This window comes from Pseudomonas sp. CGJS7, from assembly GCF_036961695.1.
Genome location: NZ_JBAMDI010000006.1, coordinates 114,748 through 172,418, shown reverse-complemented (window position 1 = coordinate 172,418; position 57,671 = coordinate 114,748). Strand labels below are relative to the sequence as shown.

At 68.2% G+C, this 57,671-nt stretch carries 13 protein-coding genes (2 of these 13 only partly in view); 11 read left to right on the top strand and 2 right to left on the bottom strand.

Going from position 1 to position 57,671, the window contains the following annotated elements; translation table 11 throughout:
* On the top strand, nt 1-700 hold the end of the coding sequence (locus V7787_RS06365) for a TonB-dependent hemoglobin/transferrin/lactoferrin family receptor (RefSeq protein WP_336086629.1). 1,649 nt of this gene lie to the left of the window's left edge; 700 of the gene's 2,349 nt are visible here — the last part of the coding sequence; the start codon falls outside the window, past its left edge; it ends in the stop codon at nt 698-700.
* Between the two features lie 87 nt (nt 701-787).
* Here the strand turns inward: V7787_RS06365 and V7787_RS06360 are convergent, their stop codons facing one another.
* Together V7787_RS06360 and V7787_RS06355 are read right to left on the bottom strand one after the other, a co-directional pair.
* Nucleotides 788-1,102, bottom strand: coding sequence for an EthD family reductase (locus V7787_RS06360; RefSeq protein WP_336086627.1), 315 nt, complete (start codon nt 1,100-1,102; stop codon nt 788-790).
* Nucleotides 1,103-1,147: 45 nt separating this feature from the next.
* Complete coding sequence (locus V7787_RS06355; protein WP_336086626.1) at nt 1,148-1,402, bottom strand: hypothetical protein; 255 nt, start codon at nt 1,400-1,402, stop codon at nt 1,148-1,150.
* Here V7787_RS06355 and V7787_RS06350 point away from each other — a divergent pair.
* The 10 genes from V7787_RS06350 to V7787_RS06305 all read left to right on the top strand — a co-directional run.
* Nucleotides 1,401-1,985, top strand: coding sequence for an N-acetylmuramidase family protein (locus V7787_RS06350; protein ID WP_336086625.1), 585 nt, complete (start codon nt 1,401-1,403; stop codon nt 1,983-1,985). The two genes, V7787_RS06355 and V7787_RS06350, sit on opposite strands and share 2 nt — an antisense overlap.
* A 38-nt stretch (nt 1,986-2,023) precedes the next feature.
* Entirely contained in the window at nt 2,024-3,298 is a 1,275-nt protein-coding gene (locus V7787_RS06345; RefSeq protein ID WP_336086624.1) for a hypothetical protein, read from the top strand.
* A 689-nt stretch (nt 3,299-3,987) separates the two neighbouring features.
* Nucleotides 3,988-5,763, top strand: a complete 1,776-nt coding sequence (locus tag V7787_RS06340) for an ABC transporter ATP-binding protein (RefSeq protein ID WP_336086621.1) — start codon at nt 3,988-3,990, stop codon at nt 5,761-5,763.
* A 120-nt stretch (nt 5,764-5,883) separates the two neighbouring features.
* Nucleotides 5,884-6,855 (top strand): TauD/TfdA family dioxygenase, encoded by a 972-nt coding sequence (locus V7787_RS06335; RefSeq protein WP_336086619.1) that lies wholly within the window; start codon nt 5,884-5,886, stop codon nt 6,853-6,855.
* A gap of 135 nt (nt 6,856-6,990) precedes the next feature.
* On the top strand, nt 6,991-32,262 hold the full coding sequence (locus tag V7787_RS06330; protein WP_336086617.1) for a non-ribosomal peptide synthase/polyketide synthase: 25,272 nt from the start codon (nt 6,991-6,993) through the stop codon (nt 32,260-32,262).
* Entirely contained in the window at nt 32,243-54,403 is a 22,161-nt protein-coding gene (locus tag V7787_RS06325; RefSeq protein WP_336086615.1) for a non-ribosomal peptide synthase/polyketide synthase, read from the top strand. The genes V7787_RS06330 and V7787_RS06325 overlap by 20 nt, the downstream gene beginning before the upstream one ends.
* 128 nt (nt 54,404-54,531) lie before the next feature.
* Entirely contained in the window at nt 54,532-54,744 is a 213-nt protein-coding gene (locus V7787_RS06320) for an MbtH family protein (RefSeq protein WP_336086614.1), read from the top strand.
* A 503-nt stretch (nt 54,745-55,247) separates the two neighbouring features.
* On the top strand, nt 55,248-55,976 hold the full coding sequence (locus tag V7787_RS06315) for an HpcH/HpaI aldolase family protein (RefSeq protein ID WP_336086612.1): 729 nt from the start codon (nt 55,248-55,250) through the stop codon (nt 55,974-55,976).
* 261 nt (nt 55,977-56,237) lie between these two features.
* Nucleotides 56,238-57,443, top strand: a complete 1,206-nt coding sequence (locus V7787_RS06310) for an ATP-grasp domain-containing protein (protein ID WP_336086610.1) — start codon at nt 56,238-56,240, stop codon at nt 57,441-57,443.
* Nucleotides 57,440-57,671: the 5' portion of an IucA/IucC family protein gene (locus tag V7787_RS06305; protein ID WP_336086608.1), read on the top strand. Its footprint extends 1,577 nt past the window's final position; 232 of the gene's 1,809 nt are visible here — the first part of the coding sequence; its start codon is at nt 57,440-57,442; the stop codon falls past the right edge of the window. The genes V7787_RS06310 and V7787_RS06305 overlap by 4 nt, the downstream gene beginning before the upstream one ends.

The window sequence follows — 57,671 nt, the reverse complement described above, 5'->3', positions numbered from 1 at the left end:
CCTCAACCTGGAACTGGGTTACCGCTGGGAAAGCGAGCGCGCGCGTTTCGGCGTCTCGGTGTTCCGCGATCGCTACGACGATTTCATCGAAAGCGTGCGTCTGACCGCCAATCCGCAGACCCGCTACCAGACCTGCACCCGCGGCACCTGCACCAGCCGTCTGGGCTACGACTACAACACCCTGGCCAACGTCGGCCAGGTCACGGTCAAGGGCATCGAAGCCGAGGGCCTGTGGCGCCTGAGCGATGCCTGGCTGCTGCGAGCGGCGTGGTCGCACAACCAGGGCAAGCAGAAGGACGGCAGCCCGCTCGACAGCATCAACCCCGACCGCGGCGTGATCGGCCTGAGCTGGCAGGGCCTGGGCGATCGCCTGCGCCTGACCGGCAATCTGACCCATGCCCTGGCCAAGAAGCGCAGCGACGTGAACATCGAAGCCGACGTGTTCGGCCAGGTGACCGAGCCGTTCCTGAGCGATGCCTACACCGTCGTCGATCTCTACGGCAGCTTCCGCTTCAACGAGCATCTGCGCATCAACGCCGGCGTCTACAACCTGTTCGACGAGCGTTATTACCAGTGGGCGCGGATCCGCAACGTATCGCGCGGCGATTTCTACCTGTACGGCTACGCGACCGAAGAAGGCATCGGCCGCTACAGCGAGCCGGGTCGCAATGTCCGGGTCAGTCTGTCCTGGTCGTTCTGAAAGCGCACCGGGGCGACCGGTCCGCGGTCGCCTCGGTTCGGATCCGCGGGAAGCTTCGCTGGGGGCGGAGTTCCCCAGGACATTCTCTTATCCTTCAACGACCTCGCTGATCTGCACGATCGGCGCGATGTCGGTGTAATTGGCCACGTCCGCGGCGATCTCCGCGCGGTGCGGACCGAGCGCCTGCTGGAACGCTTCCAGGCTCGGCGAGTAGACGTGACACGCGGCGACGAACTCCGGCGCGCTCCCGGGTTCGCGGCCGGCCAGGCTCTTGTCGATCTCGTAGCGCAGGCAGGCATCGCCGAGCCGTTGCTGGATCAAGGGCATGTGGCGGGTGCGGTAGTAGTCGTGATCGAACTTCGAGCCGCCATCGGCCCGGTAGTAGACGCTCATCTTGATCATGCTCGGGCTCCTGTGTGAACGCCTGTGCGTGCGTCCGAGGGGCCTTTATAGCTCACCGGCGGATAAAGCCGTATTCGGACTTTGGCTGAAGCCAGTCTGTGCTGCGTCGTGACGCACGCCCTGCTCTGTCGAGCGGGAGACGAACTTCGGTTCACGCGACGGCCGCGTCGGCGTTGAATCGAAAGGCACGCGACAGCAACGTGGGGCGTCGAACGACGGGTCGCCGAACTGCATCGCGTGAAAGGCATCGGCGTCGGTGCCGCGCCCTTCGTGCAACGGCATCCCGGTGGAAATCGCCATGAACCGAATCGTCTCACCGCAGGCGTGGAAGAACCTCGCAGACCGGCTGGGAGTCGATGAGCCCTGTTTGCGAGCGGTGGCGGAAGTCGAATCGTCGGGCAGCGGATTCATGCGGCTGCCTTCGCAGCTGCCCAAGGTCCTGTTCGAAGGCCACGTGTTCCATCGCCAGACCAAGGGACGCTTCGACGCGAGCCATCCCGAGCTGAGCTACCCGCATTGGGATCGAACCAAATACTCCGGTTCGACCGCGGGCGAATGGAGACGCCTGGATGCCGCCTGCGCCCTCGATCGCGGCGCCGCCCAGGCCTCCGCGAGTTGGGGCACATTCCAGATCATGGGCTTCAACTACGCGGCGTGCGGATTCGACGATATAGAAGCCTTCGTCGCCGCGCACAAGCAAGGCGCGGATACCCAACTGGCGGCGTTCTCCCACTTCATCAGCCGGCCGAAACTGCTGAGCGCATTGCGAAGCAAGGATTGGCAGACTTTTGCCGCGATATACAACGGGCTCGGTTACGCGAAGAACAGTTACGACACCAAACTCGCATCCGCTTACCTGCGGTTCGGCGGTCGCAATCCATGAGCGGATCGTCTGTCCGGCGGCCGGCGCGGAGAACGGTCATGCCGAAACCGGCGCGACATCGTCGGATTCTCGCGGCCGTGCTGGGGTTCTTGCTCTGCGGCGGCATGGCGCTGCCGGACTGCGCGCCGTCGTCCAGCGCCCAGGACGATACGGCTCCAGCGGACCTCGCGTCCGAAGCCGAAACGGGCGATCCCGTGCCCACGCCCGCACCGGCGGCAGCGCCGAAAGTCCTCAGAGTCGATGGCGCCGTGCAGCTGGACGACATCGCCGAGGTCTCGGTCACCAACTTGAAGGAATGGTCGGTCAGCAACGATCCGACCAAACTGGTTCCTTTCATCGACGGCAGGGCGATTCGCGGAAACTATCCGGAGGAAATCCATCCTCATGAAGGCCGCATCTATTTCCATTTGAAGATCACCCCGGAAAGCAAAGAGCACTGGACCGACCTGCTGGGCGCGCCCGACAGCATGCGGCGGCCGGTGAGATTCAGCATCGGCCTGGAGGATCACTCGCCCTTCGAAACCGTCCACGACAAAAGCAACCCGATCCTGATGACGGTGATTTCGCCTGTGTACGGCGCGACCGCTGTCTTGGTCGCGTCCCTCACCTTGTTCCTGTTCATACGCCTGGCGCGAAGCACCAGCATCATTCGCGAACCGGGCGCCATGCCGGCCGATGGAAGTCCCAAGGCGTACAACCTCGGGCGTACCCAGATGGCCTTCTGGTTCTTTCTGATCTACGTCTCGTATCTGGTGATCTGGCTGATCACCGACATGCTGGACACGATTACCCCATCGCTGCTGGGGCTGATGGGTATCAGCGCCGGCACCGCGTTGAGCGAGGCGTTGATCGACTCCAGCAAGAACTCGGCGCACGCGGAGCGGCGATGGAACGCCTCGGCCGAGCGCAGTGCATTGGAGCAGGCCCTCGCCGACCTGCAGCTTCAACGCGCGCAATTCGAAACAGGCGCCGCCGCGTCCGCCGGAGAAATCGCCGAGCGGAACCGTCTGGACGAAGAGATACACGCGACCCAAGCGCAGCTCGCCAAGCAAGCGCGCCGGTTCTCATCGCTGGATTCGAGAAAGCCGGCACGCGCGACCCGAGGATTTCTTCGCGACGTCATGGCCGACCGTCACGGCTACTCGTTCCATCGCTTCCAGATCTTCGCCTGGACGATCGTGCTTGGAATCATGTTCGTATCTTCGGTCTATAACAGCCTGACCATGCCGGAGTTCAGCGCGACCCTGCTTGGGCTGATGGGGCTCAGTTCCGGCACCTACATCGGGTTCAAATTTCCCGAACGACAGGAATAGCCATCGTTGGCCGACTCTTTGCGCCCAACCCTTCACGTAGACTTCACTTCGTTGGGAGTCGCCGCACGACCATCCGGGTGGGATGCTCGCAACGCTTGGCGGTGTCGCCGCGGAGCGATACCCGAACACCGGTTGCGGATAGCCAAGGTCCACGCGAAAAGTGGAGTCGGATCGATGGCGTGCTGGGCGCGGCTGTCGTTGCGCCACATGCGTCTGGCGGGCATCGCGATAGCAGTCGATACAGGCGAGAAGTTCGGGCGACATGCGAAGAAAGCATGAGCACTTCTCGATCGCGCGCGAGACGCGGCCAGAGGAATTTCTCTGTGAAAGCGTGCGCGCTTTCGTCAATTATTTTTGCGGGAAGCCGTCTCGGCTTTCAATGTCGACAACATCCGCGAACGCGATGCGCATGCATTCGCAAAGCGCCGCGCGACCGTGACGAGAGTGATGCTTGCGCTGGAATGCGCTGCTCACCTGTCGAACGCTTGGCGAAAAAAATCGTGATCCGTTGTGGGATCGTCATCGCTATCGCGATGTCGCATACGTTTCACCAACGTTACGCATTGATTTCGATTGTACGTTCGGGAATTCGATTTTTTAATGCATGAACCGAAATTCGTGCATCGCAACACACTCGATGGCACAAGGCCTTGCTAACTTGCGCCGCGTTCCGGGCCCAAGAGCAGCCAGTGACCGAACTTCAGAAAAATCGTAATCACCTGTGGCAACTGATTCGCCGCGGCCGCCCTTCGGCGACATCGTTCGCGATAGCGGTGGTCGCTGCGCTGGCTTCGGTCGCGGGCTCGTTGTGGTTTCCGATCCAGACCAAGCAACTGATCGATCAGTTCGACGGCAACGGCATCGACTTGCGTCAGGTCGGGTTGGTGGCGGCGGTGTTGACCGGCGGAACCGCGGCCGGCGCGCTGTCGGCGTACATGCTCGCGCGGGTCGGCTATCAGGTGGTCGCGGCGTTGCGCACGGCGTTGGTCGAGAAGCTGTTGCGGCTGCCGGTCGCGTCCTTCGACAGCGAAAGCAGCGGCGAGCGCGTCAGTCGCGTGGTGCGCGATTGCGAAGCGATTTCCGATCTGATCACCAAGCAAACCGTGAACCTGGTCACCGGCGTGTTGCTGCTGGCCGGCTCGATCGTGGTCTTGCTGTTGCTGGACGTGCCGTTGACGCTGACCTTGCTCGGTTCGGTGGTGGTCGCGTTCGCGGTGATGATTCCGATCGCGATGTTGCTCGACGGTCTTTCGCGCCGTACGCAAGACCGCGTGGCCCGGATCAGCGGCATCCTCACCCACATCTTTCAGGAAATCCGCCTGGTCAAGGCGTTCACCGCCGAGGGGCACGAGCGCCGGCGCAGCAGCGCGGAGATCGACGACCTAAAGCGTCTGGGCCTGAAGACCGCACGCATCAGCGTGGTGCTGGAGCCGTTGATGGGGCTGGCGATGACCCTGGCGATCATCATCATCCTGGTCTACGGCGCCTCGCGCGTGGCCGCCGGCCAGATCAGCGTCGGCACCCTCACCGCCTTCATCCTGTACATCTTCAACGTCGTCAATCCGTTGGCGCACTTGACCAGCTTCACCGCCGAACTGCAGAAGGCCAAGGGCGCATCGGCGCGGATCGCGGCGATCTTCGAGGAAACCGAGGAGCAATCCACGCCGCAGTCGACCGCGCAAGCCGCGCAGCACAGCCCGGGCGGCATTCTCGAGTTCCGCAACGTGTCCTTCTCCTATGCCGGCCGCGACCGGGTCGTGCTCGACGGCGTCGACCTGCGTTTCGAGCCGGGCACGACCACCGCCCTGGTCGGCGCCAGCGGCAGCGGCAAGACCACGATCCTGTCGCTGATCGAGCGCTTCTACGAACCCAGCGACGGCGAGATCCTCTACGACGGCCGCCCGATCCGCGACTATCCGCTGCACGAGTGGCGTGGCGGCATCGGCTACGTCGCCCAGAGCGCGCCGGTGATGCCGGGCACCGTGCGCGAGAACATCGTCTACGGTCTGTCCGGCACCTTCACCGACGATCAGGTGCGTTCGGCCGCCGAGCGCGCCGGCGCGCTGGACTTCATCGAACACATGCCGCAGGGCCTGGACACCGTGCTGATCGAACAGGGCAACAACCTGTCCGGCGGCCAGCGCCAGCGCATCGCCATCGCGCGCATGTTCCTGCGCGATCCGGACCTGCTGATCCTCGATGAGGCCACCTCCAACCTCGACAGCGAAACCGAGCATCAGGTGCGGGTCGCGCTGGAAGCGCTGATGCGCGGGCGCACCAACATCATCGTCGCCCATCGCCTGTCCACGGTGATTCACGCGCAGAGCATCTGCTTCCTGGAAGGCGGCCGCATTTCCGGGATCGGCAACCACGCCGAGCTGATCGCCAGCCATCCGTACTACGCACGCCTGGTCCAGCGCCAGTTCCAGCAACCGCAAGAGATCGAATCGGTGGAGGCCGGCTGAACTTCACCCCTGGCCGCTCCCGGGCGCGCCGCAGCAGAGAAACGCAAATCAGAGCCGGACGACGCGCATCGCTGCACAGCGCTCCAAGCGGCCCCTTCATTCCCAACACCTTGTAGGCATATGGACATCAAGAAGAAGCGACTGGACGGCGACGTGCCCGCCCCGCTGTTGGTCACGCCGGCCCAGGCGAATCCCGATCTGGCCGCACTGCTGGCCGAGCGCGCGGATGAGATCCGCGATGAACTGCTGGAACACGGCGCGCTGCTGTTCCGCGGGTTCGCGGTCGACAACGTGGACAAGTTCAGCGCGGTGGCGGACCAGGTCGGCAACGCCCGGCTCAACTACACCTATCGCTCGACCCCGCGCACTTCGCTGGGCGGCGGCGTGTTCACCGCGACCGAATTCCCGCAGGCCCAGGAGATTCCGCTGCACTGCGAAAACGCCTATCAGCGCGATTGGCCGATGCTGGTGGCGTTCTGTTGCCTGCAGCCGGCCACCGTCGGCGGCGCCACCCCGATCGCATCGATGCGCAGCGCCACCCAGGCGATCGGCGACGGCTTGATGGAAGAGTTCGAACATCGCCGGGTCAAATACGTGCGCCACTATCGACCGTACGTGGACCTGCCGTGGGAAACCGTGTTCCAGACCGAAGACAAGAACGAAGTGGCGCGGTTCTGCGACAACGCCGGCATCGAACACGAATGGCTGGATGAGGAAACCCTGCGCACCGGGCAGATCTGCCAGGGCGTGGCCACCCATCCGGTCACCGGCAACAAACTGTTCTTCAATCAGGCTCACCTGTTCCATGTCTCATCGTTGGGCGCGGACACCGCGCAATCGATGATCGACATGTTCGGCGCCGACCGCCTGCCCCGCCAATCGTTCTTCGGCGACGGCAGCGAAATCCCGCCGAACGTACTGCAGGCCGTGCGCGACGGCCTCAACCAACAGGCTTACGACGTCGCTTGGGAACAGGGCGACGTGCTGCTGCTGGACAACATGCAGTTCGCGCATGGGCGCCGCACCTTCAGCGGCCCGCGAAAGATCGCGGTCACCCTCAGCAATCCGTATTCCAGCCATTTGCCGGGCTAGTTAGCCGCTGCCCCGCCAATGCGAAACAGGCTGCCGGCCCGCTGTGGGCCGCGCGGCCCACGGACGGCTGTGTTCGAAGCTTGCCAGGCACCGCCGGCGCCGCGCCGCCGTGCCTCGCTTCCACCGGATGCCATCATGAACAAAGAAACGAAACACCTTTTCCGCCCGCTTTCGACTCCGCAGCTGGAAATGTGGTTCGCTCAGGAGTTGGATCCGGCCAACTGGCTTTATCACAGCTGCGGTTACCTGGACATCGACGGCGCGCTGGACGTGGCCGCGTTCGAGCAGGCCTTGCGCCGTTTCGTCGAGGAAACCGACGCGCTGCATCTGCGTTTCTGCGACGGACCCGATGGCCCCTTGCAGTACCTCGCCGAGGCCCCGGTTCTGCCGTTCGAGTTCGTCGACGTGTCCGCGCAGGACAACCCGTTCGAGTCGGCGCTGTCGGCGATGCGCGAGGACATGCGGCGCGCCATCGACCTGCGTTCCTCGCGGCTGTTCGACTACCGCCTGTTCAAGCTCGGCGAACAGCGCTACCTCTGGTACAAGCGCTATCACCATATCGTGCTGGACGGCGCCGGCTCATCGCTGGACGTGATGCGGGTGGCGCAGATCTACACCGCGCTGCGCACGGGCACCGACATCCCCGCCAGCGGCCTGGGCAAGATCGTCGCGCTGCTCGACGACGACCGCGACTACCGCGAATCCGTGCGCTACCAGCGCGATCAGGAATTCTGGCGCGACTACGCCCACAGCTTGTCGGAAACCACCGCGCTCAACGGCCGGCCGTTGAGCCGCGACAGCGATTTCCACCGCTGCGCCCTGCCGATATCGCCGGCCCTCGCCGCCGTGCTGGCCGCGGCGGAAACCGGCGAAAGCAAGTGGCCGCAGTTGATGACCGCGGCGGTCGCGGCGTATCTGTACCGGATCAGCGGCGGCACCGTCGATACCTTCGATTTCCCGGTGGCCGCGCGTTCCAAGCCGCTGCGCCATGTGCCCGGCACGACCGCCAACGTGTTGCCGCTACGTCTGGGCGTGCTGCCGGGCGAGTCCCTGGCCGGACTGGCCAAGCGCAGCAGCCGCGAAATCCTGCGCGTGCTCAAGCACCAGTACTTCCGCGGCAAGGACATCCAGCACATGCGCGCGGCCGCGGCCAGCGCGTTCGGTCCGCGCATCAACATCATGCCGTTCGATTACGAGTATCTGCTCGACGGCTGTCAGGCGACGCTGTATTCGCTGTCCAACGGATTGGTCCATGACTTCTCGGTGACCTTGCAGGGGCAACCCGGCCAGGCCACCTGCGTGCTGAACATCGACGCCAATCGCGAGCTTTACGACGAGCGCGAACTCGCCCGGCACGCCCAACGCCTGCTGTTGTTCGTCGAACGGGCGCTGGCCGAGCCGAGCCGGCCGCTGGCCGAGATCGATCTGCTCGACGCCGACGACCGCCGGCAACTGCTGCACGAATGGAACGGCACCGCGCACGCCTTCCCCGATGCGACCGTGCCGGAGCTGTTCGAACAGCAAGCCGCGCGCACTCCGCAAGCCGTCGCCGTGGTCTGCGAAGACGGGCAGCTGAGCTACGCCGAGCTTAACGCGCGCGCCAATCGCCTGGCCCGGCGCTTGATCGCGCACGGCGCCGGGCCGGAAAGCGTCGTCGCCATCGCATTGCCGCGCTCGCTGGACCTGGTCGTCGCCTTGCTCGCCGTGCTCAAGGCCGGCGCCGCGTACTTGCCGCTGGACACCGATTACCCGGCCGAGCGTCTGGCCTTCATGCTCGACGACGCGCAGCCGGTGCGGCTGATCACCCGCAGCGACATCGAACTGCCGCAGACGGCGGTGCCGCGCTGGGAGCTCGACGATGCGGCCTTGCAGGCCTGCCTGCTCGACGACCGATCCGACGACGCTGGCGACGGACAGTGGCGCGGCAAGCTGGCGGCGTTGCATCCGGCTTACGTGATCTACACCTCCGGCTCCACCGGCAAACCCAAGGGCGCGCCGAATACTCACCAGGCCCTGGTCAATCGCCTGGCCTGGATGCAGCACGCCTACGCGCTGCGGGACGACGATGTCGTACTGCAGAAGACGCCCTTCAGCTTCGACGTCTCGGTGTGGGAATTCTTCTGGCCGTTGCTGTATGGCGCGCGTCTGCTGCTCGCGCGCCCCGGCGGCCACCGCGATCCGGCCTATCTGGCGGCGCTGATCCAGCAACACGCTGTCACCACCCTGCACTTCGTGCCGTCGATGCTGGAAGCCTTCCTGCACGAGCCGGCCAGCGCCGGTTGCGCCAGCCTGCGCCGCATCGTCTGCAGCGGCGAAGCCTTGTCCGGCGCGCTGCGCGAACGCTTGCGCCTGACCCTGGACCGGCCGCTGCACAATCTGTACGGCCCGACCGAAGCGGCCATCGACGTCACCGCCTGGACCTGCCAGGACGAGACCGCCGGCAGCGCGGTGCCGATCGGCGCGCCGATCTGGAACACCCAGACCTACGTGCTCGACGCGGCGCTGCGGCCGGTGCCGCAAGGCGTGCCGGGCGAGTTGTACCTGGCCGGCATCGGACTGGCGCGCGGTTATCTGCGTCGCGCGGGGCTGACTTCGGAGCGTTTCATCGCCAACCCGTTCGCTTCGGGCCAGCGCATGTACCGCACCGGCGATCTGGCGCGCTGGCGCGCCGACGGGCAGCTGGAATATCTCGGCCGCACCGATCACCAGGTGAAGATCCGCGGTCTGCGCATCGAGCTGGGCGAGATCGAAGCCGCGCTGGTGCTGCTCGGACATGCGCAGAACGTGGTGGTGGCGCGCGAGGACGGCGGCGGCCAGCCGCAGTTGGTCGCCTATCTGGTCGCCTCCGCGCTCGATTCCGCGCAACTGCGCGCGCAACTGGGCCAGCGCCTGCCCGACTACATGGTGCCGGCCGCGTTCGTGGCCCTGGACGCGCTGCCGCTGAACGCCAACGGCAAGCTCGACCGCAAGGCGCTGCCCGCGCCGAGCTTCGCCTCGACTTCGCGTCGCGCGCCGAGCACGCCGGAAGAGGCCGCGCTGGCGGCCTTGTTCGCCGAAACCCTGGGCCTGGCGGAAGTCGGCGTCGACGACAACTTCTTCGAACTCGGCGGGCATTCGCTGCTGGCGCTGCGTTTGATCGCGGCGATCCGCACGCGCCTGCACGCCGAAGTGTCGATCCGCGAAGTGTTCCAGGCGCGCACGCCGGCCGCGCTGGCCCCGCGACTGCGCGCGATCCACGGCGAACGCCCGCCGCTGCAGGCCTTGCCGCGGCCCGAGCGGCCGCCGCTGTCGCATGCCCAACGCACGCTGTGGTTCATGCATCAGCTGCAAGGGCCGAGCGCGACTTACCACATTCCCTTGACCGCGCGGCTCGACGGCCCCTTGCAGGTGTCCGCCTTGCAGGCGGCGTTGAACGACGTGGTCCAGCGCCACGAAAGCCTGCGTACCGTGTTCCCCGCGGCCGAGCATGCGTATCAGCACGTGCTCGCCCAGGCCGAACTGGAGCTTACGGTCGTCGATACCGACGAAGCCGGTTTGCAAGCCGCGCTCGACGCCGCGGTGATGCGCCCGTTCGATCTGTCCAACGAGTTGCCGCTGCGCGCCAGCGTGTTCCGCATCGACGCCGAACGCCATGTACTGCTGCTGTTGCTGCATCACATCGCCGGCGACGGCGCGTCGCTGCGGCCGCTGACCGCTGAGCTGGCCAGCGCCTACGCCGCGCGGCTGGAACAGCGGGCGCCCGACTGGCAGCCGCTGCCGCTGCAATACGCCGACTACAGCCAATGGCAACACGCGGCGCTCGGCGACCCGAACGACCCGCTCAGCGTGCACGGCCGCGAACTGAGCTACTGGCGACAAGCGCTGGCCGATCTGCCCGAGCAACTGAGCCTGCCCTACGATCGCCCGCGCCCGTCGGAGATCAGTTACCGCGGTCAGCATCTGCTGTGGAACCTCGACGCCGAGCTGCACGGCCGTCTGCTGGCGCTGGCGCAGCAGCACGACTGCACCTTGTTCATGGTCCTGCACGCCGCGCTCGCCGCGTTGCTGACCCGCCTGGGCGCCGGTACCGACATCCCGATCGGCAGTTCGGTCGCTGGCCGCGCCGATCCGGCGCTGGACGGTCTGATCGGCCTGTTCCTCAACGCGCTGGTGTTGCGCGCCGATACCTCGGGCGATCCGCGCTTCGATGCCTTGCTGGCGCGCGTGCGCGAGACCGATCTGGCCGCCTACGAACACCAGACGCTGCCGTTCGAACAACTGGTCGACGCGCTCAGCCCGGAGCGTTCGCTGTCGCACCATCCGCTGTACCAGGTGATGCTGGTGCTGCAAAAAGCCGCGGGCCACGGCCTGCAACTGCCGGGGTTGCGCAGCAGCGAGCAGTTGTTCGACCTGCCGACGGCCAAGTTCGATCTCAGCTTCGAACTGGCCGAACACGAACACGCCGACGGCAGCCCGGCCGGGCTGCGCGGTTTCGTCGAATACGCCACCGACCTGTTCGACCCGGCGACGGCGCAGTCGTTCGCCCTGCGTCTGGAGCGGATGTTGCGGGCGGTGGTCGCCGACCCGAGCCAGCGCATCGGCGCGATCGAGCTGATGGATTCCGCGGAACGGCATCGGCTGCTGCAAGAGTGGAACGCCACCGAACAACCGATCCAGGCCGCGACCGTGCCGGCGCTGTTCGAGGCGCAGGTCGCGCGCACGCCGTCGGCGGTGGCGGCGATCTGCGACGGACAACAGCTCGACTTCGCGCAACTCAACCAGCGCGCCAACCGGCTGGCGCATGCGCTGATCGCCGACGGCGCGGGCCCGGAGACCGTGGTCGCGGTCGCCCTGCCGCCTTCGTTCGATCTGATCGTCGCCCTGCTCGCCGTGGTCAAGACCGGCGCCGCGTATCTGCCGCTGGATCTGGGCAATCCGCCGGAACGTTTGGCGGTGGTGCTCGACGATGCGCGTCCGGTGCGGGTGCTCACCCACGGCGAGTTCGCCCCGCTATTCCCCGCCGACGCGCCGTTGTGCGCGCTCGATTCGGACGATCTGCAAGCGCGGCTCGCGCGCAGCCGCGACGACAATCCCGGCGATGGCGATCGCTTGCGTCCGCTGAATCTGCTGCATCCGGCCTATGTGATCTACACCTCGGGCTCGACCGGCAAGCCCAAGGGCGTGATGGTCTCGCACCGCTCGGCGGCGCATTACTTCGCCTGGAGCGATCACGCTTACTTCAACGGCGCCGGCAACGGTTCGGCGACCACGCTGTCGGCGGCGTTCGACGGCAGCGTCACGGTGTTGTTCGGCCCGCTGCTGGCGGGGCAGCCGTTGACCCTGGCCTCGCTCGACGGCGATTTCTCCAAGCTCACCTCGGCATTGCCGCCGGGCGGCTACGAGTTGCTCAAGCTGACCCCGGCGCATCTGAAGCTGCTCAACGCCACCCAGGAAAGCGCGGGCGCGCAGGCGCCGGCACCGGCGCGGGCCCTGTTGCTCGGCGGCGAAGCGCTGATGCACGCCGATCTGGCGTACTGGCAACAGCACCACCCGCAAGTCAGGCTGATCAACGAATACGGCCCTACCGAAGCGACCGTCGGTTGCTGTGTGTATCAGGCCGGAACGCAAGCGGATTCGGCCGGCGGCGTCGCCATCGGCCGTCCGATCTGGAACACCCAGCTCTATGTACTCGACGCCAACCTGCGCCCTCAGGTCACCGGCGCCGCCGGCGAGTTGTATATCGCCGGCGACGGTCTGGCGCGCGGCTATCTGCATCGCCCGGGTTTGAGCGCCGAACGCTTCGTCGCCAATCCGTTCGCGCCGGGCCAGCGCATGTACCGCTCCGGCGATCTGGCGCGTTGGCGCGCCGATGGCGAGCTTGAGTACCTGGGCCGCATCGATCAGCAAGTGAAGATCCGCGGCTACCGTATCGAACTCGGCGAGATCGAGACGGCGCTGGCCCAGCTCGGCTACTCCGGCAACGCGGTGATCGTGCGCGAGGACCACGCGGGGCAGAAGCAACTGGTCGCCTACTTGGTCGCCGAAGCGATCGACGGCGCCGACCTGCACAAACGCTTGGCCGCCTGCCTGCCCAGCTACATGCTGCCGGCCGCATTCGTGGCGGTGCCGGTATTGCCGCTGACCGGCAACGGCAAGCTCGACCGCAAGGCCTTGCCGGCGCCGGACCTCCACGGCGGCAGCAAGCGCGCGGCGCGCAATGCGACCGAAACGCTGCTGTGCCGACTGTTCGCCGAAGTGCTGGATCTGGCCGAGGTCGGCATCGACGACAGCTTCTTCGAACTCGGCGGCGACAGCATCAGCGCGATCCGGCTGGTCAGCGGTGCGCGCAAGCGCGGTGTGGCGCTTGCGCCGCGCGACATCTTCAAACACCCCAGAATCGAAGCGCTGGCGGCGGAGGTTATCGCCCGAGAACTGGCGACGCCGGCAACGGCGCCGGCGCAAGTCGCCGATCAGGCGGTCGGCGACCTGCCGTTGCTGCCGATCATGCGCGGCTTCGTTGAACAAGGCGGTCCGCTGACGGGTCTGCATCAGTCGCAGACGCTCAACGTACCGGCCGGGATGACCGAGCCGGCGATGCTCGCGGCTTTGCAAGCGTTGCTCGACCGCCACGACGCGCTGCGTCTGCGTCTTGGCTCGCGCGACGGCCAGCACTACGCATCGATCCGTCCGGTCGGCGCGGTCGCCGCCGCCGCGTGCCTGACCCGCGTACCGCTCGGCGGCATCGATGCGGACGACGACCGGCGCCGCTTCGAACAAGCCGCGAGCGACGCGCTGGCGCGGCTGAACCCCGATCGTGGCGATCTGGTCCAGGCGATCTGGGGCGAACCCAACGCGGATCGGCCGGGCCGCTTGTGCCTGATCGTCCACCACCTCGCCGTCGACGGCGTGTCCTGGCGGATTCTGCTGCCCGATCTCGAACAGGGCTGGCGCTCGGCGATGCAGGGCCAGCCGGTGACGCTGGATCCCACCGGCACCTCGCTGCGCCGTTGGGCCGAACTATTGCAGCAAGACGCTGGCGCGGCGCGGCGGCACAGCGAACTGGCATTGTGGCGCGGCATGGCGGCGACGCCCGATCCCGTGCTCGGGACGCGCGCGCTCGATCCGACCCGCGACACCGTCGCCACTCAGCGCGAACTGCGCCTGCGGCTCGGCGGCGACAGCGTGACTCGCCTGCTCGGCGAAGTGCCGGCCGCGTTCCGCGCCAACGTCAACGACGTGCTGCTGACCGCATTCGCGCTCGCGGTGGCGGCGTGGCGCCGGCAGCGCGATGCGCAGGCCGGGCTGGCGGTACGTTTCGAAGTCGAAGGCCACGGCCGCGAAGACGTGTTCGACGATGTCGATCTGTCGCGCACGGTCGGTTGGTTCACCAGTCTGTATCCGGTCGCGCTGGATCCGGGTTCTATCGATCTCGATCAGGCGCTCAACGGCGACGCCGACCTGGGCCGGGCGCTGCGGCGGGTCAAGCAACAACTGCGCGCGATTCCCGACCATGGCCTGGGTTACGGCCTGCTGCGTCACCTCGCCGGCGACGCCGAACTCGGCGCCGCGCCCGCGGCGCAGTTAGCGTTCAACTATCTGGGCCGATTCAATGCCGGCGCCGACGGCGATCAGGGCCAGTACGGCGGCGGCGGCGATCCGCGCCGCCCGCTCAGCCACGCTATCACCCTCAACAGCATCGTCTACGACGGCGGGCACGACGGCGCGGAGCTGATCGCGGCGTGGTCGTATGCCGGCGAACTGTTCGACGCCGAGGACATCCGCGCGTTGGCGCAGGGCTGGTTCGACTGCCTGCAGGCGCTGATCGCGCACTCCACGCGCGACGACGCGGCCGGTCTGATTCCCTCGGACCTGGCGTTGCTGACGCTGGATCAGGACACCATCGCGCAACTGGAACAGGCGCGGCCGCTGGCCGATATCCTGCCGCTGGCGCCGTTGCAACAAGGCTTGTTGTTCCACGCGCTGTACGACAAGGAAGCCGCCGACGCCTATCTGGTGCAGATGGTGTTCGCGCTCGACGGTCCGCTGGATGCGCAGGCCCTGGAGCGGGCCGCACGCGAAGTGCTATCGCGGCATCCGCACCTCGATGCCGCCTTCGTCCAGCCCGATGCGCAAGCGCCGGTGCAACTGCTGCCGCGCCAGCCCGCATTGTGCTGGCAGCACTGCGATCTGAGCGCCCTGCCCGACGACGAACGCGAGCAGGCGCTGCAAGACTTCCTCCACGCCGACCTGGAACGGCCGGTCGATCCGGCGCAAGCGCAACTGCTGCGCTTCAGCCTGGTGCGCTTGAGCGAGCGCGAGCACCGTCTGGCCTTCACCCATCACCACATCCTGCTCGACGGTTGGTCGGTGCCGGTGTTGCTGCAGGAATTGTTCAATCTGTATCACTCGCGCGGCGACGCGGCCTCGTTGCCGCCGGTCGCGCCGTATGGCGACTATCTACGCTGGATCGCCGCGCAAGACCGGCCGGCCGCGCTGAGCGCCTGGCGCCGGGCGCTGGACGGCCTGGATCAACCCTGCCTGCTGGCGCCGCAGGCGACCAAGCAGCCGGTGATGCCGCGCACCCGCCGCAAGGATTTCTCGCGCGAACTCACCGCGGCGCTGGAGGCGCAGGCGCGCCGCCGCGGCCTGACCATGAACACCCTGCTGCAAGGCGCGTGGGCGTTGCTGTTGGCGCAAGCCACCGGCCGCCAGGACGTCTGCTTCGGCATCACCGTCTCCGGCCGGCCGCCGGAACTGGCCGGCATGGAACGCATGGTCGGCTTGTTCATCAACACCCTGCCGCTGCGGCTGCGCGTGGACAACGCCCAGTCGCTGGGCGAACTGCTCGACGGTCTGCAGCAGGAGCAGTCGCAGCTGCTCGGCGCGCATCACCTGGGCTTGACCGAGTTGCTGCGCGAACTGGGCCATCAGGAATTGTTCGACACCCTGCTGGTGTTCGAGAACTACCAGTTCGACGCCCAGGACCGTCGCTTCCTCGACAACCGCGACGAAGACTCGCTGCGCGTGCGTCTGGCCGAAGGCGGCCGCGGCGGCGACATGTCGCACTATCCGCTGGGGCTGCTGCTGGTGCCGGCCGATTGCCTGCACTTGCGCATCAGCTATCGCCCCGATCTGTTCGACGATGCGCAGATCGAGCGGATCGAGCGCTGCTTCGAGCGCATCCTGCAAGCCGTCGCCGGCGATCTGGGCGAGCGCGTGGGGCGGTTGGACCTGCTCGACGCCGATGCGCGCGAGCAGCTCAGCGCCTGGAACGCCACCGAACGCGAGCTGCCGTGTTCGACCCTGCCGGCGCTGTTCGAGCGTCAGGTCGAACGCACGCCCGATGCCGTCGCCGCGATCTTCCAGGAACAACGGCTCAGCTTCGCCGAACTCAACCAGCGCGCCAATCGGCTCGCGCATGTGCTGATCGCCGAGGGCGCCGGCCCGGAAAGCATCGTCGGTGTCGCGCTGCCGCGTTCGCTGGATCTGATCGTGGCCTTGCTGGCCGTGCTCAAGGCCGGCGCCGCGTATCTGCCGCTGGACGTCGACTACCCCGCCGACCGCCTGGCCTTCATGCTCGACGACGCCAAGCCGGTGCGGGTGATCACCCGCGGTGCGCTGGCTACCCTGCCTGCGCAAGCGCCGCGTCTGGATCTGGCCGAGCTGGATCAGCGTCTGGCCCAGGCGCCCGCGCACGATCCCGGCGATGCCGAACGTCGTTGCCCACTGCAACTGGCGCATCCGGCCTACGTGATCTACACCTCGGGTTCGACCGGACGGCCGAAGGGCGTGCTGGTCGCCCATCGCAGTGTCGACAACTATTTCGCTTTCGTCCGCGAGCACTATTACGGCCTGGATGCCGACGGCGGCGGCCGTACGCGCGCCAACGACGGCCACGGTTCGCCGACCACGCTGTCGAGCACCTTCGACGGCAGCGTCACCTTGTTGTTCGGCGCGCTGCTGGCGGGCGAACCGTTGGTTCTGCTACCCGCCGGCAGCGAGTTGCAGAGCCTGGGTTCGCCCGCGCAGCCGGTTGGCTACAACCTGCTCAAGCTGACGCCCGCGCACCTCAAGGCGCTCAATCCGATGCTGGAAGCGTCCGCCGCTTCGGCGCCGGGACAGGTGCTGATCCTCGGCGGCGAAGCCTTGGTGCCGGCCGATCTGGCGTTCTGGCAGCAGCGCTATCCGCAGGTGCGCATCGTCAACGAGTTCGGCCCTACCGAAGCGACGGTGGGTTGCAGCACCGAAGACATCATCGAAGACATGACCGGCGTGGACGCGGTCTCGATCGGCCGCCCGATCTGGAATACCCAGCTGTACGTGCTCGACGCGGCATTGCGCCCGCTGCCGGCCGGTGTCGCCGGCGAGCTGTACATCGCCGGCGAAGGCCTGGCGCGCGGCTATTTGCAGCGTCCCGGCCTGACCGCCGAGCGCTTCGTCGCCAATCCGTTCGACCCGGGTACGCGCATGTACCGCTCCGGCGACTTGGCGCGCTGGCGCGACGACGGCCGCCTGGATTACCTCGGCCGCATCGACCAGCAGGTCAAGATCCGCGGCTTCCGCATCGAACTGGGGGAAATCGAATCCGCCCTCGCCCGCGCCGGTTATCCGCGCAACGCCGTGGTCGCGCGCGAGGACGTGCCCGGCGACAAGCAACTGGTCGCCTATCTGGTCGTCGCCAACGACGCCCAGCCCGATACCGCCGCGCTGCGCGTGGCGCTGGAAAGCCAGTTGCCCGACTACATGGTCCCCAGCGCCTTCGTCGCGCTGCCGGCGCTGCCGCTGACCCCCAACGGCAAGCTCGACCGCAACGCACTGCCACCGCCGGGCCAAGCGGTATCCAGCCTGCGCCCGCCGCGCAATCCGCGCGAAGAACTGCTGTGCGAACTGTTCGCGCAGTTGCTGGGCCGCGAGCAGGTCGGCATCGACGACGACTTCTTCGAACTCGGCGGCCATTCGCTGTCGGCGATCCGCCTGATCGGCATGCTGCGCTCGCGGCTGGGACTGGAACTGCCGATCCGCAGCTTGTTCGAAGCGCCGACGGTGGCGCTGCTGGCGCCGCGCCTGGACCCAAACAGCGCCCCGCGTCCGCCGCTGCGGCCGCAACCGCGGTCGGCGACGCTGCCGTTGTCGTACGCGCAGCAGCGCTTGTGGTTCCTGCACAAGCTCGAAGGCGCCAGTTCCACCTACAACGTCACCGTCGCGCTGCGCCTGCGCGGCGAACTGGACATCGCCGCGCTGCGCGCCGCATTCGCCGATCTGACCACGCGCCACGAAAGCCTGCGCACGATCTTCCCCGACAGCGAACAACCGCTGCAGCAGATTCTGGCGCCCGAACAGGCCGAAGTGCCGCTGTCGGTGCGCGCCAGCGATGAGGCGCGCCTGCGCGACGACCTGCAGCGTGCCGCCGATCACGCCTTCGATCTGAGCCGCGAATTGCCCTTGCGCGCGGAGCTGTTCGAACTCGGCGACGACGAGCAGGTGCTGCTGTTGTTGCTGCATCACATCGCCGCCGACGCGGTGTCGATGCAGCCGTTGGTGAACGACATCGCCCAGGCTTACGCCGCACGCCGTACCGGCCAGGCGCCGGCCTGGACGCCGCTGCCGCTGCAATACGCCGACTACAGCCTGTGGCAACGCCGATTGCTCGGCGACGTGCAGGACCCGCACAGCCGCAGCGCGCACCAGCTCGACTACTGGAAGCGTCAGCTGGCCGATCTGCCGGAACAGATGAGCCTGCCCACCGACCGCCCGCGTCCGGCGGTGGTGAGCTACCACGGCGGCAGCGTCTGCTTCACCCTGCCGGCCGACTTGCACCAGCGCTTGCTGGACCGTGCCGGCGCCCATCAGGCCAGCTTGTTCATGCTGTTGCAGGCCGCGGTGGCGGCGTTGCTGAGCCGGGTCGGCGCCGGCGAGGACATCGTCCTCGGCAGCCCCATCGTCGGCCGCGGCGAGGAAGGGCTGGACGGGCTGATCGGCCTGTTCCTCAACACCCTGGTGCTGCGCACCGACACTTCGGGCAACCCCAGCTTCGAGACCTTGCTGGCGCGCGTGCGCGCCACCGATCTGGCCGCGTACGAACACCAGGATTTGCCGTTCGAGCAACTGGTCGACGCGATCAAACCGGCGCGCTCGCTCTCGCACCATCCCTTGTTCCAGGTGCTGCTGGCCTTGCAGACGCAAGCGGCCGAGCTGCCGGCCTGGGCCGAACTGGATGTGCGCGTGCAGCCGCTGCTGCTGGAAAACGCCAAGTTCGATCTCAGCTTCGACTGGACCGAACACCGCCACGCCGACGGCCGCGCCGCCGGCCTGCTCGGCCGGGTGGAATACGCCAGCGATCTGTTCGACGCAGGCAGCGTCGAACGGCTGGCGCAACGCATGCAACGCCTGCTGGAAGCGGTCGCGGCCGATCCGGGCCTGCGTCTGGCTGAGCTGCCGATACTGACCGAGCTTGAGCGCAGCCAATTGCTCAGCGACTGGAGCGCCGGCCCCGAGGTCGACGCCGCCGAGCTGTTGCCGCAACGCTTCGAACGCCAAGCCGCGGCCACGCCGCAGGCGACCGCCCTGGTCCACGCGCACGGCGAACTCGATTACGCCGAACTCAACGCCGCCGCCAACCGGCTGGCGCATGTATTGATCGAACGCGGCATCGGCCGCGGCGACCGGGTGGCGATCGCGTTGCCGCGTTCGGCCGAGCTGCTGATCGCCCTGCTCGCAGTGCTCAAGAGCGGCGCCGCGTACGTGCCGGTGGATCCGGATTACCCGGCCGAGCGCATCGCCTACATGCTCGACGACGCTCAGCCGGCGGCATTGATCGCCAACGCCTCGTCTGTCACTGCTATCGCCGACATCGAACAACGCGGCGACGCGGTTTTGTTGCTCGATCAGCCGCAGACCCAGGCGGCGATAGAGCGCGCGCCTTCGCACAACCCCGGCGCTGTACCGACATTCGCGCCGCTTGATCGCCGATCCGCCGCGTACACGATCTACACCTCCGGCTCCACCGGCCGGCCCAAGGGCGTGACCATCGAGCAGCACGCGCTGGCCAATTTCCTGCGCTCGATGGCGCGCAGCCCGGGCATGAGCGCGGGCGAGCGTCTGCTCGCGCTGACCCCGATCTCGTTCGACATCGCCGGACTGGAGCTGTACCTGCCGCTGTGGCAAGGCGGCTGCGTGCACCTGCTCGACCGCGACACCGCCGGCGACGCGCAGTTGCTCGCCGCGCACATCGACCGGCTCGCGCCCGAGCTGATCCAGGCCACGCCCGCCACTTGGCAGATGCTGCGCAGCCACGGCTGGCGCCCGCAAGCGTCGATGCGTCTGCTGTGCGGTGGCGAAGCGCTGCCGCCGGATCTGGCCGCGTATCTGAGCGCCGACGCCGGCGCGCTGTGGAACATGTACGGCCCGACCGAGACCACGGTGTGGTCGCTGCTCGACCGGGTCGAACCCGACGCCGACATCGGCATCGGCCGGCCGCTCGACAACACCCGCGTCTATATCCTGGACGCGCATCTGCAGCCGGTGCCGGCCGGCGTGGCCGGCGAGCTGTACATCGCCGGCGACGGTCTGGCGCGCGGCTATCACCAACGCGCCGCGCTCACCGCCGAGCGCTTCGTCGCCAATCCGTTCGAACCCGGTGCGCGCATGTACCGCACCGGCGATCTGGCGCGCTACCGCGCCGACGGCCGCGTGGATTGCCTGGGCCGGGTCGACAACCAAGTCAAACTGCGCGGCTTCCGCATCGAACTGGGCGAAATCGAAGCGGTGCTGGCGCAAGCGGGTTATCCGCGTAACGCCGTGCTGCTGCGCGAGGACCAGCCGGGCCACAAGCGTCTGGTCGCCTACGTCGCCACCAGCGAGGCGGTCGATGCGAGCACGCTGCGGCAACAGCTGGCCGCGCGTCTGCCCGACTACATGCTGCCCACGGCGGTGGTGGCCCTCGACGCCCTGCCGCTGACGCCCAACGGCAAGCTCGACCGCAAAGCGCTGCCGGCGCCCGACTTCGCCGTCGGCGAAGGCCGCGGCCCGCGCAACGCACAGGAAGCCCTGCTGTGCGCGCTGTTCGCCGAAGTGCTGGGAGTGGAGCGCGTCGGTATCGACGACAACTTCTTCGCCCTCGGCGGACATTCGCTGCTGGCCACGCAACTGATCGGCCGCATCCGCGCCAGTCTTGGGGCGCAGGCGACGATCCGCGCCCTGTTCGAATGCCCCAGCGTGGCCGAGCTGTCGCCGCGGCTGGGCCGGCAGGCGCTGCGGCGGATGCTGCGGCCGATGCCGCGGCCCGAACGCATGCCGCTGTCGTATGCGCAGCGGCGGATGTGGTTCATCCAGCAACTGGAACAACAAGGCGGCATCTACAATATTCCGCTGCCGTTGCGCTTGCGCGGCGAGCTGGATGCCGAGGCGCTGCGCTCGGCGCTGCACGACGTGCTCGCGCGGCACGAGAGCCTGCGCACATTGTTCGCCGAACACGACGGCGAGCCGTGGCAGCAGATCCTCGCCAGCGATGAGATCGCCTGGGCTCTGCCGGTCGAAGACGTCGCGCCGGCAGCGCTGCAAGCCACGCTCGACCAAGCGGCGCGCGCAGCCTTCGATCTGGCCAACCAGATCCCGTTGAAGGCGCGCCTGTTCCGCTTGAACGCCGCCCCGGGCGCCGAACAAGAACACGTGCTGCTGCTGTTGCTGCACCACATCGCCGCCGACGCCGGCTCGCTGGCGCCGCTGGGCCGCGAACTGAGTCTGGCCTATGCGGCGCGTCGCGACGGCCGTGCGCCGGAGTGGGCGCCGCTGCCGGTGCAGTACGCCGACTACACCTTGTGGCAGCGCGAGCTGCTCGGCGACCAAAACCAGCCCAGCGCCGTGTACAGCGCGCAGTTGGCCTATTGGCGCGATGCGCTGGCCGCGCTGCCCGAATGCCTGCCGGCCATCGGCGACCGCCCGCGTCCGGCGCAGGCGAGTTATCGCGGCGAACGTCTGCGCGTGCAGGTCGACGCCGATCTGCACGCACGCTTGCTGAAGCTCGCGCAGCGGCATCAGGTCAGCCTGTTCATGCTGTTGCAGGCCGGTCTGGCCGCGTTGCTGACCCGGTTGGGCGCCGGCGACGACATCGCCATCGGCACGCCGATCGCCGGACGCACCGATGCGGCGATGGAGTCGCTGGTCGGCTTCTTCGCCAACACTCTGGTGCTGCGCAACGACACCTCCGGCAATCCCAGCTTCGCCCAGTTGTTGCAGCGGGTGCGCGCCGGAAATCTCGCCGCCTACGGCCAGCAGGACTTGCCGTTCGAACAATTGATCGAAGCGCTGAACCCCAACCGTTCGCTCGCCCACCATCCGCTGTTCCAGGTGATGCTGGTGCTGGAGAACAACCAGCGCGCCGGGCTGGACTTGCCGGGGCTGGCGTGGGAATCGATCGATTGCTCGCCCGGCCTGGCCAAGTTCGATCTCAATCTCGGCCTGACCGAGGACTACGGCGCCGACGGCGAAGCCGCCGGTCTGCGCGGCGTGCTGGAATACGCCACCGATCTGTTCGACGGCGACACCGCGCAGGCACTGGTGCGGCGTTATCTGCGCCTGCTGGATGCCGCCGCGACCGACGCTACGCTGCCGCTCGGCCGCATCGACCTGCTCGAAGCGGCCGAGCGCGAAAACCTGTTGCTCGGCTTCAACGCCACCGCCCAGGACGCGCCGCCGAGCCATCTGCCGGCCTTGTTCGAAGCGCAGGTCGCGCGCACGCCCGAGCGGATCGCGCTGCGCTGCGAGCAGCAGGCCTGCACTTACGCCGAACTCAACCTGCGCGCGAACCGCCTGGCGCATCGCTTGATCGGCCACGGCGTCGGCCCGGGCGAACTGGTCGCGCTGGCCGTGCCGCGTTCGGTCGACATGGTGGTGGCATTGCTGGCGGTGCTTAAGGCCGGCGCGGCGTACCTGCCGCTGGACCCGGATTATCCGGCCGAACGTCTGGCCCATATGCTCGCCGACGCGCAGCCCAAGCTGTTGCTCAGCCACAGCGATACGGCGGCGCAGTTGCCCGCGCACGAGTGCGAGGCGCTGTTGCTGGATCGCGATTTCACCGCCGCACTGGCCGAGCAATGGCCATCGACCGATCCGACCGACCGCGACCGCCTGAGCGCGCTGCGGCCGCAACACCCGGCCTATGTGATCTACACCTCCGGTTCGACCGGAAAGCCCAAGGGCGTGGCGCTGCCGCATCAGGCCCTGAGCAATCTGATGGCGTGGCATCACGGCGCGCTGTCCGGATCCAACGTCGCCGAACCGGTCCAATCCGCAACGGTGGTCGCGCAGTTCACCGCGCTGAGCTTCGACGTCTCCGCGCAGGAAATCTTCTCGACCCTGACCAGCGGAAAGACCCTGGCGATTCCGCTGCGCGAGACCCAGCGCGATCCGGCGCGGCTGGCCGCGTGGTTGCAGCAGCATGCGGTCAACGAGCTGTACGCGCCGAACCTGGTGCTCGATGCGGTCTGCGCCGCGGCGCAGGAACAGGCGCTGACGTTGCCGGCGTTGCACACTCTGGTCCAGGCCGGCGAGGCCTTGAACCTGAGTCCGGCCTTGCGCGCCTGGCGCGATCAGGCGCCGGACCGGCGTCTGCACAACCACTACGGCCCCAGCGAAACCCATGTGGTCAGCGCGCATGCGTTGGCGAGCGACGCCGCCGGCTGGAACGATCCGGCCGGCGTACCGATCGGCGCGCCGATCTGGAACACCCGCCTGTACGTGCTCGACGCCGAGTTGCAGCCGGTGCCGGCGGGCGTGCCGGGCGAGTTGTACATCGCCGGCGCCAATCTGGCCCTGGGCTATCTGCGCCGTCCGGGCCTGACCGCCGAACGCTTCGTCGCCAATCCGTTCGCGCCCGGCGAACGCATGTACCGCAGCGGCGACCGCGCCCGTTGGCGCCGCGACGGCGCGCTCGACTACCTGGGCCGCGCCGATCATCAGGTCAAGATCCGCGGTTTCCGGGTCGAGCTGGGCGAAATCGAAACCGCCCTGGTCCGCGCCGGCTTCGCCCACAACGCGGTGCTGACCCGCGCGGACCGGCACGGCCAACCGCAATTGGTGGCCTATCTGGTCGCCGCGCGGGTGGATGCGCCGGCGTTGCGCGCCGCCCTGCTCGCCCATCTGCCCGATTTCATGGTGCCGACGGCATTCGTTGCGATCCACGCGCTGCCGCTGACTCCGAACGGCAAGCTCGACCGCCGCGCCCTGCCCGAGCCCGACTTCGCCACCATCGGCTCGCGTGCGCCGCGCACGCCCAAGGAGGAACTGCTCAGCCGCCTGTTCGCCGAGGTGCTCAAGCTCGAACGCGTCGGCATCGACGACAACTTCTTCCTGCTCGGCGGCCATTCGTTGTTGGCCACGCGTCTGACCAGCCGCATCCGCGCGGCGTTCGGCAAGGAAATGCCGATCCGCCATCTGTTCGAGGCGCCGACGGTAGCCGCGCTGGCTCAGCGTCTGGACGAAACCGCGGCCGCGCGACCGGCGCTGACGCCGCAACCGCGTCCGGCTACGTTGCCGCTGTCGCATGCGCAGCAGCGCCTGTGGTTCTTGCAACAGTTGGACGAAGCCAGCACCGCCTACAACATCCCGATGGCGGTGCACCTGGACGGCGCGCTCGATCACGCGGCGCTGACCCAGGCGCTCAACGATGTGCTGGCGCGTCACGAAAGCCTGCGCACCGTGTTCGAGATAGTCGACGGCACGCCGGTGCAGCGCATCCGCGCCGAAGCCAGTCTCGATATCCCGCTGCGCGACAGCGGAGAGACCGGCTGGCGTGAGGACATGCACGCCGCCGCGGGCCATGCCTTCGCGCTGGAAACCGAACTGCCGTTGCGCGCGCACTTGTTCCGCCGCGGAGCGGAGCAGCACGTGCTGTTGCTGGTGCTGCACCACATCGCCGGCGACGGCGCGTCGATGGCGCCGCTGGCGCGCGACCTCAGCCTGGCCTACGCCGCCCGCCGCGAAGGCCAGGCGCCGCAGTTCGCGCCGCTGCCGGTGCAATACGCCGATTACGCCCTGTGGCAACGCCAGTTGCTGGGCGAGGAACACCAGCCCGACAGCACCATCGCCCGCCAGTTGGACTACTGGCGCAAGACCCTGGCCGATCTGCCGGAACAGCTGAGCCTGCCGAGCGACCGGCCGCGTCCGCACGCGGCCAGCCAACGCGGCGCGAGCTGGGCGATCGATTTCGACGCTCAGTTGCACGAGCGCCTGTCGGCGCTGGCGCGCAGCCACGGGGTGACCTTGTTCATGGTGCTGCAGGCCGCGTTCGCGGCCCTGCTCACCCGGATGGGCGCCGGCACCGACATCGCCATCGGCGGCCCCGTCGCCGGGCGCACCGATGCGATGCTCGACGAACAGATCGGTTTCTTCGTCAACACCCTGGTGCTGCGCACCGACACCTCCGGCAACCCGCGCTTCGCCGAACTGCTGCAACGCGTGCGCGCCGCCGATCTGGCCGCGTACGAACATCAGGACTTGCCGTTCGAACGGCTGGTCGAAGCGCTCAACCCTAGCCGTTCGCTGGCCCATCATCCGTTGTTCCAGGTCGCGCTGACGCTGCAGAACAATGAGCGCCCGCTGCTCGATCTGCCGGGATTGCAGGACTGTCCGGTCGAGCTGGAGCTGACCGTCGCCAAGTTCGATCTCAATCTGGGACTGGCCGAGCACTGGAGCGAGGACGGCCGCGCCGACGGTCTGCGCGGCGTATTGGAGTACGCCACCGACCTGTTCGATGCCGACAGCATCGCCGCATTGGTCGAACGTTTGCGCCGCGTGCTGGAAGCGGTGGCGCTGGACCCGCAGCGCCGTTTGTCGAGCATCGACGTGCTGGACGCGGACGAACGCAAGCAGTTGACCTCCGGCCGCCCCGCACTTGCGGAGATAACCGAAGCCTCGCAGCCGCCTGAACTGCTGTTCCCGCAACTGTTCGAACGACACGCGCTGCTCACGCCCGACGCCCCGGCCTTGCTCGGCGAATTCGACGGCCTCGGTTTCGACCGCCTGAGCTACGCGCAGCTCAACCGCCGCGCCAATGCGCTGGCCCATCGCCTGATCGCGCAAGGCATCGGCCCGGAAGCTCTGGTCGCGCTCGCCGTGCCGCGTTCGCCGGCGACGGTCATCGCGCTGTTGGCCATCCTCAAGGCCGGCGCCGCTTACCTGCCGCTGGACACCCACTATCCGGCCGAGCGTCTGGCCTACATGCTCGACGACGCCAAGCCAGCATTGCTGATCGGCCGGCGCGATGCCGCCGAACGGCTGCCCGATTTCCCGTCGGTGCTGTGGCTGGACGATGTGCTCGACGAACTCTGCGCCGACGCCGACACCCACCTCGACGCGGGCCAGTTCGACAATCCGCGCGACGACCAGCGCACCCGCGCCTTGTCGCCGCAACACCCGGCTTATGTCATCTACACCTCCGGCACCACCGGCCGTCCCAAGGGCGTGGTGGTCGCGCACGCGGGGCTGCCGGGCCTGGCCCAGGCGCAGATCCAGCGGTTCGCGCTGACCGCGCACAGCCGCGTGCTGCAGTTCGCCTCGCTGAGTTTCGACGCGGCGACCATGGAAATGCTGATGGCGTTCGCGCCCGGCGCGGCCCTGGTATTGCCGCGTCCCGGCGTATTGCTGGGCGACGAACTGGCGGCGACGCTGCATCGCTTCGACATCAGCCACGCGCTGATCCCGCCGAGCGCCTTGGCCAGCCTGGACGCCGAGTCGGTGACCGCGTTGCGGACCCTGGTGGTCGGCGGCGAAGCCTGCCCTGCGCCGCTGGTGGCGGCGTGGTCGCGCAGCCGCAACATGCGCAACGCTTACGGCCCGACCGAGGCCAGCATCTGCGTCAGCATCAGCGACGGCTTGAACGATACCGCCGGCAACGCGCCGCCGATCGGCCGCTCGCTCGCGCAAGTGCGGCTGTACGTGCTCGACGAACACCTGCAGCCGGTGCCGGCCAACGTGTCCGGCGAGTTGTACATCGGCGGCCCCGGCCTGGCCCGCGGCTACCTCGGCCGCGCCGCGCTCAGCGCCGAACGCTTCGTCGCCAACCCGTTCGCGCCGGGCGAGCGCATGTACCGCAGCGGCGATCTGGTGCGCTGGCGCGGCGACGGTCAGCTCGATTACCTCGGCCGGGTCGACCATCAGGTCAAGATCCGCGGCTTCCGCATCGAACTGGGCGAAATCGAAGCGGCCCTGGCCGAACTCGGCCATCCGCACCATGCCGTGCTCGCACGCGAAGATCGTCCGGGCCTGCCGCGTCTGGTCGCCTACGTGGTCGCCGCGCAAGTGGACGCCGCCGCAGTGCGCGCGGCGCTGGCCCAGCGTCTGCCCGACTACATGGTGCCCGCCGCCATCGTCGCCATCGACGCCTTGCCGCTCACCCCCAACGGCAAGCTCGATCAGCAGGCGTTGCCGGCGCCGGATTTCGCCGCCGCCGCGCAGCGCGCCCCGCGCAACCCGCGCGAAGCCGCGCTGTGCCGCTTGTTCGCCGAAGTGCTGGGATTGGAGGAGTCTGGCGTCGGTATCGACGACAACTTCTTCGCCCTCGGCGGACATTCGCTGCTCGCGACTCGCCTGGTCAGCCGCATTCGCGCCGAACTCGGCATCGTGTTGCCGATCCGCAGCGCGTTCGAACAGCCCACCGTCGAAGCCCTCGCCGCGCGTTGGTCCGAGTCCGAGGAGCAACGCCCGCAGTTGCAGGCGATGCCGCGTCCGGAGGTATTGCCGCTGTCGTACCCGCAGCGACGGCTGTGGTTTCTGTACCGCTTCGAAGGCCCCAGCGCGACCTACAACATCCCGCTGGCGCTGCGTCTGGAGGGCGAGCTCGACACCGATGCGCTGCGTGCGGCATTGAACGACCTGCTGCAACGCCACGAGAGCCTGCGCACGATCTTCCCGCACGGCGAACAGCCGATGCAGCACATCCTGGCGCATGCCGAACTCGAGCTGCCGGTGGTGGATGTCGAGGACGCCGAGTTGCCGGCCGCGCTCGACGCCGCCGCGGTGCGTCCGATCGACCTGGGTCATGAGTTGCCGCTGCAGGCGCAGTTGTTCCGGTTGTCGCCGCAACGCCATGTATTGCTGCTGTTGCTGCATCACATCGCCGGCGACGGCGCCTCGATGGAGCCGATGGCGCGCGATCTGTCGCAGGCTTACGCGGCACGCCGCGACGGCCGCGCGCCCGAGTGGGCGCCGCTGCCGGTGCAGTACGCCGACTACACCTTGTGGCAGCAGCAACTGCTGGGCGAGATCGCCGATCCCGCCAGCCGCGCCGCGCGTCAGCTCGGCTATTGGCGGGAAACGCTCAGCGATCTGCCCGAACAGATCGCGCTGCCGTCCGACCGCCCGCGTCCGCCGATCGCCAGCTACCGCGGCGGCCGTTTCGACTTCGAGATCGACGCCGACACCCATCAGCGCCTGCAAGCGCTGGCGCGCCAGCGCGGCGCGACCTTGTTCATGCTGCTGCACACCGCGCTGGCGGCGCTGCTGACCCGACTGGGCGCGGGCACCGACATCGCCATCGGCAGCCCGGTCGCCGGCCGTACCGACGATGCGCTGAACGACTTGGTCGGCCTGTTCCTCAATACGGTGGTGCTGCGTACCGACACTGGCGGCGATCCGAGCTTCGATGCGCTGCTCGCGCGCGTGCGCCAGGCCGATCTGGCCGCCTACGAGCACCAGGACCTGCCGTTCGAGCAACTGGTCGACGAACTCAACCCGACCCGCTCGCTCTCCCATCACCCCTTGTTCCAGGTGATGCTGGTGCTGCAGAACACCGCCAAAGCCAGCCTGCGGTTGCCGGGGCTGAGCCTGGGCGAGCAAAGCTACGAGCTGCCGATCGCGAAGTTCGATCTCAGTCTCAATGTGTGGGAACGCCAGAGCGAAGACGGCGGCGCGAGCGGCCTGGGCGCGCAGCTGGAATACGCCACCGATCTGTTCGACTCGAACACCGCGCAAACCATCGCCCGCCGTTTCGTACGTATGCTCGAAGCGATGGCCGCGCAGCCGGCGCAAACCATCGGCACGGTCGACCTGCTCGAAGCCGACGAACGCGCGCAGCTGTTGCTGGAATGGAATCCGGCCCCGCAAGCGGTCGCACCGGATACCTTGCAGGCGCGCTTCGAACGTCAGGCCGCGTTGTACCCCGACGCCATCGCCGTGGTCTGCGAGGCGCAGACGCTGAGCTACGCCCAACTCAACGCCCGCGCCAACCAGTTGGCGCATGTGTTGATCGAGCGCGGCGCGAAACCTGAAGACCTGGTCGCCATCGCCCTGCCGCGCTCGCTCGATACGCTGGTCGCGATCCTGGCCGTGCTCAAGGCCGGCGCGGCGTACCTGCCGCTGGACCCGGACTATCCGGCCGAACGTCTGGCCTACATGCTGCAAGACGCCAAGCCGGTGCAGTTGCTGACCCACGCCGATCTGCAAACGCAGCTGCCCGCGTCGGCGGTGCCGAGCATCGTGCTGGACGATGCGGCGACCCAGGCCTTGCTCGCGGCGCAGCCGGCGGCCAACCCGTCGCCGCGCAGCGCCTCGGAACACCGCGCCTACGTCATCTACACCTCCGGCTCGACCGGGCAGCCCAAGGGCGTGCTGATCTCGCATCAGAACGTGATCGCCCTGTTCGACACCGCCCAGCCGCTGTTCGAGTTCAGCGAGCGCGACGTATGGAGCCTGTTCCACTCCTACGCCTTCGACTTCTCGGTGTGGGAGATCTGGGGCGCCCTGCTCTACGGCGGCCGGCTGGTGGTGGTGCCGCGTCACATCGCCCGCTCGACCCCGGACTTCCTGCGCCTGCTGGCCGAGCAACGGGTCACCGTGCTCAACCAGACGCCGTCGGCGTTCTACCAATTGATCCAGGCCGATGCCGAACTGGCCGATAGCCAGCGGCAAGCGCTGAGCCTGCGCACGGTGGTGTTCGGCGGCGAAGCGCTGGACCTGCGCCGCTTGAACGACTGGTATGCGCGCCACGACGACCAAGCCCCGCGCTTGGTCAACATGTACGGCATCACCGAAGTCACCGTGCACGCCAGCTTCCAGCCGCTGGATCGCGATATGGCCGCAGCAGCGGCGGGCAGCCTGATCGGCCGCGCCACGCCCGACCTGCAGTTGTACGTGCTCGACGAACGTTTGCAGCCGGTGCCGGTGGGTGTGGGCGGCGAGTTGTACGTGGCCGGCCTGGGGCTGGCGCGCGGGTATCTCAACCGCGCCGGCCTCACCGCCACCCGCTTCGTCGCCAATCCCTTCGCCGCGGGCGAGCGCCTGTACCGTTCCGGCGATCTGGCCCGTTGGCGCGCCGACGGCACCCTGGATTTCCTCGGCCGCGCCGATGAGCAGGTCAAGATCCGCGGCTTCCGCATCGAACTGGGCGAGATCGAAGCGGCCTTGCGCGCGCTCGATGGAGTGAGCCAGGCGCGGGTGATCGTGCGCGAGGATCGACCCGGCCACAAACAACTAGTCGGCTACGTGGTCGCCAGCGTCGACGACATGGCGGCGCTGCGCGCCGGCCTGTCCGAGCGCTTGCCCGACTACATGGTGCCCGCGGCGCTGGTCGCGCTCGACACCTTGCCGCTCACCACTCACGGCAAACTCGACCGCAAGTCGCTGCCGGCGCCGAGCTTCGCGCCGACCAGTGCGCGCGGCCCGCGCAACGCCGAAGAAGCGATCCTGTGCACGCTGTTCGCAGAAGTGCTGGGGCTGGCGCAAGTGGGCCTGGACGACAGCTTCTTCGCTCTCGGCGGCGACAGCATCAGTTCGATCCAACTGGTCAGCCGCGCCCATAACCAGGGACTGGCGATCAGCGTGCGCGAGGTGTTCCAGCACCAGAGCGTGGAAGCGCTGGCGGCGATCGCCCGGCCGGTGCGCGAAACCCAGGCGCTGAGCGTGGAAGCGCCGACCGGAACGCTGCCGGCGACGCCGATCGTGCATTGGTTCCTCGACCAGCACGGGCCGCTCGACGGCTTCCATCAGTCGATGCAGTTGCAAGTGCCCAAGCTGGAACGCGCCGATTTGGTGCAAGCCGTGCAAGCCTTGCTCGATCACCACGACGCCTTGCGCTTGTGCGTGCTCGACGCGGATGCGGATGAGCGGCAACTGTCCATCGGCGCAGCCGGCAGCGTCGATGCCGATGCGTTGATCGTCCGCTGCGACGCACGCGCGATCGCCGCCGAAGCCCCCTCGCCCGCGCATCTGCGCGAGCACCTGCAAACGCAGGCGCGGCTGGCCAGCGAGCGCCTGGACCTGCGCGCCGGACGCATGCTGCAGATCGTCTGGCTCGACAGCGACAGCGACTCGCGCCTGTTGCTGCTGATCCATCACCTAGCCGTCGACGGCGTGTCCTGGCGGATCCTGGTGCCGGACCTGCAAGCCGCGTGGGAAGCGGTGCGCGCCGGTCGGCCGGCGCAGTTGCAGCCGGTGGCGACCTCGCTGCGGCATTGGGCCTTGCAACTGCCGGCGTTGGCCGAGCAGCGTCTGGCCGAATTGCCGCTGTGGCAGTCGATGTTCGAGGGCGAAGACCCGACCTTGGGCTGGCGCGCGTTCAATCCGGCCCACGACACCTTCGCCAGCAAGGCGCAACTCAGCCTGACCCTGGATGCGAAGACCACCCAGATCCTGCTGACCCGCGCGCCCGAACGCATCCACGGCGGCGTCAACGACGTGCTGCTGACCGCATTCGCCTTGGCCCTGATCGGCTGGCGCGAACGCAACGGGCAGAACCGCAAGCGCCTGCGCAGCGTGCGCTTCGATCTGGAAGGCCATGGCCGCGAGGACATCCTCGAAGGCGCCGACCTGAGCCGGACGGTGGGCTGGTTCACCAGTCTGTTCCCGGTGCAGCTGGATCTGTCGGCGCTCGATCCGGCCCTGGCCCTGCGCGACGACGCGGTGTTGGAGCAGGCGCTCAAGCAGGTCAAGGAACAGCTGCGGCGCCTGCCCGACCGCGGCATCGGCTACGGCCTGCTGCGTTACCTGAGCAAGATCGGCCGCACCGCGTTGCAGGCGCATCCGGCGGTGCAGATCGGCTTCAACTACCTGGGCCGCTTCGGCGGCGCTCATGGCGCCACCGCGCACGCCGCGACCGCCAAGCACGCGGCCTGGCAAGCGCCGGCCGACGCGCCGGCGATGGGCGGCGGCGCCGCCGACAAGCAGGCGCTGCCGCATGTGCTCGACCTCAGCGCGGTCGCCGTGGACGGGCCGGACGGGCCGCAGTTGCACGCGCACTGGCTGTGGGCCGGCGCCCTGCTCAACGAAGCCGAAGTGCAGGAGCTGGCGCAAGCCTGGTTCAAGGCCCTGCACCGCATCGCCGATTTCGCCGCCCGTTCCGACGGCGCCGCGCTCACCCCTTCCGACGTACCGCTGATCTCGCTGGATCAGACCGACATCGAATTCCTGGAGTCGCTGTATGCAAAAGCACCAGATTGAAGACTTGCTGCCGCTGTCGCCGTTGCAACAGGGCTTCTTGTTCCATGCCCTGTACGACCAGCAGGTGCAGGACAGCTATGTCGTGCAGATGGTGCTGGGCTTCGACGGGCCGCTGGATCCGGCGGCGCTGCGTCGCGCCGCCGAGGCGATCGTCCAGCGTCACGCCAACTTGCGCGCGGCGTTCGTGCACCAGAAGGTCAAGGAGCCGGTGCAGTTGATCCTGCGCTCGGTGGAGCTGCCCTGGCGCGACATCGACCTCAGCGGCCAGCCCGCCGCTGAGCGCGAGGCCGCGTATGCGGAGCTTTTGCATGCCGATCAGCACGAGCGCTTCGACCTGAGCCAGGCGCCGCTGCTGCGCTTCGCCCTGGTGCGGATGGACCGCCAGCATTACCGGCTGATCTTCACCCACCACCACATCCTGCTCGACGGTTGGTCGATGGGGCTGTTCCTGCGCGAGTTCGTCGAGTTGTACCGCAGCAACGGCGACACTGCGGCGCTGGCGCGGGTTACGCCGTATCGCGACTACCTGCGCTGGCTGGAATCGCGCGACAAGCAAGCCGCCTTGAACGCATGGCGCAAGGCCCTGGCTGGGGTCGAGCAGCCGACCCGCGTGGTCGAAGCCTCGACCACGACTGCGCTGCCGGCCACGCAAGTGCATCTGTTGCCGGAAGATCTGAGCGCGCGGCTGGTGCAGCAGGCGCGCAGCGTCGGCGTCACCATGAACACGCTGATCCAGGCGGCCTGGGCGATCCTGATCGGCCACCTGTGCGGACGCGACGACGTGGTGTTCGGCGCCACCGTGTCCGGCCGCCCGCCGGAACTGCCCGGGGTCGAGCAGATGCTGGGTCTGCTGATCAACACCGTGCCGGTGCGCCTGCAACTGCGGCCGGAAGAAACCCTGCGCCAGTTGCTGCTGCGTTTGCAGGAGCAGCAGTCGGCGCTGCTGGATTACCAGCACCTGAGCCTGGTCGAGATCCAGCGCCTGACCGGGGTCGAACACGAGTTGTTCGACACCCAGGTGGTCTTCGAAAACTATCCCAGCGACGCCGGGGATGCCGGCGACCAGGGCGCACTGCGGATCGGCATCCACAGCCATTGCGGCGGCGATACCTCGCATTACCCCTTGAGCATGGTGGTCGGCCCGGGCGCCCGGATCCATCTGGGTTTCAGCTACCGCCCGGATCTGTTCGAGGCCGAACAGATCCAGCGCATCGGCGAGCGTTACGCTCGCATCCTGACCGCGTTCGCCGATCGTCTGGACGGCAGTCTGGCGCGGATCGACTTGCTCGATGCCGGCGAGCATGAGCGACTGCGCGAGTGGAACACGACCGCGCATGCCGTGACGCCGTTGCCGCTGCCGACGCTGTTCGAGCGACAGGCCGCACGCACCCCGAGCGCCGTCGCCGCGATTTTCGAGCAAGACCGGCTCGATTTCGCCGAGCTGAACGCCCGCGCCAACCGCCTGGCCCATGTACTGATCGCCGAGGGCGCGGGCCCGGAAAGCATCGTCGCCATCGCCCTGCCGCGCTCGCTCGACCTGATGGTGGCCCTGCTCGCCACGCTCAAGGCCGGCGCCGCGTACCTGCCGCTGGACATCGACTATCCGCCCGAGCGTCTGGCGTTCATGCTCGACGACGCCGAGCCGGTGCGCGTGATCACCCGCGCCGATGTCGCCGCCCTGCCCGCCGACGCGCCGCGGCTGACGCTGGACGCTGCCGAGGTGCTCGCGCGTCTGGCGCAAGCGCCCGCGCACGACCCGAGCGATAGCGAGCGCCGGCAACCGCTGCATGCCGATCACCCGGCCTATGTGATCTACACCTCCGGCTCGACCGGCCGTCCCAAAGGCGTGCTGGTGGCGCATCGCAGCGCGGCCAACTACTTCGCCTGGAGCCGGCATCACTACTTCGGCTTGAACGAGGCCAGCGACGGCGCCGGCCTGGGTTCGCCGACCACGCTGTCGAGCACCTTCGACGGCAGCGTCACCTTGTTGTTCGGCCCGCTGCTGGCCGGCGAACCGCTGACCTTGCTGCCCGCGGGCAGCGAGTTGTCCGCGCTGGGCACGCCGACTGCGCCGGTCGAATACAGCCTGCTCAAGCTGACCCCCGCGCACCTGAAAGCGCTCAACCCGATGCTCGAAGACTCCGCCGCGCCGGCACCGGGCAAGATGTTGCTGCTCGGCGGCGAAGCGTTGGTGCCGGCCGATCTGGCGTTCTGGCAGCAACGCTATCCGCAAATCCGAATCGTCAACGAATTCGGCCCGACCGAGGCCACGGTCGGTTGCAGCACCGAAGACATCCGCGAGGACATGCGTGAGGCCAGCAGCGTGTCGATCGGCCGGCCGATCTGGAACACCGAGCTGTACGTGCTCGACGCCGCGTTGCGTCCGGTCCCGGCCGGGGTGCCGGGCGAGTTGTACATCGCCGGCGCCGGTCTGGCCCGCGGCTATCTCAATCGCGCCGGCCTGACCGCCGAACGCTTTATCGCCAATCCCTTCACGCCCGGCCAACGCATGTACCGCAGCGGCGATCTGGCCCGTTGGCGCGAAGACGGCCGGCTGGATTACCTCGGCCGCGTCGACCATCAGGTCAAGATCCGCGGCTTCCGCATCGAGCTGGGCGAAATCGAAGCGGCGCTGGCCCAGATCGGTTTCGTCAACAACGCGGTGATCGCGCGCGAGGACATCCCCGGCGACAAGCAACTGGTCGCCTATCTGGCCGGCAGCGAACAACGCATCGATGCCGAGACCCTGCGCAAGGCGCTCGACGGCCGCCTGCCCGACTACATGATCCCCAGCGCCTTCATCGGCGTGGACGCGCTGCCGCTCACTCCCAACGGCAAGCTCGACCGCAAGGCCCTGCCCGCGCCGGACTACGCCGCGGCCAGCCTGCGCCTGCCGCGCAACCCGCGCGAAGAACTGCTGTGCCAGTTGTTCGCCGAAGTGCTCGGGCGCGAGCGCGTCGGCATCGACGACAGCTTCTTCGATCTGGGCGGGCATTCGCTGCTGGCGATCCGCCTGATCGGCCTGATCCGCGCCCGGCTGCAACTGGAGCTGCCGATCCGCGCCTTGTTCGAACAACGCACCGTGGCGGCACTGGCGCCGCACCTGGACCGCAACCGCCTGCGCCGGCCGGCGCTGTCGGCGCAGACGCGACCGGAGCGACTGCCGCTGTCGTACGCCCAACATCGCCTGTGGTTCCTGCATCAGCTCGAAGGGCCGAGCGCGACCTACAACATCCCGCTGGCGCTGCGCCTGCACGGCGAACTCGACCGTGATGCGCTGCAAGCGGCGATCAACGACCTGCTGGCGCGCCACGAAAGCCTGCGCACGCTGTTTCCCGAAGGCGACACGCCGCAGCAGTACATCCTGGCCGCGCCGGGCGCGCACGACAGCCTCGACGACAGCGCCGCGTTTCTGCCGCTGGAACTGGTTCGGACCGATGCGCAGGCGCTCGACGCCCACATCCGCGACGCGGCGGCTTACGCCTTCGATCTGACCTGCGAACTGCCGCTGCGGCCGACCTTGTTCCGGGTCGGTGCCGACGACCACGTGCTGCTTCTGCTGCTGCACCACATCGCCGGCGACGGCGCTTCGCTGGCGCCGTTGTCGCGCGATCTGTCGCAGGCCTACGCCGCGCGTCTGGCCGGCAAGGCGCCGGCGTGGACGCCGCTGCCGGTGCAGTACGCCGACTACACCTTGTGGCAGCACCAGCTGATGGGCCGCGAGGACGACGGCGACAGCCTGCTGTGGCAACAGATCGATTACTGGAAACAGCGGCTGGCCGATCTGCCCGAACAGTTGCCGCTGCCCAGCGACCGCTCGCGTCCCAACGTCACCAGCTATCGCGGCAAGCCGCTGCACTTCGAACTCGACGCCGAACTGCACCGGCGTCTGCTGGCGCTGACCCGGCGCCACAGCGCGACCTTGTTCATGGTGTTGCAGGCCGCGGTCGCCGCGCTGCTGACCCGGATGGGCTCGGGCACCGACATTCCGCTGGGCACGCCGGTGGCGGGCCGCACCGATGCCGCGCTCAACGATCTGGTCGGCCTGTTCCTCAACACCCTGGTGCTGCGCGTCGACACCTCCGGCGATCCCAGCTTCGCGACCCTGCTCGCGCGCGTGCGCGACACCGATCTGGCCGCATACGAACATCAGGATCTGCCGTTCGAGCAACTGGTCGAACAGCTCAACCCGGTGCGTTCGCTGGCCTATCACCCGCTGTTCCAGGTGATGGTGGTGCTGCAGAACATGGGCGCGGGCGAGCTGCATCTGCCGGGCCTGCGCTGCGAGCCGCATTCGCTCGAACTGGATGTGGTCAAGTTCGATCTCAACTTCGCCTTCTCCGAGCGCACCCACGCCGACGGCCAGCCCGCCGGCCTGCAAGGCGCGCTGGAGTTCTCCACGGACCTGTTCGACGAAGCCAGTGTGCGGACCCTGCTGCAGCGCTTCGAGCGCCTGCTGTACGCGGTCGCCGACGATTCGAGCCAGACCATCGGCAGCGTCGAACTGATGGACGCGATGGAGCGCCAGCGTCTGCTGCACGACTGGAACGCCAGCGAACACGACGTGATCGAGGCGCCCCTGCCGGCGCTGTTCGAAGCCCAGGTCGTGCGCACGCCGTCGGCGCCGGCCGCGATCTGCGCCGACCAGCGACTCGACTTCGACGTGCTCAACCAGCGCGCCAACCGCCTCGCCCATGTGCTGATCGCCGAAGGCGCGGGGCCGGAAAGCGTGGTCGCGATCGCTCTGCCCTCCTCGCTGGATCAACTGGTGGCGATGCTGGCCACGCTGAAGGCCGGCGCAGCGTATCTGCCGCTGGACCTGGGCAACCCGCGCGAACGTCTGGGCGACATGCTCGACGACGCCAAGCCGGTATGCGTGCTGAGCCGCGAGTCGCTCGCGCATCTGCTGCCCGCGCAGACGCCACTGTGCCTGCTCGACGACCCGGTGCTGCAACGCCGTTTGGCCCAAAGCTGCAGCGACAACCCGACCGATGCCGACCGGCTGCGGCCGCTGAACCTGCTGCATCCGGCGTACGTGATCTACACCTCCGGGTCCACCGGCAAGCCCAAGGGCGTGCTGGTCGCGCACCGTTCCGCCGCGCACTACTTCGCCTGGTCCGGCCATGCGTACTTCGCCGACGGCGACAACCGCAACGGTTCGGCGACCACTCTGTCGGCCGCGTTCGACGGCAGCGTCACCGTTCTGTTCGGCCCGCTGCTGGCAGGCCAGCCGCTGACCCTGATCGAAGCCGACAACGAGTTCTCGCAACTGCTGGCCCAGCGGCCTGAGGGCGGCTATGCCTTGCTCAAGCTCACTCCGGCGCATCTGAAACTCCTCAACGCCGGCTTGGAACCCGGCGCGCCGGCACCGGCGCGGGCCTTGCTGCTCGGCGGCGAAGCGCTGTTGCCGGCCGATCTGGCGTTCTGGCAAGAGCGCTACCCGGATGTGCGCCTGATCAACGAATACGGCCCGACCGAAGCCACCGTCGGCTGCAGCACCTTTGAGGTAGACGCGGACCTGCGCGACGCCGCCAGCGTGTCGATCGGCCGGCCGATCTGGAATGCGCGCCTGTACGTGCTCGACGCGCAGCTGCGGCCGCAGCCCTGCGGCGTGGCCGGCGAGTTGTACATCGCCGGCGCCGGTCTGGCGCGCGGCTATCTCAACCGCCCAGGCCTCAGCGCCGAACGCTTCGTCGCCGATCCCTTCGCCGCAGGCGAGCGCATGTACCGCAGCGGCGACCTCGCCCGCTGGGATGCGCACGGCCGGCTCGAATACCTGGGCCGTATCGATCAGCAGGTCAAGATTCGCGGTTATCGGATCGAACTGGGCGAAATCGAGACCGCGCTGGCGCAGGCCGGGTTCGCCCAGAACGCGGTGATCGCGCGCGAAGACCATCCCGGCCAGAAACAACTGGTGGCGTATGTGGTGGCCGGCGATATCGATGCCGCCGCGCTGCGCGCCGAACTGGCCCAGCGTCTGCCCGACTACATGGTGCCGGCCGCGTTCGTCGCCCTGGCCGCGCTGCCGCTGACCGGCAACGGCAAACTCGACCGCAAGGCGCTGCCGGCGCCGCAGTTGCTCAGCGCCAGCCAGCGCGGGCCGCGCAACGCGCGCGAAACCTTGTTGTGCGAGCTGTTCGCCGAGATTCTGCATCTGCCGCGGGTCGGCATCGACGACAACTTCTTCTCGCTCGGCGGCGACAGCATCGGTTCGACCCAGTTGGTCAGCCGTTTGCGCCGCGCCGGTTGGTCGATCAGCGTGCGTACCGTGTTCGAGCACCAGTGCGTGGAGGCGCTGGCGCAGGCGATGACGCCGTTGAGCGATACCGCCAAGATTTCGCTGGAAGCGCCGGTCGGCGAGCTGCCGGCCACGCCGATCATGCACTGGTTCCTGCAACAGGGCGGCCCGCTGCAGCAGTATCACCAATCGGTGCTGCTGCAATTGCCGGCACTGGCCGAAGCCGATCTGTCGGCGGCGTTGCAGGCCGTGCTCGATCATCACGACGCGCTGCGCCTGCAGTTGTCGCCGCAACAACGTTGGCAGATCCGCGCCGCCGGCGCGGTGAGCGCCGCCGATTGCTTAGTGCGCATCGATACCAGCGACTGGACCGAGACCGACGACCGGCAGGCCTTCCAAGCGCGCATGCGCGAACACGCCAACGCCGCCGCGGCCAGTCTCGATCCGCGCAGCGGGCGCATGCTGCAAGCGCTGTGGTTCGAACATGCCGGACAGCCGATGCTGCTGGTGCAGGTCCATCACCTGGCCATCGACGGCATTTCCTGGCGCATCCTGCTGCCCGATCTGAAGGAAGCCGCCGAGGCCGCCGTCGCCGGACGCGAAATCGCACTGGCGCCGGTGCCGACCCCGCTGCGCCATTGGGCCCTGCAACTGCCCCGCGCCGCCGCGCAGCGCAGCCACGAGCTGCCGCTGTGGCAGTCGATGTTCGCCGGTGAAGATCCGCCGCTGGCTACGCGCGCGCTCGACCCCGCACGCGACACCGTCGCCACCCGCCGCAGCCTCAGTCTGAGCCTGGACAGCGAGATCACCCGCTGCCTGCTGACCCGCGCGCCCGAGTCGATCCACGGCCGCATCAACGACGTGTTGCTCACCGGGTTCGCCCTGGCGCTGCGCGCCTGGCGCGCCCGGCGTGGGCTCGGCGACGCGGACACGGTGCGTTTCGAACTCGAAGGCCACGGCCGCGAGGACATCGTCGCCGGCGCCGAGCTGTCGCACACCCTGGGCTGGTTCACCAGCCTGTTCCCGGTGCAGTTGCAGTTGCACGGCATCGACAGCGACACCGCCCTGAGCGATGAGCGCGTGCTGGCGCGTTGCCTCAAGCAGGTCAAGGAACAACTGCGGCGCCTGCCCGACCAGGGCATCGGTTACGGCTTGCTGCGCTATTTGAGCGAGCAAGGACGGCAAGCGCTGGCCGATCATGCCGCGCCGCAGATCGCCTTCAACTACCTCGGACGCTTCGGCGTCGGCGGCGCCGGCGAAGACTGGAGCGCGACCGATCGCTTGTCGGTGCAAGCCGACGACCACCCGGCGCGGCCGTTGACGCACGCGCTGGAACTCAACGCGATCACCCTGGACGGCAGCGACGGCCCGGTGTTGAAAGCGACCTGGAGCTGGGCCGGCGAGTTGCTCGACGAAGCGGCCGTGCGCGAACTGGCCGAGGATTGGAACGCGGCCCTGCGTGCGATCGCCGCCTACGCGGCCGGCAGCCAGCGCGATGCGTTCACCGTCTCCGACCTGCCGCTGGTCGCACTGGAGCAGGCGCAGATCGAAGCGATCGAAGCCGCGCAGCCGGCGCTGGCCGACATCCTGCCGCTGTCGCCGCTGCAGCACGGCTTCCTGTTCCACGCCTTGTACGATGAGCAGGCGCACGACAACTACATGATGCAGGTGGCGTTCCGCTTCGACGGCCCGCTGCGCAGCGACGCGCTGCGCACGGCCGCGAACCGGCTGCTGCAACGCCACGCCAACCTGCGCGCGGCGTTCGTGCACGAAGGTTTGAACGAGGCGGTGCAAGTCATTCCGCACATCTTGGACGCGCCGTGGCGCGAACTGGAACTCGACGAAGCCGGCTTCGCCGAGCTGCTGCGCGAGGACCAACAACAACGCTTCGACCTGTCCGCGGCGCCGTTGCTGCGCTTCACCCTGGTGCGCACCGCGGCGCAGCGTCACTATCTGGTGTTCACCAGCCACCACATCCTGCTCGACGGCTGGTCCACGCCGATCCTGATCCAGGAACTGCTGACCCTGTACGCCGAAGGCGAACAGGCCGAGCTGCCGCGGGTCACGCCGTATCGCGACTACCTGCGCTGGCTCGGCAGCCGCGACAAACCGGCGGCGCTGAGCGCATGGCGCGAGGCCCTGGCCGGCTTGGAAGAACCCAGCCGGATCAGCACCAACAACGTCGCCGCCAGCGCCCCGGCATTGCAGCAGCACTACCTGCCGCAAGCGTTGAGCGCGCGTCTGGCCGAACAGGCGCGCCACTGCGGCGTGACCTTAAACACGGTGATCCAGGCGGCCTGGGGCATTCTGCTCGCGCGCCTGCTGCGCCGCGACGACGTGGTGTTCGGCATCACCTTCGCCGACCGCCCGGCCGAACTGGCCGGCAGCGAGCAGATGGTCGGCCTGTTGATCAACACCTTGCCGCTGCGCCTGCGTCTGCACGCGGGCGAACCGCTGCACGCGCTGCTGCGGCGTTTGCAGCAGCAACAGTCGGCGCTGCTCGAACACAGCCACCTCGGCCTGAGCGAGATCCAGCGTCTGGCCGGTCTGGGCGAATTGTTCGACACCTTGATGGTGTACGAGAGCTACCCCGTCGACGAAGCCAGCCTGAAGGCGCAGTCGCAGCAACTGCAGGTGGATTTCCACAGCCACCACGGCGGCGACACCTCGCATTATCCCTTGGGCTTGTCGGCCGTACCCGGCGAGCGCATCCGCCTGGGCTTCAGCTACCGCACCGACGTGTACACGCCCGCGCAGGTCCAACGCCTGATCGACAGCTACACCCGCATCCTGGAAGCCTTCGCCGAACAGCCGCAGCGTTCGCTGGCCGAACTCGACGTGCTGCCCGCGCAAGAGCGCCAGCGCGTCCTGCACGACTGGAACGCGCGCACCCTGCCGGTGCCCGCGCTGGATCTGGCCAGCGTGCTCGAACAGCAGGCCGAACGCAGCCCCGACGCCACCGCGCTGATCTTCGCCGAGCACAAACTCAGCTACGCGCAACTGCACGACCGCGCGCAACGCCTCGCCGCCGTGCTGCGCGCACGCGGCGTCCGCGCCGAGGACCGGATCGCGGTGGCGCTGCCGCGCTCGCCCGAACTGGTGGTCGCACTGCTCGGCGTGCTCAAGGCCGGCGCGGTGTATCTGCCGCTGGACGTGGACTATCCGCCCGAACGTCTGGCCTACATGCTCGACGATGCGCGCCCGGCGTTGACGATCACCCGCCAGGGCGCGATGCGCGAAGTACCGGACAATGCCCTGCTGCTCGACGACCCCGCCGTGGGCGAAGCGCTCGACAACGCAGCAGTGGCCGCAGACGCGGCCTTGCGCCCGGACTTGCAGCTGGATCACCCGGCCTACGTCATCTACACCTCCGGCTCCACCGGCAAGCCCAAGGGCGTGGTGGTCAGCCATCGCCAGATCGTGCATTCCAACGCGGCGCGCCTGGATTACTACGGCGACAACGGCGGCGCCGACAGCATGCTGCTGTTGCCGTCGGTCGCCTTCGACGCCTCGCTCGGCACGATCCTGCACACCCTGAGCAACGGCGGCGCGCTGGTGCTGCCGGCACCGGGACAGGAACGCGACCCTGCGGCGCTGGCCGAACTGGTGGCCGCGCACGAGGTGCGCGCCTGGCTCAGCGGCCCCGCGTTGTACCGCGCCACCCTGGAACAAGCGCAGGGCCGCTTGGACTCGCTCACGCGGGTGGTGCTCGGCGGCGAGGCGATCCCGCCGGCGCTGTTGCAGCAACACCTCGCGCACGGCCCGGCCGATTGCGCGCTTTACAACGAATACGGCCCCACCGAAGCCAGCGTCTGGGCGAGCGCGGCGCGGCTGCAACCGCAGCAGTGGTCCGATGCCGAACAAATCGCCAGCGAACTGGCCTGCATCGGCGCGCCGATCGCCAACACCCGCGCCTACGTGCTGAACCCGCAATTGCAGCCGCAGCCGGTCGGCATCGCCGGTGAGCTGTACCTCGCCGGCGCCGGTCTGGCGCGCGGCTATCTCGGCCGCGCCGCGCTCACCGCCGAGCGCTTCGTCGCCGATCCGTTCGTTCCCGGGCAACGTATGTACCGCAGCGGCGACCTGGTGCGTTGGCGCGAGGACGGCCAGCTGGAATACCTGGGCCGCGACGACGGCCAGGTCAAACTGCGCGGTTTCCGCATCGAACTGGGCGAAATCGAAGCCGCCATCGCCGCCGCGGGCTGTCCGCACAACGCGGTCGCGGTACGCGAGGACCGTCCGGGCCAGCGCCAGTTGGTCGCCTATCTGGTCGACAGTGCGCCGGATATCGAAGCCTTGCGCCGGCGATTGGCCGCCAGCTTGCCCGAGCACATGGTGCCGGCCGCCTACGTCGCTCTCGACGCGCTGCCGCTGACCCCCAACGGCAAGCTCGATCGTCAGGCCCTGCCCGCACCGGAAGCGAGCAAGGACATCCGCCTGCCGCGCAACGCGCTGGAACAGTCGTTGTGCGACTTGTTCGCCGGCGTGCTCGGCCTGGACCGGGTCGGCATCGACGACAGCTTCTTCGCTCTCGGCGGCGACAGCATCAGTTCGATCCAGTTGGTCGGACGCGCGCGCCAGGCCGGTCTGCGTTTCAGCGCCCGCGACGTGTTCCAACACCCGTCGGTGCAGGCGTTGGCCCGTATCGCCGGCACCAGCGCGCCCGCCGACAGCCTGCCGCAGCAAGCGCCGACCGGCGCGCTGCCGGCCACGCCGATCATGCAATGGCTGCTGGAACGCGAAGGCCCGTATCAGCACTTCGCCCAAGCAATGCTGCTTCAAGTGCCGGCGCTGCGGCACGAGCCCTTGCTGGCCGCGCTGCAAGACTTGCTAGAACACCACCACGCACTGCGTATGCGTCTGCGCGACGGCACGCCCGAAATCGCCGCCAGCGGCAGCGTGCGCGCAGCCGATTGCCTGCAAACGGTGCCGCTGCACGGCCTTTCGGCCGAAGCGCGCGAACAGCTGATGCAGGAACACATGCGTGCGGCCCAGCAACGCTTGTCGCCGGCCGAAGGACGCATGCTGCAGGCGGTATGGTTCGACCACGGCGATCAGTCGCGCCTGTTCCTCGCCCTGCACCACCTGGTCGTCGACGGCGTGTCCTGGCGCATCCTGGTGCCGGATCTGCAAGCGGCGTGGGAAGCCCGCGCCGCCGGCATCACACCGGAACTCGCGCCGGTGCCGACCTCCTTCCGCCACTGGGCCCTGGCCCTGCCCGCGGCCGCCGCCGCGCGTTCGGACGAATTGCCGTTCTGGCAGGCGATGCAGGCCGGCGAAGACCCGTCGTTGACGCCGCGTCCGCTCGACCCCGCGTGCGACACCCTCGCCACCCAGCGCAACCTGTCGCTGCGGCTGGAACCTGAAGTCACCCGCGTATTGCTGACCCGCGCGCCCGAACGCATCCGCGGCCGCATCAACGACGTGCTGCTGTCGGCGTTCGCGCTGGCTCTGGCCGCGTGGCGCCGTCGCCAAGGTCTGGGCGATGTCGATCAGGTCCGCTTCGATCTGGAAGGCCACGGCCGCGAAGTGTTGCGCGGCGATGCCGGCGACGGCATCGATCTCAGCCGCACGGTCGGCTGGTTCACCAGCCAGTTCCCGCTGCAATTGTCGCTGGCCGGCATCGACCAGACCGCCGCATGGCGCGGCGGCGCCGCGCTCGATGCCGCGCTCAAATCGGTCAAGGAACAGTTGCGCGCCTTGCCCGACAACGGCATCGGCTACGGCCTGTTGCGTTACCTCGACACCGACGGCCGCGCCGCGCTCGGCGGCAAAGCCGCCGCGCAGATCGGCTTCAACTACCTCGGCCGCTTCGCCGTCAGCGAACAAGGCCAGGCCGATGCGGCCTGGACCCAGGCCGAGGCGGCCATCCCCGGCGCCGGCGAAGACGAAGTGCTGGTGCACGCGCTGTCGCTCAACGCCACCACCGAAGACCGCCGCGAAGGTCCGGTGCTGTGCGCCAACTGGAGCTGGGCCGGCGAGTTGTTCGAACCGCGCGCCATCGACGAACTCGCACAACTGTGGTTCGACGCGCTGCGCCAGATCGCGCGCTGCGCCGCCCAGGACGAACGCCTGCTGTTCACGCCTTCGGACCTGCCGCTGATCGCGCTCGACCAGCAACGGATCGAGGCCATCGAAGCGACCCAGCCGCCGCTGGCCGACATCCTGCCGCTGTCGCCGCTGCAGCACGGCCTGCTGTTCCACGCGCTGTACGACGAAGACGCGCCCGACGCGTATCTGGTCCAGCAGGTGTTTCGTTTCCAGGGCAAGCTCGACGCCGCGGCGATGCGGACCGCCGCCGACCGCCTGCTCGAACGCCATGCCAACCTGCGCGCGGCCTTTATCCACGACGGCCGCGCCAGCACCGTGCAGGTGATCGCGCGGGTGGTCAAAGCGCCGTGGCGTTTCGTCGAGACCGACGACGCCGGCCTGCACACGCTGTTGCTGCTGGACAAGCAGCAGCGCTTCGAGCCCTCGCAGGCGCCGCAGGTGCGTTTCACCTTGGTCCGCACTGAGGAGGATCTGCACTATCTGGTGTTCACCAGCCACCACATCCTGCTCGACGGCTGGTCGATGCCGATCGTGCTGCGCGAGTTGCTGGCGCTGTACCACGCCCGCGGCAGCGACGCCGGCTTGCCGCCGGCGCCGGCCTATCGCGACTACCTGGCCTGGATCGACGCGCAGGATCGCGAAACCGCGCGCACGGCGTGGCGCCAGGAACTGGCCGATCTGGATGAGCCGACGCTGCTGGCGCCGCAGGCCTCGGCCGAACCGTTCATGCCGCGCACCTACGAGCATCGGTTCTCGCCCGAGCTGACCCTGGCGCTCAACGCCCAGGCGCGCCGCCACGGCCTGACCTTGAACACCTTGCTGCAAGCGGCCTGGGGCCTGCTGCTGGCCCAGGCCACCGGCCGCCAGGACGTGGTGTTCGGCATCACCGTGTCCGGCCGCCCGCCCGAAGTCGCGGGCGTGGAGCGCATGGTCGGTCTGCTGATCAACACCTTGCCGCTGCGGCTGCGGATCGAACCGGCGCAAACGCTGAAGGCCTGGTTGAACGATCTGCAAGCACGTCAGGCACGGCTGCTCAACGAGCAGTTCCTGGAGCTGCCGCAGATCCTGCGCGACAGCGAGCACACCGCGCTGTTCGACACCTTGATGGTGTACGAGAACTACCCGTTCGATCCCAACGACCGCCGCGCCCTGGAAGCCGACAGCGAACTGCGCATCAGCATGGCCGAAGGCCATGGCGGCGACCTGTCGCACTACCCGCTCAGCCTGTCGCTGCTGCCGGGCGAGCGTTTGCAGCTGGATTTCAGCTACCGGCCGGACGTGTTCTCGGTCGCCGACCTGCAGGAACACATTCGCCGCTACACCCGCTTGCTCGACATCCTCGCCGGCGATCTCGACTTGCCGGTCGGCCGCCTGGATCTGTTCGACCACGGCGAGCGCGCAACCCTGCTGCAAAGCGGCAGCGCCGAACTGCATCCGCTGCCGCGCGCCGGCCTGCACGATCTGTTCGCCCAATCCGTGGCGCTGACGCCGCAGGCCATCGCCCTGGTCTGCTCAGGCCAGCAACTGGATTTCGCCGAACTCGACGCCCGCGCCAACCGCCTCGCGCACGTGCTGATCGCCCGCGGCGTCGGCGCCGAGGATCGGGTCGCGCTGGCGCTGCTGCGCACGCCCGAGATGATCGTGGCGCTGTTGGCGGTGCTCAAGGCCGGGGCCGCGTATCTGCCGTTGGATATCGAACAGCCGCCCGAGCGCCTGCGCGAAATTCTCGACGACGCCGGTCCGGTGGTGGTGATCGGCAGCGACGCCGGCACCCGTTCGCTGATCCAATCCGGCCGCGGCGAGGACTGGCCGCTGCTGATGCTCGACAGCGCCGACACCCGCGAGCGTCTGGCCGCCGCGCCGACCCACGCGCCCAGCGATGGCGAGCGTCGCCTGTCGTGGTCGCCGCTGCACCCGGCCTATGTGATCTACACCTCCGGCTCGACCGGCAAGCCCAAGGGCGTGGTGGTCGCGCACGGCTCGCTGGCCAATCTCTACCACCACCACAAGCACGCCTTGATCGACCGCGAGGCCGCCCACGCCGAGGGCGCGCGCATGCGCTTCGCCCTGACCGCGTCGATGGTGTTCGACACCTCGCTCGACGCGCTGCTGTGGCTGGTCGCCGGCCACGAGCTGCACCTAATCGACGAACAAGTGCGCAAGGACACCCAGTGGCTGGTCGACTACGTGGTCGAACACGGCATCACCGGGATGGACATCACCCCGTCGCTGTTCGAACTGCTGTTGCAGGACGGCCTGCTGGAACGTCGCGACAGCCGTCTGAGCTGCGTGATGCTCGGCGGCGAAGCGGTCAGCGAGCACCATTGGCGCGCGCTCGCCGAATCGCCCAAGGCCCGCGGCTACAACCTGTACGGCCCGACCGAATGCACGGTCGACGCCTGCTTCGCCAGCATCGACCCGGGCAGCCGCCCGGCGATCGGCGCGCCGGTCTGGAACAGCCGCGCCTATGTGCTGGATGCGCGCCTGCAACCGGTGCCCGTCGGCGTGGCCGGCGAGTTGTATCTGGCCGGCGCGTTCCTGGCCCGCGGTTACTTGAACCGCCCGGGTCTGAACGCCGAGCGCTTCGTCGCCGATCCGTTCGCCCACGGCGAACGCATGTACCGCAGCGGCGATCTGGCCCGCTGGCGCGACGACGGCCAGCTCGAATACCTGGGCCGCAGCGACAATCAGGTCAAGATCCGCGGCCATCGCATCGAGCTGGGCGAGATCGAAGCCCGCATCACCCAGGCCGGCTACAGCCGCAACGCGGTGCTGGTGCGCGACGACCAACCCGGCCGCAAGCTACTGGTCGCCTATGTCGCCCTCGCCGAGTCCGCCGACGCCGACCTGGACGCGCTGCGCCGCGAACTGGCCGCGCAACTGCCCGACTACATGGTCCCGGCCGCGTTCGTGCGGCTGGCGCAGTTGCCGCTCAACATCAGCGGCAAGCTCGACCGCAAGGCGCTGCCGGCGCCGGACTTCGCCTCCGCCAGCGTGCGGGCGCCGCGCGATGCCAAGGAGCTGTTGTTCTGCACCCTGGTCGCCGAAGTGCTGGGCCTGGAACGGGTCGGTATCGACGACAACTTCTTCACCCTCGGCGGCGACAGCATCAGTTCGATCCAGCTGGTCAGCCGCGCGCGCAAGCAAGGCCTGGTGATCAGTGCGCGCGATGTGTTCCGTCAGCAGACCGTGGAAGTGCTGGCGGCGGTGGCTACGCCGTTGCCGCGGCTTGAGGTCGCGCCGCTTGAGGCGCCGACCGGCTCGCTGCCGGCCACGCCGATCATGCATTGGCTGTTGGATCAGCCCGAGCTGGCGCAATCGTTCAACCAGTCGATGACCGTGGCCTTGGCCGATGCATCCAGCGAGGTGCTGACCCAGGCCTTGCAGGACTTGCTCGACCATCATCATGCGCTGCGCCTGCGCGTGGACGCAGGCCGGCAACTGCACATCGCCGCGCAAGGCGCGGTCCGCGCGCAGGACTGCCTGCGCCATGTCTCGCTCACCGGGCTCGACCACGACGCCCGCCAACAGGCGATCGAGCAAGCGCAGCGAGCCGCCCGCGAAAGCCTCGCGCCGGACCAGGGCCGGATGTTGCAGGCGGTCTGCTTCGACGACGGCAACGACGCGCAACTGCTGCTGACGATCCATCACCTGGCCGTGGACGGCGTGTCCTGGCGGATCCTGTTGCCGGATCTGCAGACCGCGTGGGAAGCGCGCAAGCGCGGCCTCGCCCCGCGCCTGGAAAACGCCGCGACCTCGCTGCGCCACTGGGCCCTGCAATTGCCGGCGATCGCCAGCGCCCGCCGCGGCGAACTGCCGTTGTGGCAGTCGATGTTCGCCGGCAGCGACCCGACGCTGGGCGAGCGACCGCTGGATCCGCAACGCGATATCGGCGCGACTCAGCGCACCCTGACCCTGCGTCTGGACTCGCAGACCACCCAGCAACTGCTGACCGTGGCCCCGACCCAGATCCACGGCCGCATCAACGACGTACTGCTGACCGCGTTCGCGCTGGCGCTGATCGATTGGCGCCGGCAACAGCAAGGCCTGCTGCATTCGGCCCTGCGCTTCGACCTGGAAGGCCACGGCCGCGAGGCGATCGTCGAAGGCGCCGACCTGTCCCACACGGTGGGCTGGTTCACCAGCGAATTCCCGCTGCAGATCGACTTGGCCGGGCTGGACCTGGACGAGGCGATGCGCGGCGGCCCCGCGCTCGAACACGCGCTCAAGCGGGTCAAGGAACAACTGCGGCGTTTGCCCGACAACGGTATCGGCTACAGCCTGCTGCGTTATCTCGACGAGCACGGCCGCGACGCGCTCGCCGACAAACCTTCGCGCCAGATCGGCTTCAACTACCTGGGCCGACTCAACGCGGCCGACGACATCGATGCCGCCAACGACGATCCGCGCGCGGATGCGCCGCACGGCGCGGAAGCGACCTGGCCGCTGTGGCATGCGCTCGGCCTGGACGCGGTGACCATGGATCACCCGTCCGGCCCGATGTTGCACGCCACCTGGAACTGGGCCGGCGAACTGTTCGATACCGACGCGATCCAGGCGCTGGCGCAGCGCTGGTTCGAACTGCTGCGCTGCATCGCCGAACGCGCCGGCCACGCCAAGCCCGGCCTGACCCCGTCGGATCTGCCGCTGGTCAAGCTCGATCAAACCCAGATCGATGCGATCGAAGCCGGCCAGCCGGCGCTGGCCGAGATCCTGCCGCTGTCGCCGTTGCAGCACGGCCTGCTGTTCCACGCCGTCTACGACCAGGACACGCTGGACGCCTATCTGGTCCAGGAGGTGTACCAGTTCGACGGCGCGCTCGATCCGGACCTGCTGCAGCTGGCGGCCGATCGCTTGTTGGAGCGGCACGCCAACCTGCGCGCTTCGTTCCTGCATCAAGGCCTGTCCGAAGCGGTGCAGGTAATCCCGCTCAAGCCGAAGGCGCCGTGGCGTTTCGTCGACAGCGACGAAGCCGGCGTGCCCGAGTTGTTGCGCCAGGACCAGCAGCGCTTCGATCCCGCGCAAGGTCCGCTGCTGCGTTTCCTGTTGGTGCGCACCGCGCCGGATCGCCACTTCCTCGCCTTCACCAGCCACCACATCCTGCTCGACGGCTGGTCCTCGCCGATGGTGATGAAGGAACTGCTGAGCCTGTACCACGCACGCGGCGGCCGTTCGGTGCTGCCGTACGTGACGCCGTATCGCGACTACCTGGCCTGGATCGCGGCGCAGGACCGGCAAGCCGCGCGCGACACCTGGCGGCGCGAACTGGCCGATCTGGACGGGCCGACCCTGCTGGCGCCGCAGGCCTCGGCCGAAGCGGTGATGCCGCACACCCATCCGCACGATTTCTCGCGCGAGCTGACCCAGGCCCTGACCGCGCAGGCGCGCCGTCACGGCCTGACCATCAACACCTTGCTGCAAGCCGCCTGGGGCCTGCTGCTGGCGCAGACCACCGGCCGCCAGGACATCGTATTCGGCATCACCGTGTCCGGCCGGCCGCCGGAATTGCCCGGCGTGGAGCGCATGGCCGGCCTGCTGATCAACACCTTGCCGCTGCGCTTGCCGCTGGATCCCGCGCAATCGCTGGGCGATTGGCTGGCGGCGCTGCAGGACCGGCAGGGGCAGCTGTTGGATGCGCAGCATCTGGGCCTGAGCCAGATCCTGCTCGACAGCGGCCACACCCAGTTGTTCGACAGCCTGATGGTGTTCGAGAACTATCTGATGGACGCCGACGATCAGCGTCTGTCGGATGCCGACGGCCAATTGCGCATCGCCCTGGTCGACGGCTACGGCGGCGACAAGTCGCATTACCCGCTGACCTTGCTGTCGATGCCGGGCGAATGGGTGCGCCTGAACTTCAGTTACCGCCCGGACGTGTTCGCCAAGGCCGACATCCAGCGCTTCGCCCGACGCTATCAGGCGATCCTGGAACAACTGGCCGGCGATCTGAGCGTGCGCGTCGGGCAGCTGGATTTGCTTGAGCAAGGCGAACACGCCCAGCTCGAAGTCTGGAACGGCACCGAGCACCCGGTGCCGACGCAAAGCGTGGCCGCGTGCTTCGAGCAGCAAGTGCGCGCCACACCGGACGCGCTGGCGTTGATCGCCGGCGATCTCAAGCTCAGCTACGCCGAACTCGACCGCCGCGCCGACGCGCTGGCGCAGCGCTTGCGGGCGCGCGGAGTCGCCGCGGAACAAGGCGTGGCGCTGCTGCTGCGGCGTTCGCCGGAACTGGTGATCGCCACCCTGGCGGTGCTCAAGGCCGGCGCCTACTACGTGCCGTTGCATGAGCAATATCCGGACGAACGCCTGGCGCTGTTGCTGGCGGAAACCAACGCGGTGCTGCTGATCGCCGACGCCAGCCTGGACGACCGCAACCTGGACGCCGCGAATCTGGCGCCGTCGCAGGTGCTGCGCATCGACCGGCCCGACGACGACGCGGCGATGGGCGCGAGCAACGATGCGCCCTTGCCTGCCGCACAACCGCGCCAACTGGCCTACGTCATGTTCACCTCCGGCTCCACCGGCCGGCCCAAGGGCGTGGCGGTGGAACAGGCCGACATCGTCGCCTTCGCCCGCGACCGCCGTTTCGCCAAGGATCACGAAGTGGTGCTGCTGCATTCGCCGCACGCCTTCGATGCGTCCACTTACGAGCTGTGGGTGCCGCTGCTCAACGGCGGTTGCGTGGTCGTGTGCACGGGCGATTCCGGCGACGGCCGGCAGATGCAACGGCTGGTGGCCGAACACGGCGTGCGCAGCCTGTGGCTGACCGCGGGCCTGTTCCACGAATACGTCGAGGCCATCCCTGAGCTGTTCGCGCCCTTGGTGCAAGTCTGGGCCGGCGGCGACGTGCTCTCCGCCGACGCGATCCGCCGCCTGCAAGCGCGTTATCCGGCACTGCGCATCGTCAACGGCTACGGTCCGACCGAAACCACCACCTTCGCCCTCACCTGCGCTGTGCCCGCGCTCGCTGCGCAAACCGCGAACGTGCCGATCGGCGCGCCGCTGGACAATATGCGCGTCTACGTCCTCGACGGCGCGCTGCGGCCGGTGCCGCCCGGCGTGCCCGGCGAGCTGTATATCGCCGGCGCCGGTCTGGCCCGCGGTTACCTCGGGCGGCCTTCGTTCACCGCCGAGCGCTTCGTCGCCAATCCCTACGCGCCGGCGCAGCATCGCGGCGAACGCATGTACCGCAGCGGCGACCTGGTGCGTTGGCGCGAGGACGGCCAGATCGAGTTCATCGGCCGCAGCGACCAGCAGGTCAAACTGCGCGGGTTCCGCATCGAACCGGGCGAAATCGAGAACGTGCTGCAGAACCACGCGGCGGTGGCGCAAGCGGTGGTGCAGGTGCGCGAGGACACGCCGGGCCACAAGCAATTGGTCGGCTATGTGGTGCTCAAGCAAGGCGGCGGCCAGCGCGACACCGCGCAGGAGACGCGTCAGGTCGACGAATGGGAGTCGCTGTATCAGGAGCTGTACGACCAAGACGCGGTCGACGACGCCGCGCCGGAGTTCGGCGAGGACTTCCGCGGCTGGAACAGCAGCTACACCCAGGCGCCGATTCCGCTGGAACAGATGCGCGAATGGCGCGCGGCGACGGTACAGCGGATCCTCGCGCTGCGTCCGCGTCGGGTCCTGGAAATCGGTGTCGGCAGCGGCCTGATCCTGGCGCCGGTGGCGCCGCAGGTGGAGGCGTATCACGGCACCGACCTGTCGCGGGCCACGGTCGAACGCCTGCAACGGCAAATCGCCCAGCGGCCGGAGCTGGCCGACAAAGTGCTGCTGCACGCCCTGCCCGCCCACCGCAGCCGCGACATCGCGCAGGTGCTGCCGGTGGGCGGCGGTTACGACGCGATCGTGATCAACTCGGTGCTGCAGTACTTCCCCAGCAGCGATTACCTGTTCGATGTGATCGAACAGGCGATGCAGTTGCTGGCGCCGGGCGGCGCGCTGTACCTGGGCGACGTGCGCAACCTGCAACTGCTGCGCAGCTTCGTCAACGCGGTGCAGCTGCATCAGGCCGAGGCCGAAGTCGATAGCACCACCCTGCAACGCCGGATCGATCAGACCTTGCTGACCGAGAAGGAGCTGCTGCTGGCGCCGGAGTTCTTCAGCCAGTTGCCGCAACGGATCGCAAGCATCGCCGCGGTCGATATCCAGACCAAGCGCAGCCGCTACGACAACGAACTCAGCCGCCATCGCTATGAAGTGGTGTTGCGCAAGCACGGCCCCGAGGTGCGTTCGGCAGCGGCGTTGCCGGCGCTGGCGTGGTCTCCGGCCTTGCTCGAACCCGGCGCGCTTGCGGCGCGTCTGGCCGAGCGTCCCGCGGGGCTGCGCGTGGTCGATCTGCCGCATCCGCTATTGCAGCCCGAACTGGATGCGCTGCAGCAGTTGCAGACCGGCCGGCGCATCGCCGAGGTGCGCACGCGCCTGCTGGCGGCGCGAGTCGATGAGCTGCCGCCGGCCGAACTGCTGCATGCCCAGGGCGAAGCCTTGGGTTGGCAGGTCGCGGTGACCTGGTCGGATTTCGAACGCGGCCTGGAACTGCTGTTGCTGCCCAAGGCCGACGCGGACACGGTGTGGACCGATATCCATCGGCCGGCCCATCCACGCGACTTCGACGCCTGCGCCAACAGCCCGGGCAGCTTCGATCGCTTGACCGAGCTGCGTCAGTACGCGGAAAAGCATCTGCCCGACTACATGCAGCCGCTGCTGGTGCCGCTGCCGACGCTGCCGCTGACCGCCAACGGCAAACTCGACCGCAAGGCCCTGCCCGCGCCGGAGTTCACCTCCAGCCATCGGCGCGCGGCGACCACGCCGCAACAGCAGGCCTTGTGCGAACTGTTCGCCGAAGTGCTGGAGCTGAACGAGGTCGGCATCGACGACGACTTCTTCGAACTCGGCGGCCACTCGCTGCTGGCCACGCGTCTGGTCGGCCGCATTCGCCACACCCTGGGCGTGGAAGTCTCCACCCGCATGCTGTTCGAGGCGCCCAACATCGCGGCCCTGTCCGAACGCATGGCCGAACCGCTGCAGGCTTTGTCCTCGCTGCAAGCGGTGGTGCCGATCCGCGCCCAAGGCAGCCTGCCGCCGCTGTTCTGTCTGCCGCCGGGCGGCGGACTGGGCTGGTGGTATCGCGGCCTGACCCGCTATCTGGACCCGCAGCGCCCGATCTACGCGCTGCAAAGCGCCAGCCTGATCGACCCGTCGGCGTCGCTGTCGGCGAGCGTGCAAGCCGATGTCGAGACCTATCTGGCGCAGATCCGCGCGATCCAGCCCGAAGGCCCGTACCACCTGCTCGGCTATTCCTACGGCGGCGCCACCGCGCTGGAACTGGCAGTGCGTCTGCAGCAGGCGGGCGAGCAAGTCGGCCGGCTGGTGATCCTGGACTCGTGCATCCGCACCTCGATGCCGGGCTTCGATCCGGACACCGCACCGCGCGGGGATTACCGCGCCAGCATCCTGCAAGGCTTCCTGGAGAACATCGCCGGCTGCGATATCGGCGACTACGATCCCGCATCGCTGGACTTCCACAAGGCCGCCGAACTGCTCAAGTACAGCATCTTCTCCGGCTTCGACGCCGGCTTGCTGGAGCGCTTCGTCGCCACCCAGAACAACGATTCGGACCTGCTCAACGACTACCGCCCCAGCGCCCGCTTCGACGGCGCCGCGGTGTACTTCATCGCCACCCAGGACAGCCAGGGCGAGGCTTACGTGCTGGAGCCGGCCAGCTTCAAGCACAACATCAGCGGCGAGCTGCACACCCACGACATCGATTGCCGCCACGATCAGCTGACCCATCCGCAACACCTGGCCCGGATCGGACGCACCTTGGCGCAGGACTATCGCCTATGAGCTAACCACTGCCACATCCGGCGGCGAGGATGTGGATTTCCGCTACCGCCGCCTCAGGCCGCCTACCTCGATTTGCTGTTTACTTCGCCATCGCTGTTCAAACATTCCTGTTCAAACCGGAGAACACCATGACCAACCCCTTCGAAGACAACAACGGCAGCTTCCTCGTTCTGGTCAACGACGAAAACCAACACTCGCTGTGGCCCGAATTCGCCGAAGTGCCGGCCGGCTGGAAGACCGTGTTCGGTCCGGATCAGCGTCAGAGCTGCCTGGACTATGTCGAGAAGAACTGGACCGACATGCGTCCGGCCAGCCTCGTCGCTTTGGACCAGGCGCATTGATCGGCCGGCGATAACACCGCAGTCGCAGCGCGGGGATGAGGTCGCGTCCGAATCCCCTCGCGGTGAAGCCCTGGATCCCCGCATTCGCGGGGATCGCGGTTTGTGCGACACGCCGCACAAGCCAGCTTCCGTCATTCGTTGATATGCGGAAGTTTTGCGATTTTCCTGCGTTCGCGATCGAAGTGGCTGGATCCCCGCGTTCGCGGGGACGACGACTTGCAAGACCATCGCGCAAGCTATCTTTCGCCGTAATCGCGAACGCGCTCCGCGTTGCTTCGGCGCAGCCACGCATTGAGCTGCTTTCGCGCAGACACGATCGAGTCCACATAAAACCGGACAACTATTTCCAAACCGCGTCACATTACGATTCGCGTCCGCGCCGCAAGTCGCTTTGAAACATGAACGCGTTAGCCTTCATTGTTATCGATTCATGCCGAACGGCAATTGCGACTCATTCGCATTAAAGATAAGATGAAGTTCTCCCGCAGTCGCAAGTCCCCGCCATGAGCCGCTACATCGGTTTGCTGAATTCGGTTCCTGCGCCGCTGCTGTGCGAAATGATCGGGCGTGCCGGCTACGACTTCATCGTGCTGGATCTGGAGCATCTGCTAGTCTCTCCCGACCAGTTGCAACACGCGATCCGCGCCTGCGAGATCGGCGGCTGCGAACCTTGGGTACGCGTGCCGGAAGTCGACGCCAAACTGATCGGCCGCGTACTCGACGCCGGCGCCAAGGGCATCGTGATCCCGCGGGTGGAAACCGCCGATGAGGCGATGCGCGCGCTCGCCGCTGCGCGCTTTCCTCCGCTCGGCCGCCGCGGCATCACCGGCGGTCGCGTCACCGGCTTCGGCCAAATCAATCTGAACGACTACATCGACAACGCCAATCGCCAGATCCGGGTGATACCGATGATCGAAAGCGCGGCTGGCGTGGCCGCAGTGGACGACATCCTGGCGGCGCCCGGCATCTCGATGGTGCTGGAAGGCGCGCTCGATCTCGCCCTGGACATGGGCCTGGGTCCCGATCCCGTTCACCCGGGCGTATGGGCCGCGCTGCGACGCGTCGCCGAGCGATGTCGCGACGCCGGCGTGCCGTTCTGCGCCAATCCGCGCAACGACGAACAACGCCGCTACTGGGCCGGGCAAGGCATTCAATGGTGGCTCGCCGGCGAAGACCGCGGGATGTTGCAAGCCGCATTGCGCAATCACCTGAGCGTAACGCGCCAGGCCTGACCTCCCCTACCCGTAAGGATTTCGCAGTGATCGGGTTCTCCGCACCGCGCCGGCTCGCAGTGGCGACCGGTTTCGTCCGCGCCTGCCGCCGCATATGCGCCGGACGCGACGACCACCGCTGGCCCGACGCCTGCAGACACCGCGTATCCGACGTCGCAGTGTTCGACCCCACCGCCACCTGCGCGCTGCCCGCGCAGCCCGACCCGGCCGGCTCCTCGGCCTGAACGCCCGATTCCTTCCCCCAAATCCGGACCTGTACCCATGAGCGCTAACGCGTTGGTGATCCTCACCCACGTCCTCCACCCCGCCGTCACCGAAGGCTTCATCCCCGCCGCGCGGCGGCTGGGCTTGCCGGTGGTGCTGTTGACCGACTGCCGTCTGGACCATCTGGAGCATTTCAGCGCCAACCCGGAATTCGCGCCGCAGCAGATCGTCGAGTGCGACGTATTCAATCCGCTCAGCGCGATCGATGCGCTGCGCACGCTCGGCATCGAACCGGCCGCGGTGTTCTCCAACAGCGATCACCTGCAGACCTCCACCGCGCTGGTCGCGCAGAACTTCGGCTTGCCCGGCAAGGACTGGCGTGTGTGCTATGCGGCCAAGAACAAGGCCGCGACGCGCAAACGCCTGGACGAGTTGGGCCTGCCGGCGCCGTGGTTCCATAGTTGGAACCAGGGCCAGCCGCTGCCGGCCGATACGCGCTATCCGGTGGTCGCCAAGCCGCGCGAAGGCGTCGCCAGTCTCGACGTGCAGTTGTGCGCGACGCCGGGAGAGCTGCAGGCTTACGGACAAACCTTCTGGAGCCGCTTCCCGGGACGTACTGTGCTGCTGGAAGGCTTCCTGCGCGGGCCGCTGTTCACCCTGGAAACGCTCAGCGACGGCCGCCATTCGCGCGCGGTCGGCGGCTTCGACGTGCGCCTGTCCGAACCGCCGAATTTCATCGAGTTGGAGGCGTCCTGGAACGGCCCGATCGGCCTGCTCCAGCGCCAGCAGGCCTTGGCCCAGGTGCTGGCGTTCGGCGTGAACTTCGGCGTGTGCCACAGCGAATTCGTGCTGACCCAGCAAGGCCCAGTGCTGATCGAGATCAATTACCGCAGCATCGGCGACGGCCGCGAGTTCATGCTCGATCGTTTGTTCGACGGGCAATGGTTCGAACAGATCCTGCGCCTGCACTTGGGTCAGCCGTTGAGTCCGCACGGGTGGCAGACGCCCAAGCAAGCGCTGGTGCGCTACTACGTGGCCGAGGATTCGGGCCGGCTGGTTCAGGCCAGCGAAGACCGGGTGCACTCCTCGGAGCGTTCGCACAGCGTGTACCGCAGCCTGCGCAAGGCCGGCGAAGACGTGCGCCTGAGCCGGTCCAACAAGGACTACCTCGGCGCGCTCAGCGTCATCGCCGATAGCGACGCCGACCTGGTCGAGGCGGTGTCGGCGCTGGAACCGCAGCTGCAATGGGATATCCGCGCATGAGCGCGCCGTCGATCGTGCGCGATGCCGACGCCGACCGCGCCTACGTGACCTGGCGGATCATCGACTGCTGCCTGCGCGAAGACGTGCGCGGCCTGGTCGCCCGCGGCGCCGCGGCCACGCCGACGCTGGCGATCGCGCGGGCCTGGGCCAGCGACGGGCGGCCGACGCTGTGGTGGCGCGTCGACCATTTGCCCGCCGGCGTGCTCTGGCTGCCGGTGCGTTACAGCG

What these genes read in the sequence shown, in the direction of transcription:
- V7787_RS06360 (WP_336086627.1), bottom strand. Translation starts at nt 1,102, where the DNA reads ATGATCAAGATGAGCGTCTACTACCGGGCCGATGGCGGCTCGAAGTTC.
- V7787_RS06350 (WP_336086625.1), top strand. Translation starts at nt 1,401, where the DNA reads ATGAACCGAATCGTCTCACCGCAGGCGTGGAAGAACCTCGCAGACCGG.
- V7787_RS06355 (WP_336086626.1), bottom strand. Translation starts at nt 1,402, where the DNA reads ATGGCGATTTCCACCGGGATGCCGTTGCACGAAGGGCGCGGCACCGAC.
- V7787_RS06345 (WP_336086624.1), top strand. Translation starts at nt 2,024, where the DNA reads ATGCCGAAACCGGCGCGACATCGTCGGATTCTCGCGGCCGTGCTGGGG.
- V7787_RS06335 (WP_336086619.1), top strand. Translation starts at nt 5,884, where the DNA reads ATGGACATCAAGAAGAAGCGACTGGACGGCGACGTGCCCGCCCCGCTG.
- V7787_RS06330 (WP_336086617.1), top strand. Translation starts at nt 6,991, where the DNA reads ATGAACAAAGAAACGAAACACCTTTTCCGCCCGCTTTCGACTCCGCAG.
- V7787_RS06325 (WP_336086615.1), top strand. Translation starts at nt 32,243, where the DNA reads ATGCAAAAGCACCAGATTGAAGACTTGCTGCCGCTGTCGCCGTTGCAA.
- V7787_RS06320 (WP_336086614.1), top strand. Translation starts at nt 54,532, where the DNA reads ATGACCAACCCCTTCGAAGACAACAACGGCAGCTTCCTCGTTCTGGTC.
- V7787_RS06315 (WP_336086612.1), top strand. Translation starts at nt 55,248, where the DNA reads ATGAGCCGCTACATCGGTTTGCTGAATTCGGTTCCTGCGCCGCTGCTG.
- V7787_RS06310 (WP_336086610.1), top strand. Translation starts at nt 56,238, where the DNA reads ATGAGCGCTAACGCGTTGGTGATCCTCACCCACGTCCTCCACCCCGCC.